Consider the following 54,587-nt stretch of genomic DNA (forward strand, 5'->3'; position numbering starts at 1 on the left):
ATCGTCGGCGTCGAGATCAAGGGGCGCAAGGGCACCGAGACCTTCGCCACCGACGAGGCGCCGCGTCCCGACACCACGGTGGAGACGCTCGCCAGGCTGAAGCCCGCCTTCCGTCGCGACGGCACCATCACCGCCGGTAACGCGCCGGGTCTGAACAGCGGCGCGAGCGCGATGATCGTCGCCGACCGCGCCGCCGCCGAGGCCGCCGGCATCGCCCCGCTGGGCCGTCTGGTGGCCGGCGGTGTGGGTGCGGTGGAGCCGGGCCTGTTCGGCATCGGCCCGGTGCCGGCGGTGCGCCAGGCGCTGGCACGTGCCGGCTGGAGCTTTGCCGATCTCGACCGCATCGAGATCAACGAGGCCTTCGCTGCCGTGCCGCTGGCGGTGGCCAAGGAACTCGGCCTGCCGGAGGACATCGTCAATGTCGAAGGCGGGGCCATCGCCCATGGTCACCCGATCGGGGCGAGCGGTGCCGTGCTGGTCACCCGGCTGCTGCATGCCATGAAGCGCGACGGGCTGAGGCGCGGCATCGTGACGCTGTGTATCGGGGGCGGGCAGGGGATTGCGCTCGCGCTCGAAGCGGTCTGATGTTGCTTTTTGAAAAAAAGAACCAGAAAACTTCTGTCCCTCGGTCGCGTACGCGCTTGCCTGCTTTCCCCTGAACGGATGGAAGTCTTCTTGCTTCTTTTTCTTCAGAAAAAGAAGAACCCCCTGTGCTCGAAAACGAAGTCCTCACCACCGGCGCCCATGTCATCCAGCTCGCGCTGACGCCGATCTTCCTGCTCAGCGCGGTGGGCTCGCTGCTCAACGTGTTCTCGACCCGTCTCGGCCGGATCAGCGACCGCATCCACGTCCTCGAGAAGGAAGACAGCAGCGGCGATGGCAGCATCGACGCGATCGAGGTCGCCGGCCTGCACCGTCGCGCCTGGCTGCTCAACGTCGCGGTGATCCTCGCCACCCTGGCAGGCGCAATGACCTGCGTGGCGGCGATCGTGCTGTTCGTGGGCGTGCTGCGCGATGCGGGCACGGTCAACCTGCTGTTCGGCCTGTTCGGCGGTGCGCTGATCGCGGCGGTCTGCGCGATGTCCGCCTTCGCCTGCGAAGTCACGGTCGGTGGCAACGTGCTGCGCCGAAAGCTGCACGTCTCGCGTCATCGGTAGTTCATTTCAGTGCCATCACGGTTAAGCTCGCCTCTCCTGGGAGAACGCGATGCGACGGATGCTGTGGTGCGGGCTGATGATGGTGGGATGCGGGTCAGCGATGGCCGCCCCGAAACCGGTCGAAGTGAAGATGGTGGTGGTCGCCAATTTCGAGACCGGCGCCGATACGGGTGACGCACCGGGCGAGTTCCAGTTCTGGGCCGAGCGCGAGCATCTCGACGAGGTGATTCCGATCCGCGGCGCGCTGCACCCGCTACGCCGGAACAGGTCGGGGCTCTACGGCATCGTCTGGGGCGGCACCGGCTCGATGATCGGCGGTTCCGCCGAGCAGCTCGAAGCCCTCGTGCTCGATCCGCGCTTCGATTTCCGCAAGACCTACTGGCTGTTCACCGGCATCTCGGGCACCGACCCGCGCATCGCCTCGGTCGGCAGCGCGGCCTGGGCCCGCTTCGTGGTGCAGGGCGACACGCTGCGCGAGTTCGACGATCGCGAGATCCCGCCCGGCTGGCCATACGGCCTGTTCGCGATCGGTGCGCAGCGGCCCGACCAGCTCCCGAGCGACCCGCACAGCTTCGGCTCCGTCACCGATGCCGCGCGGCTCGACATGGCGCTGAAGCTGAATGCGTCGCTGGCGAAATGGGCATTCGAGCGCACGAAGGATGTGGCCATCCCGGACACCCCCGCCCTGCGCGCGGCCCGCGCGGTCTGGAAAGGCTTTCCCAATGCACAGCGGCCGCCTTTCGTGCTGATGGGCGAGACGCTTGGCGCGCTGCGCTACTGGCACGGGGCGCGGCGGACGCAATGGGCCGAGGACTGGGTGCGGCTGTGGACCGGCGGCCAGGGGGTGTTCGCGATGTCGAACATGGAAAGTCAGTCCCTTGCCGGGGCGATGGTGGTGCTGTCGAGATCCGGGCTGGTGGATCTCGACCGGATGATGGTGCTGCGCACGGCCTCCAACCAGACCGAGCCGCCTCCGGGCGTGCCGGCCACGCAGAGCGTCGGCGACGAGGGGCCGGGTCAGATCGCGGCCTTCGAGGCGAACTATCGTGTCGGTGCTCCGGTGGTGCACGAGATCCTCGCGCACTGGCCGCGCTATCGCGATCACATCCCGCAGGCCGCGCCATGATCAGACTGCTGTCGCTTGCATTGCTGGCCTGGCTGTCGGCCGCCGCGATCACGGCCCGCGCTGCGGACCGCGAAGCCGCCGCGGCGGCGCTGTTCGATCGGGTCAGCTCCGATCCCGCAAGGCTGCGCGTATTCCTCAAGGCGATGCCGAAAGGCGCAGACCTGCACAATCATGTCGACGGCTCACCCTATGCCGAGGCTTATCTCGACTGGGCCGGACGCAAGGGTCTGTGCATCGATCGAGCCGCGCTCTCGATCACCGATCCGCCCTGCACGGCACCCGATCGCGTGCCGGCCGCCGGCCTGATTCTCGCCGATCCAGTGCTCGAACAGCGCATGATCGATGCCCTCTCCGTGCGCGGCTGGACCGAGGGCGTCGGGCGTGACACCGCATCGGGCCATGACCGCATGTTCGGTGCGTTCGCGCGCTTTCTCGCGGTCGCACGTCTGGTGCCGGGATCGAGTGTCGCCGAAGTAAGGCGCGTCGCCGCACTCGATCACGTCTCCTATCTGGAGCTGATGTACAATCCGCTCGGCATCAACCGCTTTGCGCTGACCACGCGCGATGCGGCCTGGAACGACACCGATCTCGAAGGTGCGTTCGCCCGGCTGCAACCTCTGCTGCCGGAGCTGCTGGCATCGGCGCGGCGCGAGACCGACGCGACCGACGCTGCCGCCCGCGCCGCGCTCGGCTGTGCCACCGGGTCGGCCGAGGCGGGCTGTGCGGTGCAGTATCGCTATATCGGCTACGGCCTGCGTCTGCTGCCGCCGCCGCAACTGTTCCGCCAGCTCGCGGTGCTGTTCGCGCTGGCCGATGCGGACCCGCGCTATGTCGGCGTCAACCTCGTGCAGCCGGAAGACGATCCGGTCGCGATCACGCAGTATCGCCTGGCGATGCGGATGGTGGCCTTTCTCGCCACCCGCTACCCGAAGGTGCACCGAAGCTGGCATGCGGGCGAGCTCGCCCTGGGTCTGGTGCCGCCGGAAGCCCTCGCCGACCACATCGCCCAGGCGGTGGGAGAGGGGCGTGCCGAGCGCATCGGCCACGGCACCGACATCGCCTATGAGACCGATGCGACGGCGACGCTGGCGCGGATGGCGCGTGATCACGTCGACGTGGAGATCAACCTTGCCAGCAACGATGTCATTCTCGGCGTGCGCGGTGCGGAGCATCCCTTGCGCCTGTACCTCGCCGCCGGCGTTCCGGTCACGCTGTCCACCGACGATGAGGGCGTGCTGCGCACCGACATGACCGATCAGTATGTCCGTGCCGCCCGCGTGCATGCGCTGTCCTATCGCGATCTCAAACGACTGGCGCGGGCAAGTCTCGAATATGCCTTCCTGCCGGGCGACAGCCTCTGGGTCGGCCGCCAGCCTGGCGATCCGGTGCCGACGTGCCGCGACCTGACCTCGGCGAGTTGCACCCGTCTGGCGTCAGGCAGCCCGAAAGCGAGCCTGCAACGCGACCTCGAGCTTCGGCTTGTCGCTTTCGAGACGGAGATCGTTCGACAACGCTTCTGATCAGCCCTTGCCTAGGCCTTCCGCCTTGTGGATCGCCTGCTTGCCGGTCCTGTCGCTCCTGACCTTGAACTGCGGTGCCTCCTTCGACGCCGTTGCCGTGTGTCCGGCGATCTTCGTTGTTGAGGTGACTTTCTCGACCACGGTTCCGCTGGCTCTGCCCTGAGGGGTCTTCCAGGTGACGTGGTCACCTTTCTTCACGCTGGCCATGTGGTCCTCGTCCGTTCGGTTCGATGCGATGCGATGCCGTGGCGTTCGGGCGAACGGTGGCACGGCTTGCGAAGTTTCCTGCAACCGGACGGTCTTGTGGCGTTGTCGCTGCACAGGGAGGGCGCCATGGTGACTGGTTGGATGGTGGCGATCGTCGTGTCGGCGGTCACGATGCTGGTGCTGGACGGGATCTGGCTCTCGCTCATGGCATCGCGGCTCTATCGGCCTGGCCTGGGCGGTATGCTGCGCGACAGCTTCGCGCTGCCACCGGCGATTGTCTTCTATGTCGTCTATGTGATCGGCTTCACGGTTCTCGCCGTGCTGCCGGGCCTGTCTGCGGGGCGCTGGACGGCCGCGTTGTGGCGTGGCGCCGTGTTCGGCTTCGTCGCCTATGCTACCTACGATCTCACCAACCTGGCCACGTTGCGGGGCTGGCCGTTATCCGTGACGCTGGCCGATCTCGCCTGGGGCACGGTACTGACGGCGCTGGCCGCGGCGAGCGGAGCGGCTGCGGCCCTGTGGTGGACCTCAAGGCTGTGAAGGGCCGGGCGCCAGCAGGTAGTGGCTGACCCCCCAGGGGCGGCCACGGTCATGGCCGAACAGCCCGGCGGTCGCGAGATAGAACAGGCGCCAGCGACGCAGCCAGAGGCCGGCGTCGCGACCGTAGACATCCTCCAGGATGGTCATGATCGCGGCGCGGTTCGCATCGAAGCGCGCCAGCCAGTCGCGTGCCGTGTGCTGATAATGACGGCCGTTCCAGCGCCATTCCTGCTCGACGGTGAAGTGCTCCGTCATGTGTCGGATCAGGCCGTGGCTGGGCATGATGCCACCGGTGAAGAAATGCTGGCCGATCCAGTCGCTGCTGTCGCGCGCATCGAACCGGTAGGGGTGCGTGTCGTGGGCGAAGACATGCAGGAACATCCGGCCGTCCGGATGCAACCACCGGCGCGCGCGTGACAGCAGCGCCGGCCAGTTGGCCATGTGCTCGAACATTTCCACCGAGACGATCCGGTCGAAACGTCGGTCGGTGACGAAGGCGTTCATGTCGGCTGTCACCACCGCGATATTGTCGAGCCGCTGCTGCCGCGCCTGATCCTCGATGAACAGGCGCTGCGAGGCGGAGTAGGACACCGCCTTGACCCGCGCCCGCGGGAAGCGAGACGCCATCAGCAGGCTCAGCGAGCCCCAGCCACAGCCGAGCTCGAGGATCTCCTGGCCGTCCTCGAGGCGTGCATGGCGGATGGTCTCCTCCAGTGCGAGGCGTTCGGCCTCCGCCAGGCTTTCGCGTCCGGTCGGATACAGGCAGCAACTGTATTTGCGGCGCGGGCCGAGGGTGAGCTCGAAGAATCGCGGTGGCAGTTCGTAATGCTGGCGGTTGGCATCGTCGCTGTGCTCGGCGATCGGATAGGCCGCCATGTCGGCGGCGAACACGGCCTCCGCCGCCGGCGTGTCGCGCAGAGCGCGCTGTCGGCTCCCGACGAGCGCGAAAATCGCGGCGCGGGTAATCGGATCGGGAACCGCGATGCGCTCGAACGCACGGATGGTGGACGCGATGACAGTCATGACGAACTCCTTTCGCCGCGTCGTGGCAGAGCCGGCCAGAAAGCGCTGATGCGGGCCTGTATGCGTCCATAGGCGGCGCCACGCGAGCGCAGCATATGCGCCTCCAGAAGTGGAATCCCCGAGACATGTACCAGCAGCACATAGATCAGGACCGGCCCGATCAGGCCAAGCCACCCGGCCGGGCGGCCGCCATCCGGTCCGATCGAGATGACTGCGAGACCGGACCAGACCAGCCATTCACAGAAATAGTTCGGATGGCGCGACACCGACCACAATCCGCGATCACACACCTGCCCGGCATGGGCGCGCCCGGCGCGGAAACGGCGCAACTGCTCGTCAGCCAGCGCCTCGCCGCCGATCCCGCACAGCACGACCGCGCTGCCCGCCACATCGCTCCACGCCCAGACGGGCGACGGATTCCGGGCCGCAGCCCAGACCGACACCACGAGTGCGGTCGCACACGCAGCCTGCACCATCAGCAACAGGAAACTCCGCCAGGCATAGGCCGCGCCCCAGCGCTGGCGCAGTTCCACATAGCGCGGATCATCGCCCCCCGATGCCGTCCGCCGGGCGATCGCGCCGCCGAGCCGCAGAGCCCAGATCCCGACCAGCCCGGCGACCAGCAGCGCACGCGGCCTGATGCCGCCATCGTCCAGTGCCACGGCGACCGACGCCAGACCGACCGAGCCGGACCAGATCGCGTCGATCCAGCCGGAGTGGCCCGGCCTGAGTGTGATCGCCCAGGCGAGACTCATGACCAGTGCCTCGAAACCTGCGATCGCCACCAGCCACGCATCGTTGCTCATGTGCGAGGATACGGGCGGCGGCATCGGACGGATGCATTCAACTTGTCGACAGCGGCCCGGCATCCGAATCGCCTTCGGGCACGTAGAGGCAGCGTGAGCCAACCCAACGCCTGTGGTGGGAGAGACGTGTCGGGCATGCCATCATCGTGTCTCGACATCGCCGTCATCGGCAGCGGGATCGCGGGGCTGTCCGCCGCGTGGCTGCTCGCCACGCAACATCGCGTCACGCTCTTTGAGGCGGCCGGGCGGCTGGGCGGACATACCAGCACCCGGCATGTCGATGGCTGCCCGGTCGATACCGGCTTCATCGTCTACAACGAGCCGAGCTATCCTAACCTCACCGCACTGTTCGCCCATCTCGGCATCGACACCACGCCCAGCGAGATGAGTTTCTCGGTCAGCCTCGATGACGGACGGCGCGAATACAGCGGCAGCGGCCTGTCGGGGCTGTTCGCGCAGAAGCGCAACCTCGCCTCGCCGCGCTTCTGGTCGATGCTGCGCGATCTCGAACGCTTCTACCGCCGCGCCCCGCGCGACCTCCCCGGTCTCGGCGACATTTCGCTCGGCGCGTATCTCGACCGGCTCGGGTGCGGCCGCGCCTTCCGTGACGACCATCTGTATCCGATGGCCAGCGCCATTTGGTCATCTCCTGCGGCCGACATCGCCGGCTTCCCCGCTGCCGCCTTCATCCGGTTCTGCGACAATCACGCCTTGCTGGAACTGGGGCGACGCCCGGTCTGGCGCACGGTGGCGGGCGGGGCGGCCACCTATGTCGCCGCCATGGCGACGGCGCTCTCCGGCCGCATCCGCCTGTCGAGCCCGGTGCGTGCGATCCGCCGCGATCTCGCCGCCGTCACGGTCGCGACCGACACGGAGTCCGCCCGCTTCGATCAGGTGGTGATCGCCGCCCATGCCGACCAGGCGCTGGCGATGCTCGACGACGCCGACGACACCGAGCGCCGTCTGCTCGGCGCGTTCTCCTACACGCGCAACGACGCCATCCTGCATTCCGACCCCGCCCTGATGCCGAAGCGCGCGCGGGTCTGGTCGAGCTGGAACGCTCTCGCCGCACCGGGCGGCGGTGCCGGCGCCCCGTCACTGACCTACTGGATGAACCGGCTCCAGTCGCTGGCGACACCGGCGCCGCTGTTCGTCTCGCTCAACCCCGCCCGCATGCCCGTCCGGATCCATCACCAGGAGACCTTTCACCATCCGCTGGTCGATGCGCGATCGGAACGCGCCCGTCAGCAGCTGTGGTCGCTCCAGGGCCAGCGGCGGACCTGGTTCTGTGGTGCGCATTTCGGCGCCGGCTTCCATGAGGACGCCCTGCAGTCCGGTCTCGCCGTGGCCGAGCAGCTCGGCGGCCTGCGCCGACCGTGGCGGGTCGCGGACGAATCGGGTCGCATCGCGATCCACGCGCCCGCGGGTGCGGCGGTACCGCGGCAGGCGGCATGAACCCTCAGTCCGCGCTCTATGTCGGTCAGGTGATGCACCGTCGCACGCGGCCGCGACGCCATCATCTGCGCTACCGGCTGTTCAGCCTGCTGGTCGATCTCGACGAATTGCCTGCCCTGGATGCGCGACTGCGCCTGTTCTCGCACAACCGCTTCAACCTGTTCTCGCTGCACGACCGTGACCATGGCGACCGCAGCGCGACCCCGCTGCGCCCCCGCATCGAGGCGATGTTGCGTGAGTATGGTTTCGACTTCCGGCCGGGGCCGATCCGGCTGCTGACCATGCCGCGCATCCTCGGCTATGCCTTCAATCCGCTGAGCCTGTTCTTCTGCCATGACGGCGATGGCCGGCTGCGCGCCATCGCCTGGGAGGTCAGCAACACCTTCGGCGAGCGCCACACCTATCTGCTGGCCACCGATCCGGCGCGTGCCGACATCCGCCAGCGCTGCGTCAAGACATTCCACGTCTCGCCGTTCCTGCCGATGACGCTGAGCTACGGCTTTCGCGTCCGGCCGCCCTCCGCCGCGCCCGGCCAGGAGGCGCTGGTGGTGGCGATCACCGCCGCCGACGCGCAGGGCGAGCTGCTCACCGCGGTGCAGACCGCCCGGCGGGCGCCCCTGTCCGACCGCATGCTGGCGCGGCTGTTCGTCACCCATCCGCTGCTGACCGCCAAGGTCTCGGCGGCGATCCTGTGGGAGGCGCTGCACCTGTGGCGACGACGCATCCCTGTGCATCCACATCCGCGGCCCGAGCGGCAACCCGGCGTGACCGCATGCACCTGAGCGCGCCGCCCGTCCGTCCGGCCGCAGGCCTGCGCGGCACCTGGCTGCTGAGGATGCTGCTGCGGCAGCTCTCCCGCGGGTCGCTGCGCGTGGTGTTGCCCTCGGGGGCATGGATCGAGCACCGGGCCGGCGCGGACGGGCCGCAGGCGGTGCTGCTGCTGCACCGCAGCCGGGCCCTGCGCCGCCTGCTGACGGGGGGTGATCTCGGCTTCGCGCAGGCCTATCTCGACGGGGACTGGTCTTCGCCCGATCCGGTGGCGCTGATCGGGCTGGCGGCGGCCAACAGCGCGGCCCTCGAGGCGCGTTTCTCCGGTCTCGCCCCGCTCAGGCTATGGCGCCGGCTGCGTCACCGACGCCGCGACAACACGCCGCGCGGCAGCCGGCGCAACATCGCCTTCCACTATGATCTCGGCAACGCGTTCTATCGGCTGTGGCTCGACGAGAGCATGACCTATTCGGCGGCGCGCGCGCTGCCGCCCGGCGGGTCGCTCGAGGCCGCGCAGCGCGACAAGCGGGCGCGGGTGATCGAACTGCTTCACCTGGAGCCCGGCGCCTCGGTGCTGGAAATCGGCTGCGGCTGGGGCGCGCTGGCGTGCGACATGGCGGGGCAGGGCGCGCGGGTGACCGGCATCACGCTCTCACGCGAACAGCTCGCCTGGGCGCGCGAGGCGGCGGGCCCGGCGCCGATCGAGCTGCGTCTTCAGGACTACCGCGCCGTTGTCGGCCGCTTCGAACGCATCGTCTCGATCGAGATGATCGAGGCGGTCGGCGCGGCCTACTGGCCGGCCTATTTCGCCATGCTCGGACGCTCGCTCGCACCGGGCGGCCGCATCGTGCTGCAGGCGATCACCATCCGCGAGGACCGCTTCGAGTCGTATCGCCGCCGGCCCGACTTCATCCAGACCTGCATCTTCCCCGGCGGCATGCTGCCCACCGCGACGATCATCGCCGCGCAGGCTCAGGCGGCCGGGCTGCGCGTGGTGGAGTGCGAGACGTTCGGCGCGGGCTATGCCGACACGCTCGCCGCCTGGCGCGAGCGCTTCGAGGCGTCGCTCGATGCGGTGCGTGCGCTCGGTCTGCCGGAGCGCTTCATCCGCATGTGGCGCTACTATCTGTGCTACTGCGAGGCAGGTTTCCGCGACGGCGTGATCGATGTCGGGCTCTATGTCATGGAGGCCGGGCGATGAACCCGCCCTTGCCGGGCCTGGGGCGCCGCCTGCTGCTCGCCTCCCTGACGACATCGCCGCTCGCCCCGCGCGGCGTGCGCGCTACGACGCTGCCGGTGCCGGCCGGCGACAGACTCGGCTTCGACGTAATGCGCCGCGGCGCGCGGCTCGGCGAGCATGTGCTGACCTTCCACAGGACCGGCGAGACGCTCGACGTGACCATCCGCGTCGCCGTCGCCTACAGCATCGGTCCGATCACGCTGTATCGCTATCGCCACGAGGCCCAACTGCGCTGGCAAGGTGCGCGCGTGGTGGCGATCGACAGCCGCACCGACGACAACGGCACACACGACTGGATGAACGCCCGGCCTGGCGGCGGGGCGGGGCTGGTCGTGCAGGGGGCGACGGTGCCGCGCTACACGGCGCCGCCGGACGCCGAGCCCTCCACGCACTGGAACCGTGTCGAACTCTCCGCGCCCTGGATCAACACCCAGACCGGCCGGCTGATGCGCCCGACGGTGACCCCCACCGGCCGACAGTCGATCCCCACCGTCTCCGGCACCATCGCGGCCGAGGGCTACCTGCTCACCGGCGACGTCGATCTTCGCCTGTGGTACGATGCCGCCGGCTGGGCCGGGCTGGAGTTCAGCAAGAACGGCACACCGGTGAGTTACCTCAGACAGGCCTGAACGATCCGCCTTGGACCAGACGCCTCCATTCCCCGGCGATACCGATCTCGCCCTGTTCGACCAGCGTCGCGATGCGCTGCTGGCGAGATTGCCGGCGCGGCTCGGCCGCTCCGTCGCCTGGCTGCTCACGCCCCGGCGCCGCTGGTTGCGCATTCCGGCCGGGCTGCTGCTGCTGCTTGGCGGGCTGCTGTCGTTCCTGCCGGTCCTGGGGGTGTGGATGCTGCCGCTGGGCATGCTGCTGCTCGCCGAGGATATCGCACCGATGCGGCACCTCGTCGCGCGCAGCCTCGGCTGGATCGCGCGCCGCCATCCGCAGTGGCTCGGGCAGAACGGGTCTCGCCCTACGCCGTCGCCCCCATCCGCCCGCTGAGGATCACCGGCCCGGTCGGGTGATCACCCGGCGCGCCGCCCGCCGGCTCCAGCGAGAGCGCGATCGTCACCCCTGCCCCCATTGCCTTCGCAGCACCCGGCGGAGCGGCCATCCAGCCCGGCGTATCGGCCGGCATCACCCCCAGCGCGCGCGGCCGTCCATCCGCCGGGATCACCCACAGCTCCGGCGTGCGCCCGCCGGTGCGCAGCCGATCCGGGACCACCGTCAGCCGCGTCGTGGCCGGGTCGTAGCTGACGCTCACCACCCCGTCCGCACCCGACAGCAGTGCCACCATCGGCGCCTGCAACGCGCCCGCCACCGGCCCCGGTCCGGCCAGAGGCAGCGCCTGCGTCACCAGCACCGCTGCGAGCACGCAGGCCACGGCACCCGATACCCAGCTCGCCACCTGCCAGCGTCGCAGCCGTGACGTCATGTCGGCGGCAGCGTCATTGGCCGGCAGCGACGCCTCGATCCGCCGCCACAGCGACGGGCGCGGCGTCTCCGCGAGCCCGTCGAACAACCCGGCTGCCCAGCCGAGCCAGCGCGCATAGGCGTCGGCGAACCCCGCATCGTCGTGCAGCCGCGCCTGCCCGGCCTGCCGTTCCGCCTCCCCGGCCAGGCCGAGCGCCAGCTCCGCCGCCGCCAGCTCGTCCTCCTCGGTCAGGGGCGCGCTCATTGCAGGCAGGCCCGAAGCTTGAGCAGCGCGCGTCGGATGCGGCTCTTGACCGTGCCGAGCGGCGTCTCGATGCGCTCGGCCAGCCCGGCATAGCTCAGCCCCTCGAAGAACGCCGTGCGGATCAGCCCGGCATCGCCGGTCTCGAGCTGGTCGAGGCATTCGGCGAGCCTGCCCTGGGCCTGGCCGGTCTCGATCAGATCGCTTGCCAGCGGCGCGGGATCGACGACCGTCTCGACGAGGCCGGTCGCGTCCGCGGTCTCGCGGGCCACGCCCCGAGCGCGCAGGCGGTCGATGGCGCGGTTGCGCGTCAGCGTGATGAGCCAGGCCATCGCGCTGCCGCGCGCGGCGTCGAAACTGGCCGCCCGCCGCCAGATCGACAGATAGGCGTCCTGCAACACGTCCTCTGCCTCCGCCCGGGCCGGCAGGATGCGCAGGCACACCCCGAACAGCTGCGCCGAGGTCAGCCTGTAGAGCTCCTCGAACGCCGCACGGTCGCCGCGCGCCACGGCCCGCAGCGCATCGTCGAGAGGGCGGGGGGACAGGGTCGCGGTGTCGTGGCCCATGCGCATCCTGAGTGTGCGTCTGCACGTAGATGAGGGAGCGACATCCGCCGCGACCGGTATAACGCCGGCTGTCGTCATGCGGTTCGTCCGAGGGACATCGTCATGGTTCGGACGCTCGGGCGACAGTCTCACGGCCTGCTGCTGGTCCTCGTCGCCGTGCCCCTGCTGGGGGTGCTCGGCATCGCCCTGGCGCTGGCCGTCGCCCCGCTGCGCAGCTTCAATGCGCTGGTGCCGTATGACCGGGCCTCGCGCCTCGTCGCCTCGGGCGAGGCGTTCGGCGCCGATCCGCGCCAGCGGCTCGATCTCTATGCACCGGCGCGTTCCGCATCCAGGCCCTGGCCGGTCATCATGTTCATCCATGGCGGCGCGTGGCGGTCCGGCGACCGCCGCGCCTATGGCTGGGTCGGCCGGGCGCTGGCCGCGCGCGGCTTCGTCGTCGCCGTGGTCGGCTACCGGCTGGTGCCGCAGATCCGCTACCCGGCCTTCCTCGCCGACAATGCCGCCGCCTGGTCCTGGCTGCGCGCGAACGTGTCGCACTTCGGCGGCGATCCCGCCCGCATGGTGCTGGCCGGCCACTCCGCGGGCGCCTATGACGCGGCGATGCTGGCCCTCGACCCGCGCTGGCTCGGCGGCCCCGGCAGCCCCGATCGCGGCGCCCTGCGCGGCTGGATCGGCCTCGCCGGGCCCTATGATTTCCTGCCGTTTGAGGGGGAGACGGTGCGGGCGGCCTTCGCCGGCGTCGACGACCCGCGCGCGACGCAACCCGTCGCGCATGTCGCCGCCTTCGACCCGCCCGCACTGCTCGCCACCGGCAGCGAGGACCGCACCGTCCGCCCGGCCAACAGCGACAGCCTCGCGCGCCGCCTGCGCGCCGTGGGGGTCCCGGTCGAGCGACGCGTCTATCCCGGGCTCGCCCATGCCGGGCTGGTCACCACGCTCGCCATGCCGCTGCGCTGGCGCGCGCCCGTGCTCGACGACATCGCCGCGTTCGCGCATCGCGTGACCGGGGGCGGCGGCTGACGCCGTGGCTTATGTGCGCCCGCCAGACGTGTAAACCGGTCATGTCCGACCGGCGCGGGGCATTTTTCTCTGGCACTCGGGGTGCGGGCAGCCTAGATGACCCCCGTTTGACGACGAGACGGGAGAGATGCCTGCGATGACCGAGTCCGCCCTCATCCGCGACCAGATTTCGGGTGCGGATGGCGATGCCGAGATCGTGCTGTCGCCACCGTCGAAAACCTACGGCCATCTCAACGCCGAGACCGTGACCGACGTCCATCACTGGACCGACCGGCTGTTCAGCTTCAAGACCACGCGCGACCCTTCGCTGCGCTTCGCCAACGGCCAGTTCGCGATGATGGGCCTCGAGGTCGGTGGCAAGCCGCTGCTGCGCGCCTATTCCATCGCGTCCGCCAATTACGAGGATCACATCGAGTTCCTGTCGATCAAGGTCGAGGACGGACCCCTCACCTCGCGTCTGGCGCATGTCCGCCCCGGCGACATCGTGCTGGTGGGCCGCAAGCCGACCGGCACCCTGCTGCTCGACAATCTGCGCCCCGGCCGCACGCTCTACATGCTGGCCACCGGCACCGGCCTCGCCCCGTTCATGAGCCTGATCCGCGATCCGGACGTCTACGAGCGTTTCGAGCACGTCATCCTCACCCACACCGTGCGGCAGGTCGACGAGCTCGCCTATGGCGACTACATCCGGCACGAACTGCCCGAGCACGAGTTCCTCGGCGAGTTCCTGCGCGGCAAGCTGCGCTACTACCCCACCGTCACCCGCGAGGAATTCGAGACCAAGGGCCGCATCACCGACCTGATCGAGAGCGGCAAGCTGTTCACCGATCTCGGCCTGCCGGCGCTCGACCCCGAGCACGATCGGGTGATGATCTGCGGCTCCACCGCGATGCTGACCGACACCGAGAACCTGCTGGTCAAGCGCGGCTTCGACGAGGGCAACGCCAACCGCCCCGGCGCTTACGTCGTCGAGAAAGCCTTCGCGGAGCGTTGAGCTTTCTTGTTCTTTCTTGAAAGAAAGAACCAAAGAACTTTTATCCGATTCGAGCGGTTCGCCATGATGCGGCCGCCTCGGACCGTGCCCGAACCGGACGAAGTCTTTTTGCTTCTTTTTCTTCAGAAAAAGAAGAAAGGAACCTCAGACCATGCCCGAATACGACGTCGACCTGTTTGTCATCGGCGGCGGCTCGGGCGGCGTGCGCTGTGCGCGCATCGCGGCGACGCATGGCGCGCGGGTGGCGATCGCCGAGGAGCGCTACTGGGGCGGCACCTGCGTCAATGTCGGCTGCGTGCCGAAGAAGATCCTCGTCCAGGCCAGCAATTTCGGCGAGGACGTGATCGATTCGCACGGGTTCGGCTGGAACACGCAACCCGGCACCAATGACTGGTCGGCGCTGATCGCGCGCAAGGATGCCGAGATCGCCCGACTCAACGGCATCTATATCAAGCTGCTCGAAGGCGTCGGGGTCAGGCATTACGACGGCCGCGCGCGCCTGGCCGATGCGCATACCGTGGTCGTGAGCACCGCGACCGGCGAGATCGCCGTGCGGGCGGAGCGGATCGTGATCGCCACCGGCGGCCGTCCGACCCTGCCCGACATCGAGGGCGCAGGGCTCGGTGTGGTGTCGGATGCGCTGTTTCACCTGTCCGACCGCCCGCAGCGCATCGCCATCCTGGGCTCGGGCTATATCGGGGTGGAATTCGCCGGCATCTTTGCCGGGCTGGGCAGCACGGTGGACCTGATCTACCGCCAGGATCTGCCGCTTCGCGGTTTCGACCATGAATTGCGCGAGGCGCTGGTCGGTGCGATCGACGCGCGCGGCATCCGCCAGCACCGGAGCGCCACCATCACCCGGCTGCGCGAGGGCGCGGAGGGCGCGCGGATCGTCACACTCGACAACGGGGAGGAACTCACCGTCGATCTGGTGCTGTTCGCGACGGGCCGGCACCCCAACACCGAGGGGCTCGGGCTGGACGCGCTCGCGGTCCGGCTCGATGACGGCCGCGTGGTGGTCGATGACGAACAGCGGACTTCCGTCGGCCATATCTACGCGATCGGCGACGTGACCGACCGCATCAACCTCACCCCCGTCGCGATCGCCGAGGGGCACAATCTGGCCGACCGGCTGTTCGGTCCGCCGCCGCCGCGGGAATGGTCGATCCCCACCACGCCGAAGGCGGTGTTTTTTACCCCGCCGCTGGCGAGCGTGGGCCTGACCGAGGAGGAGGCCGTCGCGCGCGGCACCACCGACATCTACACCACCTCGTTCCGGCCGATGCGTCACACGATGAGCGGGCGCGAGCGGCGCAGCCTGATGAAGCTGGTGGTCGACCACGCCAGCGGCCGCCTGCTCGGCGCGCACATGCTGGGCGACGACGCCCCCGAGATGATGCAGGCACTGGCGGTGGCGGTCACCGCCGGGCTGACCAAGCACGACCTTGACCGCACCGTCGGCATCCACCCGACCTCCGCCGAGGAATGGGTGACGATGCGCAGCCTGACCCGCACGGTCGGCTAGGTTCGTCATCGATGGACGGCAAGGTTCCGTCCGGGATCGGCACGGCGCAGGCTGCGCTCCTGGTCGGACTGGCGGGCTTCACCGATGTGATCGGCTTTCTCGCGCTCGATCACCTGTTCCTGTCGTTCATGAGCGGCAACACCACCCAGCTCGGCATCGCGGTGGTGTCGGGCGACCGGCAGACGCTGTCGGTGCTGGCGATGATCGTCGCCTGCTTCGTCGCGGGCACCGTCTGCGGCCCACTGCTGCGCGCGGTGCCGACGCGCCTGCCCCTGATCCTGCTCGTCGAGCTCGGCTGCTTCGCGCTGGCCCGCTGGCCAGGCTGGCTGGTCGCCTGCGCCTTCGCGATGGGTGTGCAGAACGCCATCCCGCGCCAGCTCGGCGGCCTCGCACCGGCCAGGACCTTCATGACCGGCACGCTGGTCAGCTTCGGCCAGAGCCTGGGTGAATCGCTGTTGCAGCGAACCCCCGGCTCTCGCCGTGAGAAGCTCGCGCTGGCCCGCGCCTACGGCCTGACCTGGGCCCTGTTCCTGGCTGGCGGTCTCGCCGGCGCCGCCTCGATGCGCTTCCTCGGCGGCCTGCCCGGCGCGCTCGATGTCGGGATGGGGGTGCTGTGTGCGCTGATCCTCAGCGCCCTGGTCTGGCCCGGCCGCAGCCGGGCCTGAGCTGGCCTCAGAGCAGGGACTTGGCGTGGTTCAGCATCAGGCTGCACACCTTCGACTTCACCTGACCCTTGAGGCTGTCGAGTGAGAAGCTCTGGCCCTGGCCGGTGACCAGCGTGCCGCTCTGGCCCTGGGTGTAGGCATTCGATCCGGTCACGCCCTGCTGCTGGCTCAGGGACGACACGGTGGACGTTGCCGCTGCCTGCTGCGCCCCGCCGAGAAGCTGGTTCTGCACGCAGTAGCTCAGGATGCCGGCGGCGTTCGAGCTGCCCGTGGAGCCGATCGCCGAGCCGAGACCTGGCAGCCCCCCGCCGCCGAGCAGGTTGGATGCGGCGCCAGCGAGGCCGCCGGTGCTGCTGCCGGAGGTCGAGCCCGACAGGCCGGGGAACTGGCCGAGCTGCGCATGCGCGGGCAGGGCGGTGCCGATTGCGACGGCGCCGATCGCGGCGAGGCAGGACAGGCGGGTGATGGACATGGATCGATCCTTGGAACCGTTGGTCTGCGGGACCGTCGGTACCGCCCCGCGATGGCGAAAATGCGTCAGCGGCGAGGTCGTTTCACGCGGCTCAGTTCGCACCGCCATTGGGATCGTCGGGATTTTTCGGCAGGTTGTCGGGCGAAGGCGTCGGCGGACCGGCGACATAGAACGGGCTGTCGTGGGCCGGCTGCGGTTTTGGCGCGCAGGCAGACAGGATGGTGGCGACGGCAGCTAGGGCGAGGCAGGTCCGGATCATGGGCTGTTCCGTTCGGCGAGTGCATCCAGAAGCGGGCCGACGCGCTCGGCAGCGGCGGCGACGAACAGCAGTTTCTCGCGCGAAGCCCCGCCGCTGCGCAAGCTGACCGACCGCGCCGGCAGGTCGAGGCTGGCCGCCAGCGCGCGACACACCGCCTCGCTGGCGCGCCCGTCTTCGGGCGCTTCGGTGACACAGATGCGCAGCCGCGTGCCGTCCGGCCCGAGCCCGCCGACGCTCGCGCGCCGTGCCCGCGGCTGGGCACGCACCGCCACCACCACACCCGCGCCATCCTCGCGCCAGCAGGCCCCCGAGCGCATCTCAGACCGCTTCGAGCACGGGCGCGTTGCGGCGCGTGCCCAGCGTCGCACCGGCCGAGGCGGTGATCAGCAGCGCGATCGCCAGCATCTGCAGGCCGCTGAGCTGCTGGCCGAGCAGAACATACCCCATCAGCCCCGACACGGCCGGCTCGGTGCTGACCAGCATGCCGTAGTTGCGCGCCGGCATCCGGGCGAGGGCGTAGATTTCCAGCGCATAGGGGATCGCGCCTGCCAGCAGCCCGACCGCGATCGCCGTCGGCCAGATCGCGGGCGCGAACAGGGCCGCGCCATGCCGGGCGAGGGCGATCGGCAGCGTGATCAACGTGGCCATCGCCAGCCCGAGGGCGGCAGCACCCCCGCCATGGCTGGCTCCGGCACGCTGGCCGAGCAGCATGTAGCCCGCCCAGGCCGCGCCGGCGGCGAGCGCGTAGATGATCCCGTGCCAGTCGAGCCGCAGGGCGGATCGTGCCGGCCCGGCGAGCCGGTCGCTGACCTCGGGGGTGATCAGCGCGATGCCGATCGCCGCCAGCACCACCCAGAAGAACTCCGATCTGCGGCGCGAGGCGAGCACCGTCACCAGCAGCGGGCCGGTGAACTCGATCGCCACCGACAGCCCGATCGGCAGGGTGAGCAGCGAGCGGTAGAACAGCTCGTTCATCAGCCCGAGCAGCATGCCGTAGCCGGCGACGGTGATCCATTCGCGCCGGCTCATGCGCAGGCTCGGGCGATAGACCTCCAGCAGCACCGCCGCGCCGACCAGATTGCGCAGGCCCACCGCGCCCTCGGGGCCGATGGCGGAAAACAGGGTCTGGGCGATGCTGTTGCCGGCGCCGATGGTCAGGATGGAGCCGAACAGCGCGGCGATCGCGAGCGGCGGAATGGAGGCGGCGGTCATCGCGACCGAAAATGCGCAGGAGGGGTGTCGTTGCGCAACCGGTGGCGGTGTCGGCTGCACGCAATCCGGCGATGCGTCGATCGCGCTTTCTCCGATGGCACAAACTGTGGATAAAGGCTGCCTTCGGGGACGGAAACGGTGGCGCGGCATGGCACCTGTGCGACATTTTCCGTCCCTGCGTCGAAGTACCGCCAAGCCGTGAGCGCGGATGGGCGCTCCGTTTTTCAGGACCCGACCATGAGCCTGCTGTCCCCGTTCGCCCCCGAAGGCACCTCTGCAGCCCTGCCGCGGCTCGATCCGAGCTGGTCGCCGTCGAGCTGGCGCGCCCGGCCGATCGCGCAGGCGCCGGTCTATGAGGACGCGGCCGCACTGGAAGCGGTCGAGGCACGGCTGCGCCGCTATCCGCCGCTGGTGTTCGCGGGCGAGGCGCGCCGGCTGAAGGCGCAGCTCGCGCTGGCCGGCGAAGGCCGCGCGTTCGTGCTGCAGGGCGGCGACTGCGCGGAGAGCTTCTCGGACTTCACCGCCGACGTCATCCGCGACACCTTCCGGGTGCTGCTGCAGATGGCGGTGGTGCTGACCTGGGGGGCCAAGACGCCGGTGGTCAAGCTCGGCCGGATGGCCGGGCAGTATGCCAAGCCACGCTCGTCGGCCACCGAGACGCTGGTCGGCGCGGACGGCATCGAGCGCACGCTGCCGAGCTATCGCGGCGACAACATCAACGGTCCCGAATTCGACGCGGCGGCCCGCCGGCCCGATCCGGCGCGCATGGAGATGGGCTATTTCCAGTCGGCCGGCGCGCTCAACCTGCTGCGCGCCTTCGCCCAGGGGGGGTATGCCAACCTGCAGGAGGTGCATCGCTGGAATCTCGGCTTCGTCGCCCGCTCGCCGCTCGCCGCGCGCTACCAGACGCTGGCGGCACGGATCGACGAGACGCTGGAATTCATGCGCGCCTGCGGCCTGACCGAGGTCAACACGCCGCAGTTCAACGAGACCGATTTCTACACCAGCCACGAGGCCCTGCTGCTGCCCTACGAACAGGCGCTGACCCGCGTCGATTCGACCACCGGCGAGTGGTATGGTTGCTCGGCGCATTTCCTGTGGATCGGCGACCGCACCCGTCAGCCCGATGGCGCGCATGTCGAATGGTGTCGCGGCATCCGCAACCCGATCGGCATCAAGGTGGGTCCGTCCACCGAGATCGACGCTCTGGAACGCCTGCTGGACACGCTCAACCCGACCGACGAGGCGGGTCGCATCACGCTGATCTCGCGCATGGGCGCGGGCAAGGTGGCTGCCCATCTGCCGGGGCTGGTGCGTGCGGTGAAGGCGTCCGGTCGGCGCGTGACCTGGCTGTGCGATCCGATGCACGGCAACACGGTCTCGACCGCCAGCAAGGTCAAGACGCGCAACTTCGACTCGATCCTGTCGGAGGTGCGCGCCTTTTTCGACATCCATCGCGCCGAAGGCACCCATGCCGGCGGCGTGCATGTCGAGATGACCGGCCGCGACGTCACTGAATGCGTTGGCGGCGCGCATCAGCTCACCGAGGCCGACCTCGCCGGGCGCTACGAGACGTTCTGCGATCCGCGGCTGAACGCCGAGCAGTCCCTGGAACTGGCCTTCCTGCTCGCCGAGGCGCTCGGCGACGCCGCCCGCGCGGGTGGCGAGCAGGCGGCGTGAGCGGCCCGGCCGAGCCGGTCCTGTCGGATGCGGACATCACTGCCCGCACCGACGCCTACTTCAACCGCACCCGCGCCATCGTCAGCCGCTTCGGCGATGTGCGCGTCACCTATGCGTTCTTCCTGCGCCGTCCGGTCATCGCCGCCACCGGGCTGATGACCGCCTGGCTGCGTGAGACCGCCGAACGACGCGGGCTCGCGATCGAGCTGCGCGAGATGTTCGCAGAAGGCTCCTGGGTCGGGGCCGGCGAGCCGCTGCTCTATGTCACCGGCTCGTTCGCAGGCCTGGTCGATCTGGAAACCCTGCTGCTGCAGAAGCTCGGCCCGGCCTGTGTCGCCGCCCACAACGCCTATCAGATGTGTCTCGCCCTGCCAGCCGTGCGGTTCCTGGCGATGGAGGCGCGGCACTGTGCGGGCTTCGACATGCAGCGGATGATGGGCTACGCGGCCGGCGTCGGCTCGCGCGCCGCCCAGGCCGAGGGGGCCACCGGCTTCGTCGGCTGTGCGAACGACGCCACCGCGCCGTTCTTCGGCACGTCCGCCGGGCTCGGCACCATGCCGCATGCGCTGATCGGTTACGCCGGCAGCACGCTGCGCGCCGCCGAAATGTTTCACGAGACCTTCCCCGACCAGCCGATCACCGTGCTGTCGGACTATTTCGGCCGCGAGATCACCGACACGCTCGAGGTCTGCCGGGCCTTCCCCGGGCTGGCCGCCGAGGGACGGGTCGGCGTGCGGCTCGACACCCATGGCGGGCGCTTCCTCGAAGGGCTCGACCCGGCGGCCTCCTATGCGGTGCTGGAACGTCAGGTGCCGGGCGCGATCCGACGCTACCGCAGCGAGACCGAGCTGCGCCACCTGGTCGGCACCGGCGTCTCGGCGGCGGCGATCTGGCGGATGCGCGAGGCGCTGGATGCGGCTGGCTTCCCGCGTGTCACCATCATCGCCTCGTCGGGATTCGGGGTGGAGAAGTGCCGGGTGATGGCGGACGCAAAGGCGCCGATCGACGTGGTCGGCACCGGCAGCTTCATCCCCGACCACTGGTCGGAGACCTACGCCACCGCCGACATCGTCGCCTATGATGGTGCCCAGCGGGTCAAGGTCGGGCGCGAATTCCTGCTCGGCAAGCTGGATTGAGCCGGGCGGAATGCTAGATAAAGGCGATGACTGACGAGACCCTCCCCGCCGCCACCACGATCCCCGTCGTGCGCCTGATCGACCTGTCGGCCGAGTCCGACGACGACCGCGTGGTCGAGACGGTGTCGGGCTTTGCCTCGCCCGACCATGCCAACGCCTTCGCCCGCGCCTATGTGCGCGACAGTCTCGAGCGCTGCCGGACCGGTGACGAGGCGGCTTCCGAGGTGCTCGGCGCGTGGCGGGCGTTCGGTGAGGATGCCGAAGTGGTGGACGCGTCCGGCGAGGTGCCCGATGGCGCCTGGCACAGCACGTCCGAGGCCGCGACCTTCGCCGCCAGCCCGGCCAGCCCGATGGAGCGCGACTGGCGCGCGCTCGACCCGCGCGGCTCTGCCGCCGGCGAGGGCGAGGGCGGCCATGATCCCGATGTGGATGGCGACGACGACGATGCGGTCGACGAGGACATGATCCCGCCGACCATCCTGGTCGACCTGCCGCCGCGCCGTCCGCACTGATCGCCGAACCCTGCGATGAAGCTCCGTTTCGCCCCCAGCCCGACCGGGCTGCTGCATGTCGGCAATGCGCGCCTGGCCCTGATCAACGCCCTCTATGCGCGGCGTCACGGCGCCGATTTCCAGCTCCGTATCGACGACACCGACCCCGAGCGCTCGCGCCCCGAATACGAGGCGGCGATCCGCGAGGATCTGGGCTGGCTCGGCATCGGCTGGTCGGAGAGTTTCCGCCAGTCCGAGCGTCTGCACCGCTACGCCGAGGCGGCCGAGCGGCTGAAGGTGACCGGGCGGCTCTACCCGTGCTTCGAGAGCGCCGACGAGCTGCGCGTCAAGCGCGAGCTGCGGCTCAAGCAGGGCCGCGCACCCGTCTACGACCGCGCGATGCTCAAGCTCACCGCCGAGCAGCGCGCGCAGGCGGAGGCCAACGGCAAGGTGCCGTACTGGCGCTTCCGCCTGTCCGACACGGTGATCTCCTGGCCCGACCTGGTCGGCGGTGAGCGTCAGGTGAAGCTCACCGCGGTGTCGGACCCGGTGCTGATCCGTGCCGACGGCACGGTGCTGTACGGTTTCGCCTCGGTGGTGGACGATCTCGAAAGCGGGGTCACGCATATCCTCCGCGGCGAGGATCACCTCACCAATACCGGCGTGCAGATCGACCTCGCCGACGCGCTGGTCGAGGCCGGGGCCGCGCGGCGGCGGCGGTTTCATTTCGGCCATGTGCCGCTGCTGCTCGATTCCGAGGGAGGCAAGCTGTCGAAGCGCTTCGAGGGGCTTTCGCTGCGCACCCTGCGTCATGACGGTATCCTGCCGGAGGCGCTGGCGGGCTATCTGGCCCGGCTGGGCACGGCGGATGCGCCGGTCGCGGCGAGCCTCGACGAACTCGCCGGCACCTACGATCTCGGTCGGGTCTCGTCATCTGCGGCCCGGTTCGACATGTCGCATCTCCTCGCCCTCAATCGCCTGCGGCTGCGCGCGACGCCGTTCTCCGACATCGCCACGCGCCTACCCGAGGGCGCGACCGAGCCGTTCTGGCTGGCGATCCGTGACAATATCGACCTGCTCGACGAGGCGCGGCATTGGTGGTCGGTGGTGGCGGGCGACATCGCCGTCCCGGTCGGCGAGGCTGATCCCGCCTTCCTCGCCGAAGCCGAGGCGCTGCTGCCGCCCGAGCCGTGGGACGAGGGCGCTTGGGGGGCGTGGACGGCGGCGCTGCGACAGGCGAGCGGACGGTCGGGGCGCGCCCTGTTCCACCCGCTGCGGCTGGCGCTGACCGCCGAGGAACAGGGGCCGGAGCTGCGTCTGCTGCTTCCGCAGATCGGCCGGCAGCGTGTTATCGCCCGTCTGAGGGCCGCAGCGAGCTAGAGGGTGTTATGAACCCGCGTTTTCTGGCCTGCAAACCGCGCATGTCCTGCGCTTCGATGCTCATGGCCGATCACGGCCACTCCGCTTCGATGCTCGAAAACGCACGGTTTTCGGCTCAGACTCCGCAAGCTCATAACACCCTCCAGGGTGGCGCCACTCCCAGTTTGTTACGAATTTGACTGTTGCGTATTACAGTTTCATGCCACCCTTCAGGTGGGCGCAGTGCCATTGACGATTTGATAACGGACGTATCGTAGACCGGAGCGGATGACCCGATGAGGTCAGCCTGCGGAGTATAAATCGGATGGCCAGCGTTCTGGTCGTGACCATGCAGCGTGACGAGGGGGCGATGCTCAGCCGCTGGCTGGCACATTACGCCTCGCTCTTCAGCATGACCAACCTTGCCATCGTCGATAATGGCTCGACCGACACCATGACCCTCGAACTGCTTGGCTTCGCGGAGCGGTCCGGGGCTCGGGTATTGCGTCACTATGCGACCGACCTGGATTTTCTCGAAAAAGGGCGGGTGGTCACCGAGGTCATCCACACCCTCGAGGCGGACGCTCATCGTCGTTGGCAACGATACGATTTCATCATTCCCGTCGATTGCGACGAGTTGCTCGGCGTGTTCACCCGCGATGGCGTCAGCCTGACACCGGACGACATCCATGCCGAGTTCCATGCCTGGCGCGGGATCGACCGCGTCCTGCGGGTAGGCATGTCCCTGTTCAACGTGCCCGGCCAGGACGGGTGGTTCTCGCCGAACAGGTCGTTCCACAAGGGCATTGTCCCCGGCGGCGAGCTCATGGCGCTCGACAAGGGCTTCCACAGCCCGGTGCTGCGCTCGGGCGACGCCCATGAACGCACGCGACTGACCTATCTGCACTATCACAATGCTCCGTTCGCGGTGCTCAGACGCAAGGCTCGCCTCAAGCTCCAGGAGCCCTATGCGGCCTGCACCGATCTCGAGCAGCTGCGCCGATACGCCCGTGATCCTGCCGTTCCGGGCAATCATCTGATCGCCGACCTGCTGCTCACCGAAGCCGAATACGAGGCGATCTATGACCACGAACTGCGGATCATGGTGAACCCGGCCAGTCCGACGCTGCTGTATTCGCCGGCGGGACTGGTGCGCTGGGATGCCGAGGCCTATCTCGCGCTCAACCCCGATGTGCGCGAGTACGGGCTCGGGCCACTCGAGCATTATGTCGCCTGTGGCTGGACGGAAGGCCGCGCTCTGAGTCCCGCCGCCGCCATGAGCGGCTGAACGCCGCCCTGCCGCCCCTTCCCGATGCCCAATGCCCGCCGGGTGATGATTGCAGGGGTGGGTGGGCTGCCATAGTCTTCACCCGTCTCTCCTCGACAGGAAAATCAGCTTTGTCCGCAGTCCCCCGAATTCGCGTGGTGGTAATGCAGAAAGACGAAGCGGAGCTTTTGCTTGCCTGGCTCAGTCACTACGGCAACCTGTTCGGCTATCGCAATCTCACCATCTACGACAACGGCTCCACGGAGCCACGCACACTGGCCATCCTTCAGCATGCCATGCGCCTCGGCGTCGTCATCTCAACCGGCTACGACCAGCCACACGATTTTCATCAGAAGGGCTATCATTTCGCCAACCTGATCCGGGAGTGGGACCGGCAGAGTGACTACGATTTCGCGCTGCCGGTCGATTGCGACGAATTCCTGGCCGTGTTCGAGGACGACCGGATCTCGACCTCGCGCGACGCCATCCTCGCCGAGCTCAACCGCTATGTCGGTTCCGAGCGTGCCCTGCGGATGGACATGTCCCTGTTCAACGTGCCGGGCCAGGAAGGCTGGTTTTCGCCGGACAGGAGCTTTCACAAGGGCATGCTGGCCGCCGGCACGGTGGCAGAGATCGATAACGGGCAGCACGAACCCAGGACGATCGCCGGTGGCCACATCACCACCCGACTGACCTATCTGCATCGGCATAACCGGCCGTTCGACGCCTATATCGAGCGCACGCGTGCCAAGCTCGATCCGAGCTGTCGCCATCTGACCGACCCCGACGAGATCCGCCGTCTGGCGGACGATCCGCTCGTGCCGGGCAACCATCTGCTGAGATCCCTGCTGCGCAGCGAGGAGGACTACCACCACCAATACGCGCGGGAGCTCCGCATCCGGGTCGATGACCTGTTTGGCAGCGGCGTCGAACTGGCCGACGCAAACGGCCCGATCCACTGGGATACGAACACCTATCTGGCCCGGCACCCGGATGTCCGCCGCCACGAGCAGGGTCCGCTGCACCATTATCTGCGCTTCGGCTGGCTGGAGGGCCGTGACGTCGGTGCCATGCGCGCGGCCTGACGCGCCCGTCTGCCGCCTGCGTCTGGGCGCTTGCGCGCCGGCGGGCGCTCCCGCATTAAACGCGCATGTCCAGCCACAGCCCGGCGCGCCTGCGCCTGCATGACAGCCGCCAACGCCGGATCGTCGACTTCCAGCCGATCGATCCCGGCCATGTGCGGCTATACTACTGTGGCCCGACCGTCTACGACCTCGCGCATCTGGGCAATCTGCGCGCCAACCTGACGGCCGACCTGCTGGTGCGGCTGCTGCGGGTGCTGTATCCGCGCGTCACCTATGTCCGCAACGTCACCGACGTGGACGACAAGATCAACGCCCGCGCCGCCGAGCTCGGCATCTCGATCGGCACGCTGACCGACGCCACGCTGGCGGACTTCCATGCCGATCTCGCTGCGCTCGGCGTGCTGCCGCCCGATATCGAGCCCTGCGCCACCGCCCATGTCGGCGAGATGATCGCGATGATCGCGCGGCTGGTCGAGGATGGTCATGCCTACGAGGCCGAGGGTCACGTGCTGTTCTCGGTGCGCGATTTCCCAGGTTATGGCCAGCTCTCCGGGCGCGACCCGGAGGCGCTGCTGGCCGGTGCGCGGGTGGAAGTCGCACCCTACAAGCGCGATGGCGGCGATTTCGTGCTGTGGAAGCCATCCCCCGCCGAACTGCCGGGATGGGACAGCCCCTGGGGTCGCGGCCGGCCGGGCTGGCACATCGAGTGCAGCGCGATGTCGCACCGCTATCTCGGCGAGAGCTTCGACATCCATGGCGGCGGCACCGACCTGATCTTTCCGCATCACGAGAACGAGCGCGCGCAGAGCCTGTGCGCGCACCCGCACGGCGAGTTCGCGCGGTTCTGGGTGCACAATGCGATGCTGCTCGTCGACGGCGAGAAGATGAGCAAGTCGCTGGGCAACTTCCTCACCATCCGCGACATCCTGGCTCGCGCCCCGGCGGAGGCGATCCGGCTGCTGCTGATGCGCACCCATTACCGCTCGGTGCTGGATTTCTCCGATGCCGGGCTGATCGAGGCGCGTCGCGAGCTCGACCGTTTCTATCGTGGACTCGAGGCGCATCCGGGCGTGGTTGCGGGTGCTCTGCCCGACAGCGTGCTCTCGGCCCTGACCGACGATCTCAACACGCCTGCGGTACTGGCGGCGATGCACCGTCTGGCCGACGCGGCGATCGCCGGCGATGCCCGCGCCGCGTCGGGGCTGAGGGCGGCCGGTGCGCAGCTCGGCCTGCTCGCGCTCGACCCGTCCGAATGGTTTCGCGGCGGCGAGGATGCGGTCGAGATCGAGGCGGCGATCACCGCGAGGCTGGAAGCGCGCCGTGTACGCGACTTCGCCCGCGCCGACGCGATCCGCGCCGAGTGGCTCGCCCGCGGCGTGGCGATGGAGGACGGTCCCGCCGGGACCACCTGGCGGCGTGTGCCGGCGGGAGGGACCGCATGACCGGGCGCGATGGTGGCGCCGAACTGAGCCGGGATCCAGCAGCACCGGTGGTGATCCTGGTGCGCCCGCAACTGGCCGAGAATGTCGGATCGGCGGCGCGTGCCATGGCCAATGGCGGCCTGTTCGACCTGCGGCTGGTCGCCCCGCGTGACGGCTGGCCGCAGGACCGCGCCTGGCGCTCGGCCTCGGGTGCGGATAGGATCCTGGAGAACGTCCGCGTGTTCGGGACGGTTGCCGAGGCAACCGCCGACCTGCATCGCGTCCTCGCCACCTGCCCGCGGCCACGCCACATCATCAAGCCGGTGATGACGGCGCGCGGTGCGGCTGCCGAGATGCGGGTCTGTGCGGCGGGCGGGCTACGCTGCGGGGTGCTGTTCGGCCCGGAGCGCGCCGGTCTCGACAATGACGACATGGCGGCGGCGGACGCGCTGGTGCGCTATCCCCTGAACCCCGAATTCATGTCCCTCAACCTCGCGCAGGCGGTGATGATCGTGGCCTATGAATGGTGGATGGCAGCCGACGACACCCCCGCCTCCCGGCTGATGACCAACGAGACCGAGATTGCCACCAAGGGCGAGCTGGACAATTTCCTCTCCCATCTGACGCGTGAGCTCGACGAGAGCGGTTTCCTGCGCAACGCGCAGAAGCGGCCGGGCATGGTGCGCAACATCCGCCATCTGTTCCAGCGCGGACAGGTGACGGAACAGGAGCTGCGCACCCTGCACGGCATGATCACCGAACTGGCCCGCGGGCGGCACATGCGTCGGCCGGCGTCCGCAGGCCCGGTGGTCGCGCCGCGGGAGGGTTAATTTCTCGCTAACGGCGTCCGGCCGTGGCAGGATCGCTGCCGCGCGGGAAGGAGGCGTCGGATGCCGTTCGACGGGAGCAATTTTGATCTGGGCCACAACGCTCCGGAGCCCGAGAAGCTGCCGCCCCGGCCGGTGGCGCCCGATGACCGCACCATCGCCAATCTCGTCCTGCTGGTCGGCATCTGTGCCCTGTGCACGCCGATCTCGGTGACAGCGCTGGTCGACATCGTGACGTTCCTGCTGGGCGCCTGAGACGGCGCCGGACGCGCGCGACGTCGCCGTGGCGGAGGCTCAGAACAGTTCCACCTCGCCCTCCCGCTGATCGGCGGGCGATGTTTGCTTCTGCGACAGCGTGGCTGCGAGCCCGGACAGCCGGATGTTGCCGATCGCGGCGCCGATGTCCACCTCATAGCCCGCCGACAGCGTGTCGCAGAGATCGATGATGACCCCGCCGATCGCTTCGAGTTTCTGGGTCAACAGGTCGCAGGTCTGGATGGTCCGCGACAGACGCGGGTCGGCGCCCGGGCCGGAGCAGGCCAGCGCCAACACCGGCTGCAACCCCTCGGCGATCCCTGCGAGCGAGCTGATCTCGCCGCCGAGGATCGAGAGCACTTCGGCCAGGCTTCTGATTGTCGTGCCATCCTCCATCAGAAGAACTCCACGCTGCCTCGTGCGGTGGACGAAGGCAGTTGTCGTGGTTCCTGTCTCTGGACGTCGAGGGTCGCCTCGGTGGCGAGCATGATCTGACGGGCACGGCCGCTCACCGGCCAGAACTCGATGCGTCGGCCGCGATCGCCACGCAGATCGCCACCAACGATCGGAATGCGTTCCGCCTGCAGGAAGCGCTCGGCGAAGGTGGCGTTCTGTTCGCCGATATCGGTCAAGCCCTTCATCATGCGTGCTCCTCCGAAAATCTTGGCCGTCAGCCTCCCGCGCTGTGCACCGCGCTGAAGCAATGCGTTGACCAGCAGCTCCATCGCATGCACGGCATGGCGCTCGGCGTCGGTGCTGCCTCTTGACGCCTCGCGCGAAAGCGGGCCGGGAAGCAGGAAGTGGTTCATCCCGCCGATGCCGGCCATGGGATCACGCAGGCATGCAGCGACGCAGGAGCCCAGGATGGTCGTGATGACGGCGTGAGGGTCATGTTCGATGCTCTGCTCGCCCTGCACGATATGGATCCGGCGTGTATTCGCCCGGTTCGCGAGCGCCATGGTCATGTGAGCGGTCCGATCACCATCTCGATCTTCTCGCGCAGGGACACGGTGGTGAAAGGCTTGATGAGGTAGTTGTTGGCCCCGAGGCTGCGCGCCTTGATCACCAGCTCGCGATCGGCATGCCCCGTCAGCATGATGAACGGGACTTTCTGAAGCGGCGGATGCACCCTGATCGCGCGAAGCAGCGTCAGGCCGTCCATGTTCGGCATGTGGTAGTCCGAAATGATGAGGTGCGGCGGTTCCTTCTCCTTGAGCAGGACGCGCAGGGCGGTCTCGCCATCCAGCGCCTCGGTGATGTCGACCACGCCGAGGCGCTTGAGGTTGTCGCGCAGGACGATGCGGATCGTCATCTGGTCGTCGACGGTGAGGATTCTGAGCTGTGAGGCCTGCGTCATGGCACTGCCTTCGTCATGGCGTTGGTGATCTGGACAAGTCGTTCCCCGATCCGCTCGATGGGCAGCTGTCGGCAGACGGCGCCGCGCTCGAATGCGGCCCGGGGCATGCCGTAGACGACGCTCGTCGCCTCGTCCTGGCCGATCGTCTCGGCGCCGGCCTCGCGCATCCTCGACAGCCCCTCGGCGCCGTCATTGCCCATGCCGGTCAGGATGACGCCGACCGCCCTCGGGCCGAGCGTGCGCGCCACCGAGGCGAACATGACGTCCACCGAGGGGCGGTGGCCGTTCACCTTCGGTGCGTCGGACAGGCGGCAGCGTGGCTGTCCGACTGAGGTGAGTTCCAGATGCCTCCCTCCGGGGGCCAGATAGACCTGCCCGACGCGCAGCGGGCATCCCGTCTCGGCCTCGACGATGCTCGGCGCGCAGATCCGGTCGAGCCGAGCGGCGAAGGTGGTCATGAACAGCGGCGGCATGTGCTGGGTGACGATGGTGGGCGGACAGTTGGCGGGAAATCGCGACAGCACGGCGGTCAGCGCTTCCACCCCGCCGGTCGAGGCGCCGATGGCGATCACGGTATCATCCGGCTCGAAGGCGTGATCGGCCGATGGCGTGGGCGCGGAGAGCGCGCGAGTCTGCCGCAGCCTCGCGCGCGCCGCCGTCCTGACCCTGGCCGGAAGGTCGGCAAAGCCGTCCGGCCGCCCGACCGTCGGTTTGGTCACGAAATCGATCGCGCCGAGCTGAAGGGCGCGGATCGTCGCCGGCGCGCCGGCCTCGGTCAGTGTCGAGACCATGACCACCGGCATCGGGCGCAGCCTCATCAGCCGCTCGAGAAAACTCAGCCCGTCCATGCTCGGCATCTCGACATCGAGCGTGATCACGTCCGGCGACAGCGCCTTGATCGCCGCCCGCGCCTGATGCGGGTCGCCGGCTTCTCCGACGACTTCGATCCCGCCATCCTGCGTAAGCGCGTGGATGATCAGCCGGCGCATGGTGGGGGAGTCGTCGACGACCAGAACCCTCACACTCATCGCTGCCCCCGTCGCGGAGCGTGATCCGCAGGTCGATAGGTGGTGATTCCATCAAGATGGAGGAGGCCGGCGGCTGGCCCGCAGACACGCTCGGAGTGGCCGATATAGAGGGCGCCGTCATCGCTCAGCAGCGGCACCATCCGTGCCCAGATCTGGGACTGCGTCTCGTGGTCGAGATAGATCATGACGTTGCGGCAGAAGATGGCCTGGAACCTGGCGCGCATCGGCCATGTCCTGACGAGATTGAGGGTGCGGAAGGCCACCAGGGCGCGCACGTCGTCGGACATGGCAAAGCAGTCCGGTCCCGCGTTGCTGGCCACGATTCCGCGGCGTCGCAGGTCGGGCGGTATCTCGCCCGCCAGGTTCCTGGGATAGACGCCGCGTCTGGCAGTCTCGAGGATATCGTTGTCGATATCGGTTGCAAGGATGCGGATATCGAAACTGCCGGCATCGGGCATCAGGCACAGCAGGGTCAGCGCGATCGAGTACGGCTCCTGGCCGCTTGAGCAGGCCGATGACCACAGCCGCACCCGCGCGCCTCGCCTTGCGGCCTGGATCGCAGGTGGCAGGATGGTGGTGGCGAGGTGATCGAAATGGTGCTTCTCGCGAAAGAAGCTGGTGACGTTCGTGGTCAGGGCATTGAGCAGGTGGCCGCGCTCCTCGCCGCCCTGCGGCGAGCGCACGAAGGCGCAATAGGTGCCGAAATCGGTCATCCGCAGGGCGCGCAGGCGCTTGGCGACGCGCGAGTAGACCAGCATGACCTTGTTTTCGCCCAGGACGATCCCGGAATCGGCGTAGATCAGTTCGGCGATGGCAGCGAAATCCGCTGCTGTCATCGCAAAGTCGCCAGCACCGACATCCGCCGCCGGTCGGATGGGTGATACGACGCTCATGCCGCCTCGGGGATGTTCGAGGGCAGGACGCGGTCGAGATTGAGCAGGCTGATCATGCGGCCTTCCACCGGCAGCAGGCCCTCGACGAACATCCTGATCTGCTCGGACACCGCGACGTCAGGGGTCGCCTGGATCAGCGTTTCGTCGACGGTCAGGATATCGGAGACCGCGTCGACCAGCAGGCCGATCGTCTGACTGCCGATCTGGGCGACGATGACGACGTGACGCGCCGAGGGCGCGCTTTCGGCAAGTCCGAGCCTGCGGGCGAGATCAACGATCGGCAGCACGGCGCCGCGCAGGTTGATGACACCACTGACGAAGGCCGGGGCGTGCGGGATCGCCGTCGCCGGTGTCCATCCGCGCAGTTCGCGCACGGTCATGATGTCGATGCAGAATTCCTGCGCGCCGACCCGGAAGGCCATCAGCATCAGGCCCTGCCTCTGGCCCGCGAAGGCGAGATCGTTGGTCATTGTTGTGTCACCTTGTCAGCAGGGTTTCAGGTTCGTGTCGGGGCGTGGGGGAGCGGCCAGCAGCCGGGATCTCGGCCCGGGACGCGGCGATCAGCGCATCGACGTCGACGATGAGCGCAACCCGGCCATCGCCCATGACGGTCGCAGCCGAGATGCCGTCGACCGCACCGTAATTGGCTTCGAGGCTCTTGATGACGATCTGCCGCTGGCCCTGCAGTTCATCGACCTCGAGAATGATGCGATCGCCGTTTTCTCCCTCGACGAGGAGCGCCACGACCTGCTCGGGGGTCTCGTCCTGACCGCGAAACCCAAGCAGCACACCGGTATCGACGATCGGGATATAGCCGCCGCGCAGCGCCATGACGCGGCTCTGCGCGCCGAGCCGGTGCGTCTGCCCGGGCGCGGGGCGGAGGGTCTCGACGATCGGGCCGAGGGGAACCACCAGCACATGCCCCGCGACGCTGACCACCATTCCGTCGAGCACGGCCAGCGTCAGCGGCAGGCTCAGAGTGAAGGTGGAGCCGCGACCGGGTTGTGATGCAATGGAGATGCGTCCACCGAGCGAGTGGATCGACTGCTTGACGACGTCGAGGCCGACGCCGCGCCCGGAAATGTCGGACAGCGTCGCCGCAGTGGAGAAACCGGGCATGAAGATGAGATTGTCGGTCTCGTCGTCGGTCAGCGGCGCATCGGCGGCGATGAGGCCTTTCTCGACCGCCTTGGCGCGGATCCGGGCGCGATCGAGACCGGCGCCGTCGTCGGAGACCTCGATGACAATCTTGCCGGAGCGATGGATGGCCGACAGACGCACCGTGCCCTCTGCCGGCTTGCCATGCTCGATTCGTGTCTGTGCAGTCTCGAGGCCGTGATCGATGGCGTTGCGGATCATGTGCGTGAGCGGATCGCTGAGACGTTCTATGACCGTCTTGTCGATCTCGGTCTCCTCGCCCTCGCAGATCAGCCGGACGGTTTTGCCGGTCATGGCCGCGACCTCGCGCACCAGGCGGGGCATGCGCTGGAATACCGAGCGGACCGGCTGCGCACGGATGGCCATGACGCTGTGCTGGATCTCCCGGGTCAGCTGCGACAGGCTTTCCATCGTGTTGGCGAGACCGGCCGCACGCGCGAGGCCGGCCGCGGTCAGATGCTGGGTGAGCATGGCTTCGTTGATGACCAGCTCTCCGACGAGATTGGCCAGCCGGTCGATCCGCTGCAGGTCGACGCGGATGGTCGTGGCCTGTTCCGCGCGCTTGTCGGTGACGGCGACGGGGGACGCTGATGCGGAAGGCAGCGCAGGCGGGGCCGGTATGGGGGCGCCCGCAGGGGGCGCGGCGGCCGGTGCTTCCGCGGCCTCCTGGCTGATCCGCGCCAGCAGGGCGCGCAGCCCCTCATCCGTGTCGGTTGCCGGGGGCGCCGACGGATCTGTCGCCTCGTCGATGTCGAGTGCGCAATGGTCTTCGACCCATTCGAAGGCCTGGCGGATTTGCGCCCGGTCGCATTCGGTCTCGATGTGGATGGTCCAGGAGAAGTAGGCGCCCTCGGGATCGAGGGCATCGAGCGCGGGCAGGGCATCGGCATCGAGCCGGACGTCGATCGTTCCCAGCCGCGCGAGTTCGCGCAGGATCAGTCCGGGCTCGTTGGCATGCGCATACATCTCCGCCCGCGGGGTGAAGCGGATCACCCATGTCCGCCTGGCCTCCGGCAGGGGTGCCGGCGTGGCGGGAGCGGGCGTGGGGGTGGTGTCGAGCTGGACGCGTTCAAAGACGATGTCGTCGAGATCGTCGACCGGGGCGGGGGCCTGTGCGGTGGCGGCGCCGGTGAGCGCAGCCAGCTCCGCTGATGCTGACGCGACCCGGCCATGGTCGTGCCCGGAACCGTCGCGGGCGGCACGCACCAGATCCGCGAGCACATCCGCGGCGCGCAGCATGATGGCGGTCGCGGCCGAATCGACCTCGATCGTGCCGGAGCGCAGGCCGTCGAGGCTGGTTTCGAAGACATGCGCGAAGCGGACGAGGTCCTCGAGAGCGAAGATGCCGCCGCCGCCCTTGATCGAGTGCACGGCCCGGAACACCGCGTTGATGGTGTCTGCCTCTGCGGTGCCGTTTTCCAGGGCCACGAGACCACGCTCGAGCTCGCCGAGCTGTTCTTCACACTCGACGAAGAAGGTTTCCCGGATTGCCGCCATCGGATCCACGCGCTGGTCTCCTTCGATCTGGGGTGTGAGCAAGAGGTGAGGGGCGGTTCAGGCGGAGACGCGCCGGACGGCGTGGACGAGCTTGACCGGATCGAATGGCTTGACGATCCACCCGGTGGCGCCTGCCTGGCGCGCCCGAGCCTTCTTGTCGGTATCGGACTCGGTGGTGAGCACCAGGATCGGCGTCGAGCGATGCGCCTGGTCCCGGCGCATGGCCTCGATGAAGCCGAACCCGTCCATGCGCGGCATGTTGATGTCGGTGATCACCACATCAGGGACCGCACCCGCGAGGACTTCCAGCCCGTGGACGCCGTCCTCGGCCTGGAGCACCACGAAGCCGGCATGTTCGAGGGAGATGCGCAGCATATCGCGCATCGTGCGGCTGTCATCGACCGTGAGGATCGTCTTGGTCGTCATGAGGTGGCATCTTCCGGATGAAAGAGGAATGGCGTCGCGCCGAGTTGCGCGACCGCCGCCAGCATGTGTTCGGAGGCATTCTCGACGACTAGGGAGTGCCCTTCTGTCGCCCAGCTTCGCCTGGCTGAGATCAGGATCTGCAGGCATTGCGCGCCGAGACGGCCGACCTCGGATCCGTCCAGCGCAAGATCCGACCCGCGCAATTCGGTGAGGGTCCGGGCGAGGGAGGCAGCGGCGCCGAGATCGAGCACGGGGGCGAGCGTGAGCCTCTCCGGCGAAGGATCGGGCTCGCCGACGGCCACGCAGACACCCGGGCTCAAAACTCGGTCCAGTCTTCGGCGGTCGCAGCAGCCATGGCGGCCGGGCGGATGCTGGCGCGAGGGACGCTGTGCAGCGACATGACCTTGCCGCAGGCGAGGCCCTGGCGTGGGGGCTGGCGCTGTTCGGCCGGACGCGGCGGCGCGACTGCGGCGTGACCGACGTCGAACTGGCTGATCATGCCGTTGAGCCGTTGCGCCTCGTCATAGAGGTTGCGGGTCGCGGCGGTCGCCTGCTCGACCATCGCGGCATTCTGCTGCGTGACCTGATCCATCTGATTGACGGCGAGATTGACCTCGGCCAGCCCGGTGGACTGCTCCTGTGCGGACGATGCGATCTGCACGATGACGTCGTTGAGATCGCCGACCTGGGAGATGATGCGCTGCAGGGCGGTGCCTGTCTGACCGACCCGTTCCACTCCGGCCTCGACCTGTCGGGTCGAGGTGGAGATGAGGGCCTTGATTTCCTTGGCGGCGTCGGCGGATCGCTGGGCGAGGGCGCGGACCTCGGAGGCGACGACCGCGAAGCCGCGCCCGGCCTCACCGGCTCGGGCCGCCTCGACACCTGCATTGAGGGCGAGCAGGTTGGTCTGGAAGGCGATCTCGTCGATGACGCCGATGATCTGGCCGATCTGGCCCGAGGAATTCTCGATGCCGGTCATGGCCTCGACCGCCTCGCGCACGACGGCCTCGCCATGCTCGGCGTCGGTCCGGGCGGTGGTCATGAGATCACGGGCGAGGGAGGCGCCTTCGGCGGTCTTGCGCACGGTCGCGGTGATCTGGTCGAGGGCGGCGGCGGTCTCCTCGAGGCTGGCGGCCTGTTGCTCCGTCCGCCGGGACAGGTCGTCGGAGGCGGCGGAAAGCTCGTTGGTGCCGGAGGTGATGGTCGCGACGGCGCTCGTGACAGGGGTCATGCCGTCGCGCAGCTGCTCGACCGCTGCGTTGAAGTCGGTGCGAAGCTTTTCATATTGTTCGGCGAACGGTTCGCCGAGATGGATCGTGAGCGAACCCTGGGACATCTGGCCGAGGCCATCGCCGAGCGCGGCAACGACCTGGCTGATCTCGCGCTGGGCGAGTTCGCGACTGTGTTCGGTTTCCTTGCGGGTGTGCTCGACAAGTTCCGCCTGGCGGGCGGCCTCGGCTTCGGCGGCAGCCTTGGAGATCGCGTTTTCCTTGAAGACCTGCATCGCCTTGGTCAGCCGGCCGACGCAGTCGGTGTTTTCGGAGTAGTGAACCTCCGTTTCGAGATCGCCCGCCGCGAGCTGCTCCATTCGCGCCACGGTGGCAACGAATGGCACGACGAGCTCGTTGCTCATGCGCATCGCCGCGCTCACGGCGGCGGCGAAGGTGACACCGCAGATGGCGCAGATGACGCCCGTATGGAGCCCCAATGGGCCGGCGGCGATGGCGACGGCAGAGCAGATCGCGATGGCGGTCGCCTGCGAACTGACCAGGATCGTCATTTTCTTCCGGATCGGAAAGATGGTGCCAAACCGTCGGAACATTTGGGGCGCTTTCAACAGGGTTGTTGCTTCAGCAGCTCCAGCCCGGCTGGAGTGACGAGCCCGATCATGCCCCGGTGACTGTTAAAGACGGTTTAATGCGTTAGACGAAAGCGGTGGTCCGGTGGTGTCGGCCGGGCAGGCGGCCCGCATGGTGTTTCGCAGCACGCATGACGATCCGGCCGACTGTGGGGGAAGGGCGCGTTTTCGTTGACACGGGCGAGTGCCGGGCCTATAGGCGCCGGCTACTGCCGGGAACGTGGACGAACGGCTTCCTGCCACGAAATGTGGCAGGGTGTGCGTGCGCGCCCGTCGCTGGACATCGTCCTGCGGCCTACCGGTGCAACAAGCGGAGACAAGATGCGTCCGTTCCGGCGGAGCGCATGCCGCAGATAATGAAGGAGCGATTGCGTGAGCAAGCGCCTCGAAAGCAAGTTCAAGATCAATCGCCGCCTCGGCGTCAATCTTTGGGGCCGCGCGAAGTCGCCGGTCAACAAGCGCGAATACGGGCCCGGGCAGCATGGCCAGCGCCGTAAGCAGAAGCCGTCGGACTTCTCGGTCCAGCTGATGGCCAAGCAGAAGCTCAAGGGTTATTACGGCAACATCTCCGAGAAGCAGTTCCGTCGGTATTACGACGAGGCCGTGCGTCGCAAGGGCGATACCTCCGAGAACCTGATCGACCTGCTGGAGCGCCGGCTGGATGCGGTGGTCTACCGCCTCAAGTTCGTGCCGACCCCGTTCGCCGCCCGTCAGTTCGTCAACCATGGTCATGTGCTGGTCAACGGCCGCAAGGTGAACATCCCGTCGTTCCTGGTGCGCGATGGCGATGTCATCGAGGTCCGCGAGAAGTCGCGCCAGCTCGCCGTGGTGCTTGATGCCGCGCAGAGCGCCGAGCGTGACACTCCGGAATACCTCGAGGTCGATCACCGCGCCATGAAGGGGCGCTTCGTGCGCACCCCGAAGCTGTCGGACGTGCCGTACCCGGTGGCGATGGAGCCCAACCTCGTCGTCGAGTTCTACTCCCGCTAAGGGAAAATCCGCCTCGTTGGCCATCCGATGGCGATCTGCTGCGCTCCGGTGCTTGCAGATCACCACCGGCCGGCGTCGCTGTCGCGGCGCCTCTCGCTCAACGGGACGAATTTTCCGGCCCCGTCGGGCTGGACGAAATTCACGGGCGGCGTCGAACACTCGGTTCGGCGCCGCTTCTGTCTTGAGGGATGGGACATGAGTGAAGCCCGTACCGTCGCCAGGCTGCATGACGAGATCGCGCGTCGGCGGACGTTTGCGATCATCTCGCATCCCGATGCCGGCAAGACCACGCTGACCGAGCGGCTGCTGCGGGCGGGCGGGGCCATCCAGCTCGCCGGCAATGTCCGCGCCAAGGGCGAGCGGCGGCGCACGCGGTCCGACTGGATGGGCATCGAGCGCGACCGCGGCATCTCGGTGGTCACCTCGGTGATGACGTTCGAGTATGGCGGCTGCATCTTCAACCTGCTCGACACGCCCGGCCACGAGGATTTCTCCGAGGACACCTACCGCACGCTGACCGCGGTCGATTCCGCGGTGATGGTGATCGATGCCGCCAAGGGCATCGAGGACCGCACCCGCAAGCTGTTCGAGATCTGCCGGCTGCGCGACATCCCCATCGTCACCTTCATCAACAAGATGGACCGCGAGGCGCGTGACCCGTTCGAGCTGCTCGACGAGATCGCCTCCACCCTCGCCCTGGACACCGCGCCCGCCACCTGGCCGGTGGGGCGTGCGGCGCAGTTCGCAGGCACTTACGACCTGCGCACCCGCGACCTGCGGCTGACGAGCGAGATCGGCCAGTCCGACCCGCGGATGGAGGCGTTGGGCGAGGAGCTCGACCTGGTGCGCGGCGCGCTGCCGGAGTTCGACCTCGACAGCTTCAATGCCGGGCATCTGACCCCGGTGTTCTTCGGCTCGGCGATGCGCGAGATCGGCGTGCTCGACCTGCTCGATGCGCTGGTCGCCTTCGGACCCGCCCCGCGCGCCCAGGCCACCGACACCCGGATCGTGCAGGCCGACGAGCCGAACCTGACCGCGCTGGTGTTCAAGATCCAGGCCAACATGGACCCCAACCACCGCGACCGGATCGCCTTCGCCCGCATCTGCTCGGGGCGGCTGGAGCGTGGCATGCGGCTCAAACAGGTGCGCACCGGCAAGCAGATCCCGCTGCACGCACCGCAGTTCTTCTTCGCCCGCGACCGCCAGCTCGCCGAGGAGGCCTATGCCGGCGACGTGGTCGGTATCCCCAACCACGGCACGCTGCGCATCGGCGACACGCTGAGCGAGAGCGAGGATGTCCGCTTCACCGGGGTGCCGCATTTCGCTCCCGAGATCCTGCGCCGGGTGCGGCTCGACGATGCGATGAAGGCCAAGAAGCTGCGCTCCGCCCTCACCGAACTGGCCGAGGAAGGGGTGGTGCAGCTGTTCCGTCCCGCCGATGGCAGCCCGCCGATCGTCGGCGTGGTCGGCACCCTGCAGCTCGACGTGCTGGCGGCGAGGCTGGCGGGCGAATACGGCGTGGCGATCGGCTTCGACTCGACGCCTTATTCACTCGCCCGGTGGGTGAGCGGCGAGAAGACGAAGCTGGAGGCCTTCAGCACCGCGCAGCGCAGCGCGATGGCCGAGGATCTGGACGGCGATCCGGTGTTCCTGGCGTCCTCGGCGTTCATGATGCGGCGCACGGCGGAGATGAACGAGGCCTTGACCTTTCGCGACATCAAGCAGATCGGTACGGTTTAAAGGGACGCACGTCATGGACACCCTGGCCGCCGATCTCCACCCGGATGCAGCCTGGCTTGCGGATTATCTGCGCCAGTCGGCCGAGACAATGGCCCGGCTGGTGTCGGACAAGACACAGGGCGCGGCCATTGCCCGGATCGCGCTGCTGATCGAGCGTTCAATGGCGGCCGGCGGCAAGCTGCTGGTGGCCGGCAATGGCGGCAGCGCGGCCGATGCGCAGCATATCGCGGCGGAATTCGTCGGCCGGCTGATGTATGACCGCGCGCCGCTGCCGGCGATCGCGCTGACCACCGACAGCTCGGCCTTCACCGCGATCGGCAACGATTATGGCTTCGAGGCGGTGTTTGCGCGCCAGGTGAGCGCGCTCGGCCGGCCGGGCGACGTGTTCATAGGCATCTCCACCTCGGGACGCTCGCCCAACATCCTGCGGGCGATCGATGCGGCTCGGCTCGGCGGGATGGTGACGGTCGGCCTGACCGGCGAGACCCCTGCCGCGATGGCCGGCTGCGATGCGCTGTTCTGCGCGCCCTCGGGATGGACGCCCCTGATCCAGCAGATGCACATCACCGCGGCCCACGCCGTCTGCGGGCTGGTCGAACGCGCGCTGCGGCCACAGGGCGGCTGAGCCCGTCACCGGCGTGTTCCGGGTGCAAGATTGCGCCGGACGATGCGAAGGCCCATGATCCGACGCAGGGACGAAACAGGGAAATGACCCGTATGGCAGCCGGAACCCTGGCTCTGTTCACCATCTGCTCCAACAATTACGTGCCGATGGCCAAGGTCTGGGCGGACAGCGCGCGCCGGTTCCACCCGGAGGCGGAACTGTTCCTGTGCCTGGCCGACAGGCGCGTCGAGGAGCCGGGATTCTATCCCGACGGCGTCAGGGTGATCGAGGCGCAGGCGCTGCCGATCGAGGATTTCGCCGAGTTCGCGTTCCGCTACGACATGATGGAGTTCAATACGGCAATCAAGCCGTTCATGTTCCGTTTCCTGCTCGATCGCCGGTTCGATGCCGTGCTGTATTTCGACCCCGACATCGAGATCTTCGCTCCCTTGACGCCGGTTCTCGATCCGATCCTGCGGCACGGTGCGTCGCTGGTGCTCACCCCGCACCTGACGCAGCCGTCCGAGGGCGATGCCTTCCCCGACGACATCGGCATCATGCAGGCCGGGATCTACAATCTCGGCTTCCTTGGCGTCGGCGCGGGTGCCGAGAGCGAGCGGATCCTGCGCTGGTGGTCGCGCCGGCTGCGCTACGACTGCATCAACGCCCAGGAGCGCGGCGTCTTCGTCGACCAGAAATTCATGGACCTGGTTCCGGGGTTCGGCGACCGGGTCGTGGTGCTGCGCGATACCACCTGCAACGTCGCCTACTGGAACCTCTCGCAGCGCCGCCTCGGGGGCTCGCCCAAGACCGGCTGGACGGTCGATGGCGCACCGCTGACCTTCTTCCATTTCTCCGGCATCTCGCCGCAGCACCCCCATCGCCTGTCGAAATACACGCTGGGCTTCACCGGCGACGCCATCACCCCGCCGCTCGCCTCGCTGATGCACGAGTATGCCGCGCGCCTGCTCGCGCACGGATACGGCCGCACGCCGGCGCCGGGCTATGCCTACGGGCGTTTCGCCTCCGGCACGCCGATCCCGGCCGCGGTGCGGCGGATGTTCCGCGAGCGCCATGTCGCCTGGGCGGGGGGCGATCCGTTCTCGACCTATGAGCGGTTCCTCGACCTGCCGATACCGCATCAGTGGAGCGGCGATCCGCGGGCCTGCATCACCCATCTGATGGAGGATGCGCGCCAGCGCGACCCCGAACTGCTGCGTCGCTTCAGTCCAACGACACGCGAAGGGGTGGTCGAATACACCCGCTGGTTCATCCATCACGGCCAGGACCGGATCGAGGAGCGGCGGCTGCTCGAGCCGGTGGTCGCGCGCTGGAGCGAGTCCGCGGGCCGCACGCGGTCCGCCGGGCCGGTCGTGAGTCTGCCGCGGGTCGACCTGATCGGATATCTGCGCCTCGCCCTGGGCATCGGCGAGGCCGGTCGCCAGTTGCTGCGCGCGGTGCGTCACAGTGGCGCGCCGGTGCGCGCCCTGCCGGTGGCGCTGAACTCGCAGTCGACGGTGATCGAGACCGGGCTGGAGGACCTGTTCGTCGAGCGCGCCGATGCGCCGATCGAGATCTACAGCATCAATGCCGACCAGCTCCCGCAGGTGATCGACCATCTTGGCGACCGCGTCTCTGGCGATGCGTATCGCATCATGATGCCGTTCTGGGAACTCGAGAGCTTCCCGCAGCCCTGGTGCGAGGCGTTCGATCTTGTCGATGAGATCTGGGCGCCGACCCGCTTCATCCAGGCCGCCCTCGCCCGCTCGACGCGGCGGCCGGTGCACCACATGCCGCTGCTGCTGGATTTCGAGGCGGTGCCGCACGCCGACCCGGCCGGCGCGCGCGCACGGTTCGGGCTGCCGGCCGACACGTTCCTGTTCTTCTTCGCCTTCGACTACTTCTCGTTCATCGACCGCAAGAACCCGCAAGGGGCAGTGGAGGCGTTCCGCCGCGCCTTCGCCGGTCGCCGCGACGTGGCGATGGTGATGAAGACGCAGAACTTCGCAGCCCAGGGGGCGGCACGCGACCTGCACGATCTCATCGAGGACGACCCGCAGTTCATCCATGTCGACTGCACGCTGAGCCGCGAGGACACGCTTGCGCTGCTGTCGTGCTGCGATGCGGTGGTGTCGCTGCATCGCAGCGAGGGGCTGGGCCTGCTGGTGGCCGAGGCGATGGCACTGGGCAAGCCGGTGGTGGCGACCGACTACTCGGCGACCAACGATCTGGTCAGCGAGACGACCGGATGGCCGGTGGATTTCCGTCTGGTCGCGCTGCGCGAGGGTCAGTATCCGTTCGCCGATGGCCAGGTCTGGGCGGAGCCCGATCTCAACCACGCCGCCTGGCAGATGCGCCGCGTCGTCGTCGATGCCGATGAGCGCGCCCGGCGCACGGCGGCGGCACGCGCGCATCTGACCCGCGAATACGGGCTGCAGGCCTGCGCGGCGCGGGTCCGCGCCCGTCTGGCGCGGATCGCGGCCGCACCCGCGCGGATGAGGCAGCGGTGATGGGCGCGATGATGGCGGCGACAGGCGAGGCGTTCGTCTCCTACAGTCTCAACTGCGAGGACGTGCTGATCCATCGCGCGTTCCGCGATGTCGCGCGCGGCTTCTATGTCGATGTCGGGGCCTGGCACCCGCGGGACGACAGCGACACGCGCGCGCTGTACGAGCGCGGCTGGAGCGGGCTGTGCATCGAGCCGCTGTCCGAATTTGCGCCGCTTTATGCGGCGGAGCGGCCGCGCGACGTGTTCCTGCCGGTCGCGCTGTCGGATCACGAGGGCGAGATCGTGCTGCACGAAATCCCGAGCACAGGCCTGTCGAGCGTCGATGCGTCGGTGGTCGACGCCCATCGCGCCAGCGGTCTGACCCCGGTCGAGCGTCGGGTGCCGGCGCGCACCCTCGCCTCGGTGCTGGCCGAGCACGGGGTGGATGCGATCGACCTGCTGAAGGTGGATGCCGAAGGCGCCGAGGAGGCGATCCTCGATGGCAATGACTGGACGCGGTTCCGTCCGCGTCTGGTGGTCGTCGAGGCGACGCTGCCCCAGACGCCGCAGCGACGCGAGACCGGTATCGCCGCTGCGATGGCCGCGCGCGGCTACCGGCATGTGCATTTCGACGGGCTGAACGATTTCTACGCCGAGCGCGATTTCGCGCTGCCGGACGATTTTGTCCTGCCGCCCAACGTGTTCGACGGCTTCGTGCCCGCCCGGGTCGACGCGCTCGAGGCGCAGACCCGCTCGGTGCAGGATTATGCGAAGTCGCTGCGGTCGAGCCTGGATGCCCAGCAGCACGAGCTCGAGAACGTGCGCGAGGCGCAGAGCCGGCAGACGGGATCGTCGCAGCGCCAGATCGAGGACTTGCAGACCGCCTATGTAACGTCGCGCGATTACGCGCATTCGCTCGAGGCCGAGCGCGACCGTGCCCTGCAGCAGATCGCCGCGCTGACCGAGGAGAATGCCAGGCTGGCGCGCGAGCGCACCGGTTTCGTCGCCCGCCTCGAGGTCATCCAGTCCGAGTGCAGCCGGCTGGCGACGGCCGAGGCGACGGCGCGGTCGCGCGCCGGCACCATCGCCGCCGTCGCCCGCCGCGTTCTCGGCCTCCATTCGCCGGGCGGCCGGCCAGACCCAAGCATCAGGAGAGACGAGATGGATGCAGCCGAACAGGGGGCTGCGCTGAGTGAGGCGGACGGTCTCGATCCGTTCGTGCGCGAGTGTATCGAGCACGTCCAGACCCGCGCCGAGCGGTTGCAGCTCGATTGCGACGATCTCACCGTCGAGAACCGCCGCCTGCGCGCCGCGGTCGCGCAGCTTCGTGCCGAGACCAATTCGCTCAACGTCGCCCTGGCCATGCACCAGCGCCACCCCGTCGACGGCCTGCCGGTGCAGCCCTCCCCCGAAGCCGGTCCGGCGGCGGTGGCGTCTGCCTCTGTGCCGCCCGAGTTGCTGACCGAGGCACGCGACGAGATCGACGCGCTGACGCAGGAACGCGCCCGGCTCGCCTCGCGCCTCGAGGAGACCGGCGAGAAACTCTCCGCGGCCCTCGCGCAGGTGGTCCGGCTGCGACTGCGGCTGGAGGCGACCTATCTCTCGTCGTCGTGGAGATTGACCCGGCCCCTGCGCGGCCTGTCGCGTGGCCTGCGGCGTCAGCAGGGTCCGGACTGGGACTGGGAGTGGGAAGACGACGCGGCCGAGGCACCGGCAGCCACGCCGAGGCCCTGACCGCCCGCCCGGCTCAGGGCGTCCGTCCGGCGCGGCACTCTGCGACCAGGTGCTGCAGCAGCAGCCGCGCGGTCGGCAGCCACGACGGCTCGTGCGCGAGCCGTTCCTGCAACGATCCCAGTGCCACGGTTTCGAGCGCGTCGTATTCGGGATCGGCGAGGCGGGTGAACCGCTGCCGCAGCTCGGCGGCGGTGCAGACGGTGCGGGCCAGAAGGCCGATGTCGACGACATGGGTGGTCGGGTGCTCGATCGCCAGTATCGGCCGCGCGGGGCGCAGTTCGTGCGGTTCGATGCCGAGCTCCTCCTCCGCCTCAGCGGCAAGCTGTGCGTCGAGCCGGATCGTCCCGGCCGGCTCGTCGCCGCGGTCCTCGACGCTGCCCGCGGGCGGGGTCTGCCAGCGGCCGGGCAGGTAGATGGCGCGCGGATGGCGACGTGCGACCAGCACATGGTCGTCGGCGGTCACCACCACGCCGTTGACCGCCAGCGCGCGCAACGGCGGATCGAACAGAGACGGCTCGCGCAACTGCGCGTGGGCGCGGCGGTAGCCCGTCCAGCGTCCCTGCGCGCCGTTCGCGTCGATCCGGTCCAGCACGAAGATGCGGCCATCGAACATCGACGGGCGTTCGGCACAGGCTTGCTGCCAGAGCCGGTCCACACGTGCCGCGCGCTCCGCGTCCAGCGGCGGTGCCTCCCCCGAGGCGGTGACGCCGAAACCCGCCGCAAGCCCGATCCACGGCCATTTCGGCGGGGTGCTTGAAGACGCAGGCGTTTTCATTTCACACTCTTAACAGAAGGGGGAAACAAAATGGCATCTACCACGTCCGGCGACAGACCCGATCAGGGCATCGCCGAAAGCGCCTGGGCGAATGACCCGGCCCTGCGCAAGCGCGCGATCCACGCGATCGTGTCGTGCTATCTGGGCTGGACGCTCGATGCGTTCGATTTCTTCATCATGGTGTTCGTCTTCGACGAGGTTGCGCGCACGTTCGGCGTGTCGGAACAGTGGGCGGCGTTCGCCGTGACCGCGACGCTGGCCTGCCGCGTGTTCGGCGCCTTCGTGTTCGGCCGCATCGCCGACCGCTACGGGCGGCGGCTCACTCTGATGATCAACATCTTCACCTATGCGGCGCTCGAGTTCCTCTCCGGCGTGGCACCCACGTTCTGGACGTTCATGATCCTGCGCGCGCTCTATGGCGTGGCGATGGGCGGCGAATGGGGGATCGGCGCGTCGCTGGCGCTGGAAAGCGTGCCGGCCAAGTGGCGCGGCATCGTCTCGGGCATGCTGCAGTCGGGCTATCCGTGCGGCTATCTGCTGGCCTCGTTGCTGTTCTACTTCGAGCCCTATCTCGGCTTCTTCGGCATGCCGGCCTGGCGCGGGATGTTCATCATCGGCGCGCTGCCGGCCTTCCTGGTGCTGTATATCCGCTCCTCGGTCGACGAGAGCCCGGACTGGCAGGCCCATGCCGAGCGCGGCGAGACCCGGATCGGCTTCTTCCGCACGCTCACGCACAACCTGCCGCTCGCGCTGTTCTGCGTGGTCATGATGACCGGCTTCAACTTCTTCAGCCACGGCTCGCAGGACGGCTATCCAAAACTCTATCTCGCCCAGCAGCGGCATCTGTCGCATGACGACATCACGCTGGTGATGGTGATCGCCAATATCGGCGCGATGATCGGTGGCGTGGTGGTGGGGCTGCTGTCGCAGCGCATCGGACGCAAATGGGCGATCGTGCTGTCCTGCGTGCTGGCTTGGCCGGCGATCGCGATCTGGGCCTGGACCGACCAGCTCCCCTTCGTTGCACTCGGCGCGTTCCTGCTGCAGATCTGCGTGCAGGGGGCGTGGGGCGTGGTGCCGGCCTATCTCAACGAGGTCTCGCCGGCGGCGATCCGCGCGACCTTCCCCGGTACCGTCTACCAGATCGGCAATTTCGCCGCCTCGTTCAACCTCAACCTCCAGGTCTGGCTCAAGCACCATTTCGGCGGCGACATGCGCTACGGCATGACGCTGGTGGTCGCGGCCGCCGCGCTGGTGATCGCCGCCACGGTGCTGATCGCCGGGCGCGATACCCGCAGCGTTCGCATGGGCCGCGATCTGCTCGAATAAGCCGGACCGCCGGCTCACTGGCTCGCCCAGGCGACCCTGTGCAGCCGCAGCAGGACCACCCCGTCGGAGACGGTCGGGTGGTCCTGCGTGGCCCCGTCGAGCGGCGCGCAGCCGCCGCCCGGCTCGATCACGCGCACCAGCCCCACGCCGGCGCTGTCGAACCGCAGCGCGATGTCGCCCACCTGTGGTTCCGCCTCGGGATCGACCACCAGCAGGCTGCGCGGCCGGTACAGCGGCGCGTGGCCCGCCTCGAGTCCTACCACGTAGTTGCCGGGCGCGGCGGGGGCCGGGAGCTCGATATCGCCCCAGAGCTCTCCCTGCGGATGGCCGTCCGCATCGAACAGGCCGGGCTGGTCGAGCCGCTCGATCGGCAGCATCGGCAGCCGCCCCGGCGCGACCGCACCGGAGGGTTTCGCGGCCGCGGCGTGTGGCCCGGGCAGGGTGCGCGCACCGCCGACCAGACGTGCGAAGGCGTCGAGCGGGGTGGCGGTGGCACCCAGCACCGCCGACAGCGTCGCCAGCGTCGGCCAGCGCGGCGCGCCGGAGCGAGGATCGTGGCGCTTGGACGGGTTGAAGGCCGTGGCGTCCAGCCCGGCCTCGCGGGCCAGGCCCGAGGGACTCAGCCCGTGCTCGGCGGCCAGCGTGTCGATGGCCCGCCACAGCGCCTCATGGTCGAAGGCGACGGGCGGGTGCGGCTCAGCCGGTCCGGCCACGGGCAGGGACGCCTTGACGGAGGATCTCGCTGCGATGGCGCGCCTCCCCGGCCGCGGTCGCGTGCCAGCGTCCGGCCGCGTCCTCCCGGGCCAGCCCCAGCCCCTCCAGCCGGGCCAGGCATCGCGCGTCCTTGACCACGGTCAGTTCGGCCACCGGCGGGCGTCCGCGCGCGTCGCACAGCGTCAGCCGGTGCAGCGCCGAGCGGCAACAGGTCTCGAGATACGGTTCGTCATCCCACATGCGCATGACCATCGCGACGGAACGTGCGGCGCGCAAGGCCGCCTGTCGCATTTGCCGGGCTGTTCAACCCTGTCGCGCGTGATAGCGTCCGCCGCATGACAAACGTCTTCGCGCGTCCGCCGGCCCTGAGCGTCAATCTCAACAAGATCGCCCTGCTGCGCAATTCACGCGACAGCGGCGTGCCCGATCTGCTGCCGTTCGTCCATGTCGCGCGCGCGGCCGGCGCGGTCGGCATCACGCTGCATCCGCGTCCCGACGAACGCCACATCCGCCCCGCCGACGTGACCGCGATCGCCGAGACGATGGCGCCCTGGCGCCCCGGTTTCGAACTCAGCCTCGAGGGCTATCCGGAGGCGCGCTTCTTCGACATCTGCGCCGAGGTGCGTCCCGAGCAGGTGACCCTGGTGCCCGATGCGCCCGAGGCGCGAACCTCCGATCATGGCTGGGTGATGGACGAGCGCGAGCGTGCCGTGATCGCTGCGGCCATGGCGCGGCTGCGCCCGCTGGGCTGCCGGATCGTGCTGTTCGCCGAGACCGATGCCGCCGCGATCGAGCGTATCGCCGATGCGGGAGCCACGGGGATCGAGCTCTACACCGGCCCCTATGCCAATTCGTTCCGCCGCGGCGAGGCCGTGGAGGCGATGCTCGAGACCTTCACCGAGGCCGGCCGCGTCGCCCAGCGCAGGGGGCTCTCGGTCAATGCGGGGCACGATCTCAACCTCGCCAACCTGCCCGCGCTGGTCGCCCACCTGCCTCATCTCGCCGAGGTGTCGATCGGCCACGAGCTGGTCGCCGACGCGCTGCTGTTCGGCATGCGCGACGCCATCGTGGCGTATCGGTCCGCCCTCGGCCAGCCAATCGAGGAACACCCGTAGAGATCATCGTGGAATGCGCATGGAACGGCCATCTGACGCGCCTGCGCTGTGCTTCGCTGCTCACGACCGCCAAGGTCGCTCCGCTGCGATGCTCGCGCAGGCACGCCATCTGACCATTCCAGACACAGTCCATGACGATCTCTTCACCGTCGGGCGGCGGGGATGAGCGCGCAGGACCTGGCCCTCGCCGCCTTGCGGCGGATCGATCCGGAACGGGCGCATCGACTGGCGATGGCCGGGCTGTCGCTGGGGCTCGCGGGGACGGACCTGGCGCCGACGCCCGCGCTTGCGACCACCGCGTGCGGGCTCGCCTTCGCCAATCCGATCGGGCTGGCGGCGGGGTTTGACAAGCAGGCGCAGGCGGTGCGTCCGCTGATGCGGCTGGGGTTCGGCTTCGTCGAGATCGGCACCGTCACCCCGCGCCCGCAATCCGGCAATCCGCGCCCGCGGCTGTTCCGGCTGCCCGAGGAGCGGGCGGCGATCAATCGCTTCGGGTTCAACAGCGACGGGATCGAGGCGGTGTGTGCGCGTCTGCGCCGGCTGCGGGCCGGCTCGCGGCTGCCGGCGCCGCTCGGCGTCAATCTCGGCATCAACAAGCAGGACGCCGACCCGGTGCGCGACTACGCGGCCCTCGCACGCGCCTGCCAGCCGCATGCGGACTACCTGACCGTCAACCTGTCCTCCCCCAACACGCCGGGCTTGCGCGACCTGCAGACGGCGAAGCGGATCGGGGCGATCCTGTCGGCGATCGGCGCCGTCAACCGCCTGCCGGTGCTGGTCAAGCTCGCTCCGGACCTCGCCGACGACGACCTGCCTGACCTGCTGGCCGCGATCGCCGAGGGGGGTGCGGCCGGATTGATCGTGGCGAACACCACCATCGCCCGGCCCGAGGGTCTGCGCGGCGTGCATGCGGGCGAGACGGGCGGGCTGTCCGGCCGGCCGCTGCGCGAGCGGTCATGCGCGATGCTGGCGCTGGTCGCCCGCCTGGCCGCGAGGCGCGCGGAGACCTCGTCGCTGACACTGATCGGCGCCGGCGGGCTGTCGGACGCGTACGACATCATCACCCGCGTCGAGGCCGGCGCGCATCTGGTGCAGCTCTACACCGCCTTTGCCTATGACGGCCCGGCTTTGCTGCCACGTCTGAAATCCGACCTCGCCACCGACCTCGCCCGGCGCGGCATCGCCCGTCTCGCCGATCTGCGCGGTTCGGCACTCTAGAGACGGACAGGGGATGGTGCCGACACTCGGAATTGAACCGAGGACCTACTGATTACGAATCAGTTGCTCTACCCCTGAGCTATGTCGGCAGGGTCCAAGATGGGCAGGCGCCGGGGTCATAGCGGAGGTGGGCGGGTAACGCAACCGGACATTGCCCTCCCCGGGGCCGCATCTGCGGGGGAAGCGGGGCGTTTGGCGGCTCGCAACGAAATCTTTATGTCTTGGTGGTCAACATACCCGCTGGGCAGTGTCAGGGAGACGGGATGGTCGCGGTTTGAGTGGCGCTCTGCGCACTCTGTGGATGGTCGAAGGCTGCTGCGAGTGCCCGTCCTGCGGGCTGATGCAGCGATTGCCGACGATGCGGGTGGCGCGGGTGGCGGAATGCCAGCGCTGTGGTGCCCATCTGCGGCGTACACGCCCGGCCGTGGGGCTGGACGGGACGCTTGTCTTTGCCATCTGTTCGGCGCTGCTGTTCGTGCTGTGCTGCCTGACGCCCATCATGGAGCTCAATGTCTACGGGCGCGAGCGCGAAGTCAGCCTGTTCACCGGGCCGATCGAGATGGCGCGCGAGGGTTTCGTGCTGACCGGGACACTGGTGGCGATTGCCACCCTGGCGATGCCGGCGTTGTCGATCGCGCTGATGCTGTTCGTCCAGCTCCGCATCCGCGCGCAGGATTTCGGGCCCAGGGTCGGCGAGGCCATGCGGCTGTACGAGAAGATCCGGCCCTGGTCGATGATCGAGGTCTACATGCTCGGCATCTTCGTCGCCTATACGAAGCTGGTCGATCTCGCGACGGTGAACCTGAACGTCGCGGTCTATGCGCTGGCCGCCCTGATGCTGACCCAGGCGGCAACGGATTCGGCGCTCGATGCGCATCTCGTATGGGCGCGGATCGGGCAGACGCGCGGACTTGCCTCGGATGCCTGTCGGGTGGCGGACGTCGATCCGCCGCCGGCGGATGACCTCGAGCGCACCATGCAGGCCGGCCTCACCCTGGGTGATGCGCATTATTTCTGCGGCTGCGACGGTTGCGGCGCACTGCTGTGCGACCGCCTGCCCGATGATCCGGTCGATCGGCCGTTCGACGACAAGGCGCCCTATCGCTGTCCGCGCTGCGACGTCGCGCTCGAACATCGGCGCAGCAATCCGCAGGTTCGCGCCGTCGCCCTGCTGCTGGCGGCGATCGCGCTCTATGTGCCGGCCAACGTGCTGCCGGTGATGCAGACCTACAAGCTCCAGTCCGGCGGCGGCCACACCATCCTGCATGGCGCGATCGAGCTCTGGCAGGACGGGATGTGGCCGCTCGCCCTGCTGGTGCTGTTCGCCTCGATCACCGTGCCGGTGCTCAAGATCGGCGCGCTGCTGTGGATGACCATCGCCACCATCCTGGGCACCCCGCGCGGGCTCGTGGGCCGCACCAAGCTGTATCGGGTGGTGGTGATCATCGGGCGATGGTCGATGATCGACGTGTTCATGATCTCGATCCTGGTGGCGGTGGTGCGCTATGGCGCGCTCGCCAACATCAAGGCCCTGCCGGGGGTGGCGTGTTTCGCGGCCGTGGTGGTGCTGACCATCTTCGCCGCCGACCTGTTCGATCCGCGGCGCATGTGGGACGTTGCCGGCTATAATGCCGCCGAGCTGCGCCGCCCGCCGATGGCGCGGCAGTGGCACAAGCGCGCAGCGGCGATCAGGGCGGAACTGAGGGCCCGGGGCAAGCTCCGGACGAAGAGGAATGTGAGCGTTTGACAGATGACCCGGCCCGACCTGCCGCCACGCCCGATGCAGGATCCCATGACATGACTGACCCTCCGGCAGGCAGTGACCTGCCGGAGGCGAAGACCCGACGGACACGCTTCTCGATCGTCTGGCTGCTGCCGATCATCGTCGGCGTGATCGCGGTCTGGCTGGCCTGGCAGCAACTGTCGCGTCGCGGCCCGCTCGTGACCATAACCTTCCAGACCGCGGACGGGCTGACTTCCGGCCAGACCGAGGTCAAGCACAAGGCGGTCTCGCTCGGCACGGTGGAGTCGATCAAGCTCGCCGACGACCTCAAATCGGTGGTGGTGCGGGTGCGCATGACCGACGAGGCGGTGCCGCTGCTGACCGATCACGCCCGGTTCTGGGTGGTGCGGCCGCGGCTGAGCGGGGCGAGCGTGTCCGGTCTCGAGACCCTGCTTTCGGGGGCGTACATCTCTGTCGATCCCGGTGATCCGGGGGGCACCTACACCACCTCGTTCAAGGGGCTGGAGACGCCACCCGGCGTGCGGTCCGACGAGCCGGGACGCACCTACACGCTGATGGCGGGGTCGGTCGGCTCGATCAGCGAGGGCTCGCCGGTGTTCTTCCGCGACGTGGTGGTGGGCGAGGTGCTCGGCTACAAGATGCCCCCCGGCGGCCGCGGGCCGATCCCGGTCAGCATCTTCGTGCGTGACCCCTACGACACCTATCTGCGGACCGACTCCCGTTTCTGGGACGTCTCCGGCGTGCGCTTCGTCGCCGGGCCGACAGGATTCCATGTGCAGCTCGAATCGCTGCAGGCGGCGATCTCCGGGGGCGTGGCCTTCGGTCTGCCGAAGCGCCGACGCTCGATGGACGCGCCGGAGGCGCCCGACAATTCATCGTTCAAGCTTTATGACAGCGAGGACGATGCCGATGCCGCCGGCTACACGGAGCGCATCCCGGCCATCACCTACATCAGCTCCTCGGTCAAGGGACTGGCGGCCGGTTCCCCGGTGACGATGTTCGGCATCACCGTCGGCGAGGTGCAGGACACAAGGCTGATCGTCGATGCGAAGGCTGGCACCGCCCGCGTGCGGGTGAATTTCGAGATCCAGCCCGAGCGGGTCGACCTCGACAACAAGGAAAAGCCCTTCGACCGCGTCGCGGCCGCCCGTGCGATGGTCCATAACGGGCTGCGCGCCAGTGTCGATTCGCAGAATTTCCTCACCGGCAGCTCGATGATCTCACTGGGGTTCGTGCCCAATGCGGAGCCTGAGGAGGCGACGGTGGAGAACGGCGTCATCGTCATTCCCAGCCATGCCGGCGGTCTGGCCGGGATCACCGAGACCGTGTCCGCGATCGCATCGAAGATCGAGGCGATGCCACTGACCCAGATCGGCGAGCATCTCAACGATCTACTGGCCAATGCCTCGGCGACGATCGGCGGCCCGGAGGTCAAGCAGTCGCTGCGTGACCTGCAGAAGACCCTCGCCAGCGTCCAGCACCTCGCCAACAACGCCGATCGCAAGATGCAGCCGTTCCTCGACCGCCTGCCGGCGATGTCGGACCAGCTCCAGCAGACGCTGACCCGCGTCAACGGCACGGTCGGCGCCTATGGCGGCGATTCCGACTTCCAGCGCAATCTCCAGCAGACCCTGGGCCAGCTCAACGACACTGCCCGCGCCATCCGGCTGCTGGTCGACTACCTGAACCGGCATCCTTCGTCGCTGATCACCGGGAGGCATCCGTGAACCGCTCGCCGTCTCGCCTCTCCCGCGCCATCGCGCCCCTTGGTCTGGCCTGCGCGGCCCTGCTCGGCGGCTGCGGCTCGGATCCGACCTGGTATCAGGTCATGCCCGTCGCAGGGGCCGCGCAGTCTGGCGGCCCGTCGCCGGTGGAGGTCCGCTCGGTCAGCTTTCCGTCCGCGCTCGACCGCGACCAGATCGTCACCCGCGCGGGCGATCGGCTGACGCTCGACTCGCATGCCGCATGGGGCGAGGCGCCGGCGGCCTTGATCGGACGCGCGCTCGCCGCCGATCTCGCCCAGCGCCTGCCCGGCAGCATGGTGTTCCTTCAGGGCAGCGCCATCGCCACCGATCCGCTGGTTCTGGTCGAGCTGAACGTCAGCCAGTTCAGCGGCGATGCGCAGGGGCAGGCCGTGCTGGCCGGAACGCTTGTCATCCATTGCAAGGGCGCGCTCGGCCAGGCGGCTTCCGTGCCGGTGCATCTGGTGGCGCCTGCGGGGACCGGCACGCAGGCTCTCGTCGCCTCGCTCAGCGCGCTGGTCGGGCAGCTCGCCGATCAGGCGGCGGTGCAGATCAGGGCGATGCCGGTGGTGCTGGTGCCTGCGGGGCCGGATCTGCCGGCGTAGCCCGATCCGCCGGCCGGGCGCCGGGCAGACGTGCGGCGACAGCGCGCGCGATCATCGGCGTGAAGATCAGCACGAGCACGAACCGCAGGGTCTGCAGCGCGGTGACGAACGGCAGGTCGACATTCGACGAGGCGGCGATGATCGCCACCGAATCCATCCCGCCCGGGCTGGTGGCGAGATAGGCGGTCAGCGGGTCGATGCCGAGCGCGATGTGCAGCAGCCAGGCCAGCGCCATGCCGAAGCCGATCAGCACCACGATCGAGCCCGTCACCGGCAGCAGCGCGTGGGCCGCGGCGCGCAGGATCGCGGGCGTGAACCACAGACCGATCCGCCAGCCGAGCAGCGCGTAGCTCGCCGCCAGCAGCGGTCGCGGCAGCACGATCGGCAGGCCCGCCACCGCATGCAGCAGGGCGGCGGCGGCCATCGACAGCAGCATCGGTCCGGCCGGCAGGCGCGAACGCCGGCCCAGCCAGGCGGCGAGGCCGATCAGCGCCAGCGTGAGCGCCAGGGCCAGCGGCGGAACGGGGGCGAACCAGGCCGGCGCGGCCGGGGCGGCCGCATGGCCCGGATGCGGCCACAGCCGGGCGATCAGCGAGGCGGTCACCGCGACGAACACCACGCGCAGATACTGCATGAAGGCGACCAGCCGGGCATCGGCGCCGAATGCCTCGGCGATCAGCATCATCGCCGAGGCAGCCCCGGGCGAGGAGCCCCAGATCGCGGTGCTGCCCGGCAGCAGCCGCAGTTTCGACATCGCCCAGCCGAGCAGGGTGGAGAGCGCGATCGTCGCCAGCACGATGAGGGCGAACAGCGGCAGATGCTGCCAGGCGGTGCGCAGGATCGAGCCGTCGAGCGTGCGGCCGAGCATCGCGCCGATCACCGCCTGGGCGAGATTGATCCAGACCGGCGGCACCGCGATCGGCGCCAGCCGACCGGCGCCCAGTGTGGCCACCAGCACCGCCGCCGCCATCGGCCCGAGCAGCAGCGACGCTGGCAGGCCGGTCAGGTCGAGTGCGGCGCTGGTCGGCACGGAGACCGCCAGCAGCACCGCCCAGGCGAACAGCCGTTCCTGACGGTCTGCCGCGTTCATCGCCGCTCAGCCGAGGGTGATCGCCTCGCTGTCGCGCAGCCGGGCGATGCGCGGGAGGGTTCGGGTGACGGAAAACGCATGCAGCCCCTCGCCGGGCGCCGAGCAGGCATCCGGCGCGATCACCACGTTGTAGCCGAGCTCCCAGGCGTTGCGCGCGGTCGATTCGACGCCGATCGTGGTGGCGATGCCGGCCAGCACGATGGTGTCGACCTGCAGCCGGCGCAGCCGCAGGTCGAGTTCGGTGCCGGTGAAGGCACCCCAGTGGCGCTTGAGCACCACGATGTCGCCGGGCCGCTCGAGACCGTCGGCGAGCACGGCGAAATCCGCTGGCGGCGGCCCGGCCATCGGCTGGTCGACGAGCTGGCTCGGCGGGGCGGCGGCCAGATCGACATGCACCAGAACCACCGGCGCCCCCGCCGCGCGGAACCGCTCCGCCAGCGCGGTGCAGCGCGACAGCACCTCGTCGGCACTGTGCGGGGTCAGGCCGGGCAGGGCGAGGATGCCGCGTTGCAGGTCGATCAGCACCAGGGCGGTGCGCCGGGGGTCGAGGGTGAGGCGATCGGTCATCGGGCTTGCTCCGTTGAGGTCGGGGCATTTATGAGGAAGGGCTCATGAAAGGCAAGATATGTGAGCCAATCCTCACAAAACTCTGATCGCCCGCGGCCGCCGCGGCGTTCGCGCGGTACGGCCCGGGTGGCGGCACTGCTGGATTCGGCGGAGCGCGTGTTTGCCAC

Annotated in this window: 59 protein-coding genes, 1 tRNA gene and 1 pseudogene (1 of these 61 running past the window's edge); 36 read left to right on the plus strand and 25 right to left on the minus strand. The window is 68.8% G+C overall.

Annotated elements, in window-relative coordinates; genetic code table 11:
- The 4 genes from FHR90_RS03875 to FHR90_RS03890 form a co-directional block, all read left to right on the plus strand.
- Nucleotides 1-585, plus strand: a 585-nt coding sequence (locus FHR90_RS03875) for a thiolase family protein (RefSeq protein ID WP_183274792.1), incomplete at its 5' end; no start/stop codon positions are given.
- A gap of 125 nt (nt 586-710) precedes the next feature.
- Nucleotides 711-1,157 (plus strand): DUF2721 domain-containing protein, encoded by a 447-nt coding sequence (locus FHR90_RS03880; RefSeq protein ID WP_176625692.1) that lies wholly within the window; start codon nt 711-713, stop codon nt 1,155-1,157.
- A gap of 49 nt (nt 1,158-1,206) precedes the next feature.
- On the plus strand, nt 1,207-2,283 hold the full coding sequence (locus FHR90_RS03885; RefSeq protein ID WP_176625690.1) for a purine-nucleoside phosphorylase: 1,077 nt from the start codon (nt 1,207-1,209) through the stop codon (nt 2,281-2,283).
- Entirely contained in the window at nt 2,280-3,803 is a 1,524-nt protein-coding gene (locus FHR90_RS03890) for an adenosine deaminase family protein (protein WP_183274793.1), read from the plus strand. Before FHR90_RS03885 ends, FHR90_RS03890 begins: the two co-directional genes overlap by 4 nt.
- On the opposite strand, the gene FHR90_RS03895 is transcribed toward FHR90_RS03890, so the two are convergent.
- Nucleotides 3,804-4,010 (minus strand): hypervirulence associated TUDOR domain-containing protein, encoded by a 207-nt coding sequence (locus FHR90_RS03895; protein WP_176624124.1) that lies wholly within the window; start codon nt 4,008-4,010, stop codon nt 3,804-3,806.
- A 126-nt stretch (nt 4,011-4,136) separates the two neighbouring features.
- On the opposite strand from FHR90_RS03895, the gene FHR90_RS03900 reads away from it, so the two are divergent.
- The gene (locus tag FHR90_RS03900) at nt 4,137-4,550 is read left to right on the plus strand and encodes a DUF2177 family protein (protein ID WP_218062053.1); all 414 of its coding nucleotides are present in this window, start codon (nt 4,137-4,139) and stop codon (nt 4,548-4,550) included.
- On the opposite strand, the gene FHR90_RS03905 is transcribed toward FHR90_RS03900, so the two are convergent.
- Together FHR90_RS03905 and FHR90_RS03910 are read right to left on the minus strand one after the other, a co-directional pair.
- Entirely contained in the window at nt 4,539-5,573 is a 1,035-nt protein-coding gene (locus tag FHR90_RS03905) for an SAM-dependent methyltransferase (RefSeq protein WP_176624126.1), read from the minus strand. The genes FHR90_RS03900 and FHR90_RS03905 overlap by 12 nt on opposite strands.
- Nucleotides 5,570-6,379, minus strand: coding sequence for a DUF1295 domain-containing protein (locus FHR90_RS03910; protein ID WP_176624131.1), 810 nt, complete (start codon nt 6,377-6,379; stop codon nt 5,570-5,572). Before FHR90_RS03910 ends, FHR90_RS03905 begins: the two co-directional genes overlap by 4 nt.
- Nucleotides 6,380-6,514: 135 nt before the next feature.
- On the opposite strand from FHR90_RS03910, the gene FHR90_RS03915 reads away from it, so the two are divergent.
- Genes FHR90_RS03915 through FHR90_RS03935 form a run of 5 tightly spaced genes read left to right on the plus strand, consistent with a single transcriptional unit; the run spans nt 6,515 to nt 10,841 of the window.
- Nucleotides 6,515-7,834 (plus strand): NAD(P)/FAD-dependent oxidoreductase, encoded by a 1,320-nt coding sequence (locus FHR90_RS03915; RefSeq protein ID WP_176624133.1) that lies wholly within the window; start codon nt 6,515-6,517, stop codon nt 7,832-7,834.
- Nucleotides 7,831-8,616, plus strand: a complete 786-nt coding sequence (locus tag FHR90_RS03920) for a DUF1365 domain-containing protein (RefSeq protein ID WP_176624128.1) — start codon at nt 7,831-7,833, stop codon at nt 8,614-8,616. The genes FHR90_RS03915 and FHR90_RS03920 overlap by 4 nt, the downstream gene beginning before the upstream one ends.
- Nucleotides 8,607-9,803: an SAM-dependent methyltransferase gene (locus FHR90_RS03925; RefSeq protein ID WP_183274794.1), complete on the plus strand. Its 1,197-nt coding sequence runs from the start codon at nt 8,607-8,609 to the stop codon at nt 9,801-9,803. Before FHR90_RS03920 ends, FHR90_RS03925 begins: the two co-directional genes overlap by 10 nt.
- Nucleotides 9,800-10,471, plus strand: a complete 672-nt coding sequence (locus FHR90_RS03930; protein ID WP_183274795.1) for a DUF6134 family protein — start codon at nt 9,800-9,802, stop codon at nt 10,469-10,471. The genes FHR90_RS03925 and FHR90_RS03930 overlap by 4 nt, the downstream gene beginning before the upstream one ends.
- Before the next feature lie 10 nt (nt 10,472-10,481).
- A complete protein-coding gene (locus FHR90_RS03935; RefSeq protein WP_176626491.1) occupies nt 10,482-10,841 on the plus strand; it encodes a hypothetical protein in 360 nt (119 codons plus the stop codon).
- Here the strand turns inward: FHR90_RS03935 and FHR90_RS03940 are convergent.
- Nucleotides 10,813-11,517 (minus strand): anti-sigma factor, encoded by a 705-nt coding sequence (locus FHR90_RS03940; protein WP_183274796.1) that lies wholly within the window; start codon nt 11,515-11,517, stop codon nt 10,813-10,815. The genes FHR90_RS03935 and FHR90_RS03940 overlap by 29 nt on opposite strands.
- A complete protein-coding gene (locus tag FHR90_RS03945; protein WP_183274797.1) occupies nt 11,514-12,080 on the minus strand; it encodes a sigma-70 family RNA polymerase sigma factor in 567 nt (188 codons plus the stop codon). The genes FHR90_RS03940 and FHR90_RS03945 overlap by 4 nt, the downstream gene beginning before the upstream one ends.
- Before the next feature lie 102 nt (nt 12,081-12,182).
- On the opposite strand from FHR90_RS03945, the gene FHR90_RS03950 reads away from it, so the two are divergent.
- From FHR90_RS03950 to FHR90_RS03965, 4 genes are all read left to right on the plus strand, one after another.
- Nucleotides 12,183-13,100: an alpha/beta hydrolase gene (locus FHR90_RS03950; RefSeq protein ID WP_183274798.1), complete on the plus strand. Its 918-nt coding sequence runs from the start codon at nt 12,183-12,185 to the stop codon at nt 13,098-13,100.
- 136 nt (nt 13,101-13,236) lie between these two features.
- Nucleotides 13,237-14,094: a ferredoxin--NADP reductase gene (locus FHR90_RS03955; RefSeq protein WP_176624884.1), complete on the plus strand. Its 858-nt coding sequence runs from the start codon at nt 13,237-13,239 to the stop codon at nt 14,092-14,094.
- Between the two features lie 151 nt (nt 14,095-14,245).
- The gene (gorA, locus tag FHR90_RS03960) at nt 14,246-15,619 is read left to right on the plus strand and encodes a glutathione-disulfide reductase (protein WP_176624882.1); all 1,374 of its coding nucleotides are present in this window, start codon (nt 14,246-14,248) and stop codon (nt 15,617-15,619) included.
- An 11-nt stretch (nt 15,620-15,630) separates the two neighbouring features.
- Complete coding sequence (locus FHR90_RS03965) at nt 15,631-16,284, plus strand: YoaK family protein (protein WP_176624880.1); 654 nt, start codon at nt 15,631-15,633, stop codon at nt 16,282-16,284.
- 7 nt (nt 16,285-16,291) lie between these two features.
- Here FHR90_RS03965 and FHR90_RS03970 read toward each other — a convergent pair whose 3' ends face one another.
- The 4 genes from FHR90_RS03970 to FHR90_RS03985 form a co-directional block, all read right to left on the minus strand.
- Nucleotides 16,292-16,756 (minus strand): DUF2501 domain-containing protein, encoded by a 465-nt coding sequence (locus tag FHR90_RS03970; protein ID WP_176624878.1) that lies wholly within the window; start codon nt 16,754-16,756, stop codon nt 16,292-16,294.
- Between the two features lie 91 nt (nt 16,757-16,847).
- Complete coding sequence (locus FHR90_RS03975; protein WP_176624876.1) at nt 16,848-17,015, minus strand: hypothetical protein; 168 nt, start codon at nt 17,013-17,015, stop codon at nt 16,848-16,850.
- Nucleotides 17,012-17,332: a DUF167 domain-containing protein gene (locus FHR90_RS03980; RefSeq protein WP_183274800.1), complete on the minus strand. Its 321-nt coding sequence runs from the start codon at nt 17,330-17,332 to the stop codon at nt 17,012-17,014. The genes FHR90_RS03975 and FHR90_RS03980 overlap by 4 nt, the downstream gene beginning before the upstream one ends.
- A 1-nt stretch (nt 17,333) precedes the next feature.
- The gene (locus FHR90_RS03985; RefSeq protein ID WP_183274801.1) at nt 17,334-18,227 is read right to left on the minus strand and encodes an EamA family transporter; all 894 of its coding nucleotides are present in this window, start codon (nt 18,225-18,227) and stop codon (nt 17,334-17,336) included.
- A gap of 237 nt (nt 18,228-18,464) precedes the next feature.
- Between FHR90_RS03985 and FHR90_RS03990 the strand changes: the two genes are divergently transcribed.
- The 9 genes from FHR90_RS03990 (at nt 18,465) to FHR90_RS04030 (ending at nt 27,748) form a co-directional block, all read left to right on the plus strand.
- Nucleotides 18,465-19,907 (plus strand): class II 3-deoxy-7-phosphoheptulonate synthase, encoded by a 1,443-nt coding sequence (locus FHR90_RS03990; RefSeq protein WP_183274802.1) that lies wholly within the window; start codon nt 18,465-18,467, stop codon nt 19,905-19,907.
- Complete coding sequence (locus FHR90_RS03995) at nt 19,904-21,043, plus strand: beta/alpha barrel domain-containing protein (RefSeq protein WP_266152787.1); 1,140 nt, start codon at nt 19,904-19,906, stop codon at nt 21,041-21,043. Before FHR90_RS03990 ends, FHR90_RS03995 begins: the two co-directional genes overlap by 4 nt.
- A gap of 26 nt (nt 21,044-21,069) precedes the next feature.
- Nucleotides 21,070-21,555 carry a hypothetical protein gene (locus FHR90_RS04000; protein ID WP_183274803.1) on the plus strand — a complete coding sequence of 162 codons (486 nt, stop codon included), beginning with the start codon at nt 21,070-21,072 and terminating at the stop codon, nt 21,553-21,555.
- Between the two features lie 15 nt (nt 21,556-21,570).
- Nucleotides 21,571-22,914, plus strand: coding sequence for a glutamate--tRNA ligase (locus FHR90_RS04005; protein WP_183274804.1), 1,344 nt, complete (start codon nt 21,571-21,573; stop codon nt 22,912-22,914).
- Nucleotides 22,915-23,218: 304 nt separating this feature from the next.
- The gene (locus FHR90_RS04010) at nt 23,219-24,181 is read left to right on the plus strand and encodes a glycosyltransferase family 2 protein (RefSeq protein ID WP_176625162.1); all 963 of its coding nucleotides are present in this window, start codon (nt 23,219-23,221) and stop codon (nt 24,179-24,181) included.
- 143 nt (nt 24,182-24,324) lie between these two features.
- Nucleotides 24,325-25,245: a glycosyltransferase family 2 protein gene (locus FHR90_RS04015; protein ID WP_183274805.1), complete on the plus strand. Its 921-nt coding sequence runs from the start codon at nt 24,325-24,327 to the stop codon at nt 25,243-25,245.
- Nucleotides 25,246-25,310: 65 nt separating this feature from the next.
- Entirely contained in the window at nt 25,311-26,687 is a 1,377-nt protein-coding gene (cysS, locus tag FHR90_RS04020; protein WP_183274806.1) for a cysteine--tRNA ligase, read from the plus strand.
- A complete protein-coding gene (locus FHR90_RS04025; protein ID WP_176621981.1) occupies nt 26,684-27,496 on the plus strand; it encodes an RNA methyltransferase in 813 nt (270 codons plus the stop codon). Before cysS ends, FHR90_RS04025 begins: the two co-directional genes overlap by 4 nt.
- A 60-nt stretch (nt 27,497-27,556) precedes the next feature.
- Complete coding sequence (locus tag FHR90_RS04030; protein ID WP_176621982.1) at nt 27,557-27,748, plus strand: hypothetical protein; 192 nt, start codon at nt 27,557-27,559, stop codon at nt 27,746-27,748.
- 39 nt (nt 27,749-27,787) lie between these two features.
- Here the strand turns inward: FHR90_RS04030 and FHR90_RS04035 are convergent, their stop codons facing one another.
- The 10 genes from FHR90_RS04035 to FHR90_RS04080 are packed head-to-tail and all read right to left on the minus strand — an operon-like array spanning nt 27,788 to nt 35,740.
- A complete protein-coding gene (locus tag FHR90_RS04035) occupies nt 27,788-28,144 on the minus strand; it encodes a hypothetical protein (RefSeq protein WP_176621983.1) in 357 nt (118 codons plus the stop codon).
- The gene (locus FHR90_RS04040) at nt 28,144-28,713 is read right to left on the minus strand and encodes a chemotaxis protein CheD (protein ID WP_176621984.1); all 570 of its coding nucleotides are present in this window, start codon (nt 28,711-28,713) and stop codon (nt 28,144-28,146) included. The genes FHR90_RS04035 and FHR90_RS04040 overlap by 1 nt, the downstream gene beginning before the upstream one ends.
- The gene (locus FHR90_RS04045; RefSeq protein WP_176621985.1) at nt 28,710-29,105 is read right to left on the minus strand and encodes a response regulator; all 396 of its coding nucleotides are present in this window, start codon (nt 29,103-29,105) and stop codon (nt 28,710-28,712) included. The genes FHR90_RS04040 and FHR90_RS04045 overlap by 4 nt, the downstream gene beginning before the upstream one ends.
- Nucleotides 29,102-30,133 (minus strand): protein-glutamate methylesterase/protein-glutamine glutaminase, encoded by a 1,032-nt coding sequence (locus FHR90_RS04050; RefSeq protein ID WP_176621986.1) that lies wholly within the window; start codon nt 30,131-30,133, stop codon nt 29,102-29,104. Before FHR90_RS04050 ends, FHR90_RS04045 begins: the two co-directional genes overlap by 4 nt.
- Complete coding sequence (locus FHR90_RS04055; protein WP_246330029.1) at nt 30,130-30,969, minus strand: CheR family methyltransferase; 840 nt, start codon at nt 30,967-30,969, stop codon at nt 30,130-30,132. Before FHR90_RS04055 ends, FHR90_RS04050 begins: the two co-directional genes overlap by 4 nt.
- Nucleotides 30,970-31,022: 53 nt before the next feature.
- Nucleotides 31,023-31,496 (minus strand): chemotaxis protein CheW, encoded by a 474-nt coding sequence (locus FHR90_RS04060; protein ID WP_176621988.1) that lies wholly within the window; start codon nt 31,494-31,496, stop codon nt 31,023-31,025.
- A gap of 7 nt (nt 31,497-31,503) precedes the next feature.
- Nucleotides 31,504-33,681, minus strand: coding sequence for a chemotaxis protein CheA (locus FHR90_RS04065; RefSeq protein WP_218061916.1), 2,178 nt, complete (start codon nt 33,679-33,681; stop codon nt 31,504-31,506).
- A 57-nt stretch (nt 33,682-33,738) separates the two neighbouring features.
- The gene (locus FHR90_RS04070) at nt 33,739-34,107 is read right to left on the minus strand and encodes a response regulator (RefSeq protein ID WP_176621990.1); all 369 of its coding nucleotides are present in this window, start codon (nt 34,105-34,107) and stop codon (nt 33,739-33,741) included.
- Nucleotides 34,104-34,409 (minus strand): STAS domain-containing protein, encoded by a 306-nt coding sequence (locus tag FHR90_RS04075; RefSeq protein ID WP_176621996.1) that lies wholly within the window; start codon nt 34,407-34,409, stop codon nt 34,104-34,106. The genes FHR90_RS04070 and FHR90_RS04075 overlap by 4 nt, the downstream gene beginning before the upstream one ends.
- A gap of 14 nt (nt 34,410-34,423) precedes the next feature.
- Nucleotides 34,424-35,740, minus strand: a complete 1,317-nt coding sequence (locus FHR90_RS04080) for a methyl-accepting chemotaxis protein (protein ID WP_246330031.1) — start codon at nt 35,738-35,740, stop codon at nt 34,424-34,426.
- On the opposite strand from FHR90_RS04080, the gene FHR90_RS17350 reads away from it, so the two are divergent.
- From FHR90_RS17350 to FHR90_RS04105, 6 genes are all read left to right on the plus strand, one after another.
- Nucleotides 35,739-35,984: a hypothetical protein gene (locus FHR90_RS17350; RefSeq protein WP_246330032.1), complete on the plus strand. Its 246-nt coding sequence runs from the start codon at nt 35,739-35,741 to the stop codon at nt 35,982-35,984. The two genes, FHR90_RS04080 and FHR90_RS17350, sit on opposite strands and share 2 nt — an antisense overlap.
- Nucleotides 35,985-36,337: 353 nt before the next feature.
- Entirely contained in the window at nt 36,338-36,955 is a 618-nt protein-coding gene (gene rpsD, locus FHR90_RS04085) for a 30S ribosomal protein S4 (RefSeq protein ID WP_176621992.1), read from the plus strand.
- A 195-nt stretch (nt 36,956-37,150) separates the two neighbouring features.
- Nucleotides 37,151-38,695, plus strand: a complete 1,545-nt coding sequence (locus tag FHR90_RS04090; protein WP_176621993.1) for a peptide chain release factor 3 — start codon at nt 37,151-37,153, stop codon at nt 38,693-38,695.
- A gap of 13 nt (nt 38,696-38,708) precedes the next feature.
- Entirely contained in the window at nt 38,709-39,320 is a 612-nt protein-coding gene (locus tag FHR90_RS04095; RefSeq protein ID WP_176621994.1) for a D-sedoheptulose 7-phosphate isomerase, read from the plus strand.
- 92 nt (nt 39,321-39,412) lie between these two features.
- Complete coding sequence (locus tag FHR90_RS04100) at nt 39,413-41,809, plus strand: glycosyltransferase (RefSeq protein ID WP_183274807.1); 2,397 nt, start codon at nt 39,413-39,415, stop codon at nt 41,807-41,809.
- On the plus strand, nt 41,809-43,521 hold the full coding sequence (locus FHR90_RS04105; RefSeq protein ID WP_183274808.1) for an FkbM family methyltransferase: 1,713 nt from the start codon (nt 41,809-41,811) through the stop codon (nt 43,519-43,521). The genes FHR90_RS04100 and FHR90_RS04105 overlap by 1 nt, the downstream gene beginning before the upstream one ends.
- 13 nt (nt 43,522-43,534) lie before the next feature.
- On the opposite strand, the gene FHR90_RS04110 is transcribed toward FHR90_RS04105, so the two are convergent.
- Nucleotides 43,535-44,296 carry an NUDIX domain-containing protein gene (locus FHR90_RS04110; protein ID WP_183274809.1) on the minus strand — a complete coding sequence of 254 codons (762 nt, stop codon included), beginning with the start codon at nt 44,294-44,296 and terminating at the stop codon, nt 43,535-43,537.
- Between the two features lie 30 nt (nt 44,297-44,326).
- Between FHR90_RS04110 and FHR90_RS04115 the strand changes: the two genes are divergently transcribed.
- The gene (locus FHR90_RS04115) at nt 44,327-45,625 is read left to right on the plus strand and encodes an MFS transporter (RefSeq protein WP_176625632.1); all 1,299 of its coding nucleotides are present in this window, start codon (nt 44,327-44,329) and stop codon (nt 45,623-45,625) included.
- A gap of 14 nt (nt 45,626-45,639) precedes the next feature.
- Here FHR90_RS04115 and FHR90_RS04120 read toward each other — a convergent pair whose 3' ends face one another.
- Together FHR90_RS04120 and FHR90_RS04125 are read right to left on the minus strand one after the other, a co-directional pair.
- The gene (locus FHR90_RS04120; protein WP_183274810.1) at nt 45,640-46,338 is read right to left on the minus strand and encodes a helix-turn-helix transcriptional regulator; all 699 of its coding nucleotides are present in this window, start codon (nt 46,336-46,338) and stop codon (nt 45,640-45,642) included.
- On the minus strand, nt 46,322-46,579 hold the full coding sequence (locus tag FHR90_RS04125; protein ID WP_246330033.1) for a hypothetical protein: 258 nt from the start codon (nt 46,577-46,579) through the stop codon (nt 46,322-46,324). Before FHR90_RS04125 ends, FHR90_RS04120 begins: the two co-directional genes overlap by 17 nt.
- 95 nt (nt 46,580-46,674) lie before the next feature.
- Between FHR90_RS04125 and FHR90_RS04130 the strand changes: the two genes are divergently transcribed.
- Both FHR90_RS04130 and FHR90_RS04135 read left to right on the plus strand, forming a co-directional pair.
- On the plus strand, nt 46,675-47,454 hold the full coding sequence (locus FHR90_RS04130) for a pyridoxine 5'-phosphate synthase (RefSeq protein ID WP_176623774.1): 780 nt from the start codon (nt 46,675-46,677) through the stop codon (nt 47,452-47,454).
- 162 nt (nt 47,455-47,616) lie between these two features.
- Nucleotides 47,617-48,672, plus strand: coding sequence for a quinone-dependent dihydroorotate dehydrogenase (locus FHR90_RS04135; protein ID WP_176623772.1), 1,056 nt, complete (start codon nt 47,617-47,619; stop codon nt 48,670-48,672).
- Between the two features lie 14 nt (nt 48,673-48,686).
- Here FHR90_RS04135 and FHR90_RS04140 read toward each other — a convergent pair.
- Nucleotides 48,687-48,761, minus strand: a tRNA-Thr gene (locus FHR90_RS04140).
- Nucleotides 48,762-48,946: 185 nt separating this feature from the next.
- On the opposite strand from FHR90_RS04140, the gene FHR90_RS04145 reads away from it, so the two are divergent.
- The 3 genes from FHR90_RS04145 to FHR90_RS04155 are packed head-to-tail and all read left to right on the plus strand — an operon-like array spanning nt 48,947 to nt 52,763.
- Nucleotides 48,947-50,419, plus strand: a complete 1,473-nt coding sequence (locus tag FHR90_RS04145; protein ID WP_176623770.1) for a paraquat-inducible protein A — start codon at nt 48,947-48,949, stop codon at nt 50,417-50,419.
- 50 nt (nt 50,420-50,469) lie between these two features.
- Entirely contained in the window at nt 50,470-52,143 is a 1,674-nt protein-coding gene (locus tag FHR90_RS04150) for a PqiB family protein (protein ID WP_176623768.1), read from the plus strand.
- Nucleotides 52,140-52,763, plus strand: a complete 624-nt coding sequence (locus FHR90_RS04155; protein WP_176623766.1) for a PqiC family protein — start codon at nt 52,140-52,142, stop codon at nt 52,761-52,763. The genes FHR90_RS04150 and FHR90_RS04155 overlap by 4 nt, the downstream gene beginning before the upstream one ends.
- On the opposite strand, the gene FHR90_RS04160 is transcribed toward FHR90_RS04155, so the two are convergent.
- Nucleotides 52,711-53,853, minus strand: coding sequence for an AbrB family transcriptional regulator (locus tag FHR90_RS04160; RefSeq protein ID WP_183274811.1), 1,143 nt, complete (start codon nt 53,851-53,853; stop codon nt 52,711-52,713). The genes FHR90_RS04155 and FHR90_RS04160 overlap by 53 nt on opposite strands.
- Before the next feature lie 6 nt (nt 53,854-53,859).
- Nucleotides 53,860-54,420: an isochorismatase family protein gene (locus FHR90_RS04165; protein WP_176626813.1), complete on the minus strand. Its 561-nt coding sequence runs from the start codon at nt 54,418-54,420 to the stop codon at nt 53,860-53,862.
- A gap of 126 nt (nt 54,421-54,546) precedes the next feature.
- On the opposite strand from FHR90_RS04165, the pseudogene FHR90_RS17775 reads away from it, so the two are divergent.
- Nucleotides 54,547-54,587 (plus strand): annotated as a pseudogene (locus FHR90_RS17775) (TetR family transcriptional regulator) (its annotated part continues 88 nt past the right edge of the window); the annotation flags it as partial.

Source organism: Endobacter medicaginis, assembly GCF_014192375.1.
Taxonomy (GTDB): domain Bacteria; phylum Pseudomonadota; class Alphaproteobacteria; order Acetobacterales; family Acetobacteraceae; genus Endobacter; species Endobacter medicaginis.

Coding starts and splice junctions, on each gene's coding strand:
- FHR90_RS04095 (WP_176621994.1), top strand. CDS start 38,709: ATGGACACCCTGGCCGCCGATCTCCACCCGGATGCAGCCTGGCTTGCG.
- FHR90_RS03965 (WP_176624880.1), top strand. CDS start 15,631: ATGGACGGCAAGGTTCCGTCCGGGATCGGCACGGCGCAGGCTGCGCTC.
- FHR90_RS04010 (WP_176625162.1), top strand. CDS start 23,219: ATGGCCAGCGTTCTGGTCGTGACCATGCAGCGTGACGAGGGGGCGATG.
- FHR90_RS03990 (WP_183274802.1), top strand. CDS start 18,465: ATGAGCCTGCTGTCCCCGTTCGCCCCCGAAGGCACCTCTGCAGCCCTG.
- FHR90_RS04165 (WP_176626813.1), bottom strand. CDS start 54,420: ATGACCGATCGCCTCACCCTCGACCCCCGGCGCACCGCCCTGGTGCTG.
- FHR90_RS04060 (WP_176621988.1), bottom strand. CDS start 31,496: ATGACCAACGATCTCGCCTTCGCGGGCCAGAGGCAGGGCCTGATGCTG.
- FHR90_RS04015 (WP_183274805.1), top strand. CDS start 24,325: ATGCAGAAAGACGAAGCGGAGCTTTTGCTTGCCTGGCTCAGTCACTAC.
- FHR90_RS04160 (WP_183274811.1), bottom strand. CDS start 53,853: ATGAACGCGGCAGACCGTCAGGAACGGCTGTTCGCCTGGGCGGTGCTG.
- FHR90_RS03890 (WP_183274793.1), top strand. CDS start 2,280: ATGATCAGACTGCTGTCGCTTGCATTGCTGGCCTGGCTGTCGGCCGCC.
- FHR90_RS04055 (WP_246330029.1), bottom strand. CDS start 30,969: ATGACAGCAGCGGATTTCGCTGCCATCGCCGAACTGATCTACGCCGAT.
- gorA (WP_176624882.1), top strand. CDS start 14,246: ATGCCCGAATACGACGTCGACCTGTTTGTCATCGGCGGCGGCTCGGGC.
- FHR90_RS03925 (WP_183274794.1), top strand. CDS start 8,607: ATGCACCTGAGCGCGCCGCCCGTCCGTCCGGCCGCAGGCCTGCGCGGC.
- FHR90_RS04115 (WP_176625632.1), top strand. CDS start 44,327: ATGGCATCTACCACGTCCGGCGACAGACCCGATCAGGGCATCGCCGAA.
- FHR90_RS03905 (WP_176624126.1), bottom strand. CDS start 5,573: ATGACTGTCATCGCGTCCACCATCCGTGCGTTCGAGCGCATCGCGGTT.
- FHR90_RS04070 (WP_176621990.1), bottom strand. CDS start 34,107: ATGACGACCAAGACGATCCTCACGGTCGATGACAGCCGCACGATGCGC.
- FHR90_RS03900 (WP_218062053.1), top strand. CDS start 4,137: ATGGTGACTGGTTGGATGGTGGCGATCGTCGTGTCGGCGGTCACGATG.
- FHR90_RS03985 (WP_183274801.1), bottom strand. CDS start 18,227: ATGACCGCCGCCTCCATTCCGCCGCTCGCGATCGCCGCGCTGTTCGGC.
- FHR90_RS03940 (WP_183274796.1), bottom strand. CDS start 11,517: ATGAGCGCGCCCCTGACCGAGGAGGACGAGCTGGCGGCGGCGGAGCTG.
- FHR90_RS03920 (WP_176624128.1), top strand. CDS start 7,831: ATGAACCCTCAGTCCGCGCTCTATGTCGGTCAGGTGATGCACCGTCGC.
- FHR90_RS03895 (WP_176624124.1), bottom strand. CDS start 4,010: ATGGCCAGCGTGAAGAAAGGTGACCACGTCACCTGGAAGACCCCTCAG.
- FHR90_RS04030 (WP_176621982.1), top strand. CDS start 27,557: ATGCCGTTCGACGGGAGCAATTTTGATCTGGGCCACAACGCTCCGGAG.
- FHR90_RS04000 (WP_183274803.1), top strand. CDS start 21,070: ATGACTGACGAGACCCTCCCCGCCGCCACCACGATCCCCGTCGTGCGC.
- FHR90_RS04080 (WP_246330031.1), bottom strand. CDS start 35,740: ATGAGCAACGAGCTCGTCGTGCCATTCGTTGCCACCGTGGCGCGAATG.
- FHR90_RS04005 (WP_183274804.1), top strand. CDS start 21,571: ATGAAGCTCCGTTTCGCCCCCAGCCCGACCGGGCTGCTGCATGTCGGC.
- FHR90_RS17350 (WP_246330032.1), top strand. CDS start 35,739: ATGCGCATCGCCGCGCTCACGGCGGCGGCGAAGGTGACACCGCAGATG.
- FHR90_RS03955 (WP_176624884.1), top strand. CDS start 13,237: ATGACCGAGTCCGCCCTCATCCGCGACCAGATTTCGGGTGCGGATGGC.
- FHR90_RS03885 (WP_176625690.1), top strand. CDS start 1,207: ATGCGACGGATGCTGTGGTGCGGGCTGATGATGGTGGGATGCGGGTCA.
- FHR90_RS04065 (WP_218061916.1), bottom strand. CDS start 33,681: ATGGCGGCAATCCGGGAAACCTTCTTCGTCGAGTGTGAAGAACAGCTC.
- FHR90_RS04090 (WP_176621993.1), top strand. CDS start 37,151: ATGAGTGAAGCCCGTACCGTCGCCAGGCTGCATGACGAGATCGCGCGT.
- FHR90_RS04150 (WP_176623768.1), top strand. CDS start 50,470: ATGACTGACCCTCCGGCAGGCAGTGACCTGCCGGAGGCGAAGACCCGA.
- FHR90_RS03945 (WP_183274797.1), bottom strand. CDS start 12,080: ATGGGCCACGACACCGCGACCCTGTCCCCCCGCCCTCTCGACGATGCG.
- FHR90_RS03970 (WP_176624878.1), bottom strand. CDS start 16,756: ATGTCCATCACCCGCCTGTCCTGCCTCGCCGCGATCGGCGCCGTCGCA.
- FHR90_RS04130 (WP_176623774.1), top strand. CDS start 46,675: ATGACAAACGTCTTCGCGCGTCCGCCGGCCCTGAGCGTCAATCTCAAC.
- FHR90_RS03915 (WP_176624133.1), top strand. CDS start 6,515: ATGCCATCATCGTGTCTCGACATCGCCGTCATCGGCAGCGGGATCGCG.
- FHR90_RS03975 (WP_176624876.1), bottom strand. CDS start 17,015: ATGATCCGGACCTGCCTCGCCCTAGCTGCCGTCGCCACCATCCTGTCT.
- FHR90_RS04045 (WP_176621985.1), bottom strand. CDS start 29,105: ATGACGCAGGCCTCACAGCTCAGAATCCTCACCGTCGACGACCAGATG.
- FHR90_RS03980 (WP_183274800.1), bottom strand. CDS start 17,332: ATGCGCTCGGGGGCCTGCTGGCGCGAGGATGGCGCGGGTGTGGTGGTG.
- FHR90_RS03950 (WP_183274798.1), top strand. CDS start 12,183: ATGGTTCGGACGCTCGGGCGACAGTCTCACGGCCTGCTGCTGGTCCTC.
- FHR90_RS04040 (WP_176621984.1), bottom strand. CDS start 28,713: ATGACCATGGCGCTCGCGAACCGGGCGAATACACGCCGGATCCATATC.
- FHR90_RS04100 (WP_183274807.1), top strand. CDS start 39,413: ATGGCAGCCGGAACCCTGGCTCTGTTCACCATCTGCTCCAACAATTAC.
- FHR90_RS04135 (WP_176623772.1), top strand. CDS start 47,617: ATGAGCGCGCAGGACCTGGCCCTCGCCGCCTTGCGGCGGATCGATCCG.
- FHR90_RS03910 (WP_176624131.1), bottom strand. CDS start 6,379: ATGAGCAACGATGCGTGGCTGGTGGCGATCGCAGGTTTCGAGGCACTG.
- FHR90_RS03930 (WP_183274795.1), top strand. CDS start 9,800: ATGAACCCGCCCTTGCCGGGCCTGGGGCGCCGCCTGCTGCTCGCCTCC.
- FHR90_RS04110 (WP_183274809.1), bottom strand. CDS start 44,296: ATGAAAACGCCTGCGTCTTCAAGCACCCCGCCGAAATGGCCGTGGATC.
- FHR90_RS04025 (WP_176621981.1), top strand. CDS start 26,684: ATGACCGGGCGCGATGGTGGCGCCGAACTGAGCCGGGATCCAGCAGCA.
- FHR90_RS04035 (WP_176621983.1), bottom strand. CDS start 28,144: ATGGAGGATGGCACGACAATCAGAAGCCTGGCCGAAGTGCTCTCGATC.
- cysS (WP_183274806.1), top strand. CDS start 25,311: ATGTCCAGCCACAGCCCGGCGCGCCTGCGCCTGCATGACAGCCGCCAA.
- FHR90_RS04125 (WP_246330033.1), bottom strand. CDS start 46,579: ATGTGGGATGACGAACCGTATCTCGAGACCTGTTGCCGCTCGGCGCTG.
- FHR90_RS04050 (WP_176621986.1), bottom strand. CDS start 30,133: ATGAGTGTGAGGGTTCTGGTCGTCGACGACTCCCCCACCATGCGCCGG.
- FHR90_RS04105 (WP_183274808.1), top strand. CDS start 41,809: ATGGGCGCGATGATGGCGGCGACAGGCGAGGCGTTCGTCTCCTACAGT.